Source organism: Bradyrhizobium sp. dw_78, assembly GCF_018449525.1.
GTDB lineage: Bacteria > Pseudomonadota > Alphaproteobacteria > Rhizobiales > Xanthobacteraceae > Bradyrhizobium.
This window is the reverse complement of sequence record NZ_JAAVUS010000008.1, coordinates 172,229-228,978: the sequence shown is the minus strand read 5'-3', so window position 1 is coordinate 228,978 and position 56,750 is coordinate 172,229. Positions and strand designations below refer to the sequence as shown.

Here is a 56,750-nt window from a genome sequence, read left to right as displayed (position 1 = left end):
TCGCCAGCGCGGGCTTGGCGGTTTCGACCACCAGGTCGAGCGCGACGCCAAGGCCGCCGCGGAATCGCCCGTTGCCGCCGGAGTCGGCGCGAAATTCGTGATGCCGGAAATGCAGCGGAAAGCGCGCCTCGGCCACCTCGATGCTGCCGAACTTGATGCCGCCGACCGTGTGCCATTCGCCGATCGACGACCAGCCATCGCCGCCGGATGAAGCGCCGCCGCCGGGGCGCGCCTGAAACATGTGCCAGATGAAACCACGGCCGGTGCGCGGGTCTTCGCCCTGGATCGCGATCCGGAAGCGCCGGCTCCATCCAGCCATCGCGCGCTCGGGGCAGGACGCCGACAGCGCCTTGACGATCGCCTCGACGATTTCATTGGAGGGATGACTGGTGCAGAGCGTCACCGGGCGACCGGGATCGGCCCAGACGATGGTGCCCTGCTTCGCGACCACGGTGAGCGGCCGCAGCGCCCCGGCATTCTTGGGGATGTCGGCATCGATCAGATAAGCGAACGCCATCACCACCGCGGCCTGCATGTTGGCATGCGAGGAATTGACGAAGCTGGTGGACTGGGGATCGGAGTCCGACAGGTCGATCTCGATATTGCTGCCATTCTTGGTGACCTTCGCCGCGATCCTGATGTCGGTGCGGCCGTGACCGTCGTCATCCAGAAAAGCCTCGCCGTGGAAAACGCCGTCCTTCCAGGTCGAGACGACCGCCCTGGTCCGTTGCTCGGCGGCATCGAGGATGGTCTCGACCGCGGCCTCCACAACCGGCGCGCCGAATTCAGCGAACAATCGCGACAGCCGGCGTTCGCCCAGATGCGCCGCACCGACCATCGCCGCCAGATCGCCCCGGAAGTCACGCGGGTTGCGCACATTCAGCGCCAGCAGATCGAGCAGATCCTCGCGCAACCTACCGCCCTCATAGAGCCGGATCGGCGGGACGCGCAGGCCCTCCTGCCAGATGTCGGTGGCGCCCGGATTGTAGGCGCCATAGGTCGCGCCGCCGATGTCGCTCTGATGCGCGCGCACGATGGTCCAGTACAGCCGCCGCTCGCCGTCGAAGATCGGCACGAAGGCCGTGAGATCGGGCAGATGGCTGCCGCCATGATAGGGATCGTTGAGCAGGATGACGTCGCCGGGACGCACATCGCTGAATCGCTCCTCGACGGCGCGCGTCGCCCAGGGCAGCGCGCCGACGTGAACCGGGATGTGATCGGCCTGCGCGATCAGGCGCCCGCTGGGGTCGCAGATCCCGAGCGAGAAGTCGCGGCTGGAGTTCAGAATCTGCGAATAGGAAGTGCGAAGCATCGCTTCGCCCATTTCCGTCACGATCGAACTCAGGCGATGCTGAACGACGGAGCGTGTGATGGGATCTATCTTGTGGGACATCGCGGACCTGCTTGAAAAGATTGAACGCCAGTCGATTCCACGGTGGAAAGGCCAGTCTGTTGAAGTCTTGAACGGCTGTTGATCAGGCCAGCGCAGACACATCCGCCAGCGCGCCCGAGGCCGCGGCCACGATCGCATCGACGTCGGCATCGGTCATCGGCATCGACAGCGCCATCAGTCCGTACCCCGCCGCCAGCACACCGCGGTTGAGCAAGCCCCTGTTGAAGACCGACTGACGCCTGGTTTCCTGTTCGGTCATGTAGGCCGACCGGTAGTCGCGGATCGGTCGGTCGGCGAAATGGATTTTCAGAAGCGACCCGAGCCCGACGGTGCCGCCAGCCACCTCGCTTTTGCGGAATGCGTCGTTGATACCCCCGCGAACCGCATCTCCGATCACATCAAGCCGCGCGAAGGCGGCAGCATCGAGCAATTTCATCGCCGCAAGGCCGGCGCGCATGGTGACGGGGTTGGCCGAGAACGTGCCGCCATGCGGCAGCGCGGGCTTGCCGGAACTGGGATCGAACACCGCCATGAATTCCCTGGCACCGCCGATGGCACCGACCGGAAAACCGCCGCCCATGATCTTGCCGAGCGTGGTGAGGTCGGGCTCGATACCCCAGATACCCTGGGCGCCGTGATAGCCGAGGCGAAAGGTGATGACTTCGTCGAAGATCAGCAGCGCGCCGATCTCGCGGGTCACCTGGCGCAACGCAGCCAGATAAGCTTTGTCGGCGGGAACCAGTCCGGCGCGGTTCGGCATCGGATCGACCAGCACGCAAGCCAGTTCGCTGCCGTGCTCGCGGATCAGGCTGACGGCGGCCTCGATGTCATTGAACGGAATGGTGACAACGTCGGCCAGCACGTTGTCCGGGGTCCCCTTGGCATAGGCTACCGAGACCGGCGCGTTGCCGCCCCATGCTTCCGGTGTCGGATCGAGGCTGACTTCGGCATAGTCATAGGAGCCGTGATAGGCACCTTCGCATTTCGCGATTTTCGGACGGCCGGTAAACGCGCGGGCGGCCTTCAACGCCATCATCACGGCCTCGGTGCCCGAATTGGCGAACCGGACCTGATCCACCGACGGCAAGCGTGACACCAGCAATTCGGAAAGATCGAGTTCGGATTCGGTCGGCAGGCCGAATGCCGATCCCAGCGACAGCTGCCGCGTGGCGGCTTCAATCAACACCGGATGGGCATGGCCGTGAATCAGCGAGGTGAAATTGTTGATGCAGTCGATATATTCATTGCCGTCCACATCCCAGACGCGGCAGCCCTCGCCGCGCGCGGCGTAGATCGGGAATGGCTTCATGAACACGGTGGTGCGGGTATTGCCGCCCGGCAGAGTATTCAATGCACGGTCATAGAGTGCGCGCGAATGCGGGTTTGAATCGGGATACATGTCGTCTCCTTGCGTGATGTTTCAGCGGCCCAGATAGGCCTCGCGCACGCGCGCATTTTGTTTGAGTTCGCTGGCAGGCCCTTCCAGCACGATACGGCCGGTCTCCAGCACATAGGCGCGGTCGGCGACGGCAAGAGCCAGCACCGTGTTCTGTTCCACCACCAGAATGGTCAGACCCGACTCGCTGATCAGCTTGACGCGCTCGTACACTTCTTCGGCGAGCCGCGGCGCCAGACCGAGCGAAGGCTCATCGAGCAGAAGCAACCGTGGACGCGCCATCAAGGCGCGGCCGATGGCCAGCATCTGCTGTTCGCCGCCGGACAGCGACCAGCCGAGTTGCCGTCGCCGCTCTTTCAGCCGCGGAAACAGGTCGAAGACGCGATCGAGATCGCCGGCAATGGACTCCCGCCACCTGCGCCAGTTGACGGTGGCGAGCGATAGATTTTCTTCCACCGTCAATCCCGGGAAAATCCGGCGGCCTTCCGGGGCCTGCGCAATACCCAGCGCAACACGCCGGTCGGTGGACAGTTTGGAGATCGACGCGCCGTCATACAGGATGTCGCCGGACATCGCGGGGTTGAGACCGGAGATCGTATGCAGCAACGTGGTCTTGCCGGCGCCATTGGCGCCGATCAGCGCGACGGTCTCGCCGGCATGGACCGACAGCGTGACGCCTTGCAAGGCGACGATATCGTCATGCGCAACGACCAGATTGTTACACGCCAGCATGGACGTAACCCTCGCCGAGATAGGCCGACAGCACGGCAGGATTGGTCTGGATTTCGGACGGCGTTCCCTCCGCGATATTGCAACCGAAGTTCAGCACGAAGATGCGCTCGGCGAGGCGCATCACCATCCCCATATTGTGCTCGATCAGAACCACCGCGAGTTCGCGTTTGGCGCGGAGATCGGAAAGCCGGTCGACCAATTGATCGACCTCGCCGGAATTCAGCCCCGCCGCCGGCTCGTCGAGCAATAGGATACGTGGCCCGCAGGCCAGGGCGCGCGCCAGCTCCACCATCCGGCGCCGCCCATAGGAGAGCGAGCCGATGGCGGCGTTCGCCTCGGCCACCAGCCCCGTCTGCTCGAGGATCGCCATGGCGGCGTCGCGCAGCGCCGCCTCGCCGAGGTCGCGGCGGATCGCGGCGCCGATCATGACATTCTCCAGGACGGTCAGTCTGGCGAAGGTTCGTCCATGCTGGAATGTCCTGCCGAGGCCGGCGCGAATTCGCTTGTAGGTCGCCGCCCGCGTCATCACTCGGCCGTCGAGCAGCACCTGCCCGCCATCCGGCATGACCAGCCCGGTCAGCACGTTGAGAAGCGTCGATTTGCCGGCACCATTCGGGCCGATGATCGCAACGAACTGGCCTTTCGCAACCGTCAGGTCGATATCCGACAGCGCCGCCAACCCGCCATAGCGCTTGCTGATGCCGCGGGCTTCAAGGACATTCATGAGCCGACCTCCGGAACGCGGACCGGCGCCGGTGCGGCCGGCCTCCTGGGCGGCCTTCGCGCGAGCCGTCCGAGGCCGACGATGCCGGTGGGCAGAAACACCAGGATGGCCAGCACCAGAACACCGAAGAACACCAGATAGGCGGAGCCGAGAAACCGCAGCCACTCCGGAAGAAACGTCAGCAGAACCGAGCCGAAGATCGCACCGACGATGGAGCTTTCGCCGCCGACGATCAGCATCGCGAGATAAGTGATCGAATGCGCGTAGGTAAAATCCTCGGGCGCCACGAACCGCGTGTGGCAGGCGAACAGGCAGCCGGCGATGGCGGCGTAGATCGCCGACAGCACGAAAGCGGAAATCTTCACCACCGTCGTGTCGACACCGGTCATCCTGGCAGCGGTCTCATCGTCGCGCACCGCGATCATTGCACGCCCGTAACGCGAGGCATGCAGGATCGAGGCGACCATCGCCGCCACGGCGAGCACCACGAGCCCGAGCCACAGAAACTGGCGCTCTCCGGGCAGCGCCTGGCCGGCGATGTGCAGTTCGGGAATGCGCGCGATCCCGTTGGTGCCGCCGGTGAGACTGATCCAGTTCGACGCAACGATATAGAAGGAAACGTTCAGCCCGAGCGTCGCCAGTGCCAGATAATGTCCCTTCAGGCGCAACAGCGGAAACCCGATCACGGCGGCCAATACAGCCGTGGCCGCGATCGCCATCGGCATCGCCAGCCACGGCGACCAGCCGTAGCGGGTGGTCAGGATCGCCACCCCATAGGCCCCCATGCCGACGAACGCGGCATGGCCGAGCGAGATCAGGCCGGCATAGCCGAACGCGAAATTGAGGCCGATCACCGCGATCGCGGAAATCACCGACAGGTTCATCAGCCGCAGATGATATTCCGGCAGCACGAAGGAGAGCAAAGCGCCGACGGCCAGAATAGCCGCGGCAAGCGCCAGGGGCGTGCGCATCGCCACCGGATCAACCCCTGTCCTGAATTTTCTCGCCGAACACGCCTTGCGGACGCACCAGCAGAAAAACGATCATGATGCCGAACGAGATCAGATCCTTGTAGGCCGAGGAGATGTAGGACGCGCCGAGGACCTCGCTCAGGCCGACAAACAGGCCGCCGACGATTGCGCCCGGCAAGCTTCCGAATCCGCCGATGATGGTCGCGGCGAACGCCTTGAGGGCAATCGGATCGCCCATGCTGACATCGGCAAACCACATCGGCCCGAGCATGAGGCCTGCGACGCCGGCCAGCAGCGCGGCGAGAATCCAGGACAGCGCCAGCAACCGGTTGACCTTGAGCCCCATGAGCCGCGCAGCCTGGATGTCCTGCGCCACCGCCCGCATGCCGACGCCAACGGTGGTCTTGTTGAACAGCAGCCAAAGGCCCGCCACCATGATCGCCGTGACGCCGACGACCCCTAAGGCGTGAGTCGAGATGATGGCGCCTCCGAGCGCCAGCGTCCTGCCCTCGACCGGCGACGGCAAACGGAACGGCCACGAGCCGAAAGTGAGAAGCGCGGCATTCTGCATCGTGATGCCGATCGCCACGGTGCCGATGATGATCGTCACCACCGAACTTTTACGAAGCGGCAGATAGACGACGAGGAAAAACAACGCGCCGAACAAGGCCATCACCGCGAGCGCCGCACTGTAGGCAAGCGGCGCGGGCAACTGCGCGTCGACCAGCATCGCGACGCCGGCGAAGGTGCCGACCATGACGAACTGACCGGCGGCGAAGTTCACGACCCCGGTCGCAGAATAGACGATGACGAAACCGATCGCGGCAAGCGCGTAGACGCTGCCGATCGCCAGTCCGCTGACAAGAAGCTGGATGAAATCCGCCATGGTTTCCGCTGGTTCTTCGATCCGCGAGCGGACATCCGCTCGCGGAAGCCGTCGCTTAAGCCGACCGGATCAGTTCAGACTGACGGTCTGGATGAACTCCAGGATCTTGGTGCCGGACTTGGCCTTCACGACCGAGAGATCACGCACGCCGTTTCCCTTGGCATCGTAGCTGTAGACATGGCCGATGCCGCGCCAGTCCTTGACCGCGGCAAGCCAGTCGCGCAACGCCTTCGGATCGGTGCCGACCTTGCGCATGCCTTCGGCCATCAGCAGCGCGCCATCGTAATAAGCGAGCCCATATGGATCGGGATCGGTCCCGAACTTCGCCTTGAAGCGCTCGACGTAATCCTGCATGCGGCCGCCGACGCTCGAATCCATGAAAGTATCGACGACGCCCCACACGCCTTCCAGATCGGCCGGGGACAGCAGTTGCAACGCGGCCGGCACCAGCGCCGCCGAGGAGGTTACCAGCGGCATCTTGAAGCCAAGCAATTTCGCCTGACGAAGCACCAGGGCGCCGTCCTGCGGATAATTGAAGATAAGAATGACATCGGCGTCCTTGCCGCGCAGGCTCAACAGCTGGGCGGAAAAGTCCTTGTCGTTCTGGCCATAGGCCTCCATGCCGACGACCGGAATGCCGGCGGCATCGAAGCGCTTGGCAGCCGTCTGCGCCCCGCCTTGGCCGAAATCGTTCTGAATGTAGAGGATGCCCGGCTTCTTCGCCTTGAGCACCTCCATCGCGCATTGTACCATGCCCGCGGCCGAAACACTGTCGGATGGGCGAATCCGGAACATCCATTCGTTGCCGCCATCCGCCACGGCGTCCGCGCCGCCGGCATACATCGCCGGGATCTGCACTTTGCTCAGTTCCGGCGCGATGGCGAGGTTCTGCGTCGAGTAGCTCGACAGGAAGAAGAAAGCCGGCTTGGTTTCCTGCGCGAGTTTCACGAAGGCGTTGACCGCGGTACCGTTCGAGGCCTGCGTATCCTCGAACACGATCTTGATGTTGCGCCCGTTGATGCCGCCCGCCTTGTTGATGTCTTCTTCAGCCATCGTCAGCGAATTGAAATACTGCTTGCCGGTGAGGGACAACGGCCCCGTGATGGGGACGGTCGCGCCGATCAGGATCGGGTCCGCCTGCTGCGCGCGGGCCGAACCGATAAAGGGCAGCGCTGTCGCCGCCAGCATCGACTTCAAGAAATCCTTTCTCGTCATCCTCATGTCGTGTCCCCTCTTCCAAGGCCTCCGGCTCGATCCTGTCGCGCCGCCAGGTTGCGGTACGGCCTTGACATTCGTTCCGTTTTCCGGAACATAATTCCGGAATATGAAACCGTAATATCTGACCCAATATCAGTCAAGCCGCAGAAAACGGCAGCCGCGCTCAATAATCGGTCAGAATCCAAGGGATCGCATGACGACAGACGACGCTTCGCCCGGCCCGCTGGCCCGTTACATCGACGTGCTGGAAGTGGTCGCGGCGTTTTCCGGCTCGTTGACCCTTGCCGACGTGTCGTCGATTCTGGAGCTTCCGAAGACCACGGCCCATCGGCTGCTCAAGGGGCTGGTACGCTCCGGCCTTGCCGCGGAAGGAGAAGGCGGCCGCACCTATCATGTCGGGGATCGGCTCACCCGCCTGCTTTATGCCAGCGCCGACGAAGGCTGGCTTGCGTCGCTCGCAGGTCCGCATTTGCGGGCATTGACCGAGGCTTCGACGGAGACATGCTATCTGGCCAAACTTGTCGGGTCGCGTGTCGTCGTTGCGATCTCATACTCGCCCGACGTGCGGTGGCGCGGCTACGTGCAGCCGGGAATCGAGATGCCCGTCAATGCCGCGGCGACCGGCAAGGCCATCATGGCCTTTCAAAGCAAGGCTCTTATTGCGGAAGCCCTGTCGCAGGAACTGCCGAAGCCCACTGTTAACTCACGCAACAATCGCAAATGGATCGAACAGGAATTCGCCAAGGTACGGAAGCTTGGTTATGCAACCTGTATTGGCGAAATCGACGAAGGGTTGGCGGCCATCTCCGTCCCAGTCACCCTTCCGGGAGGCGTCGTGCTGCATTCGGTGGGCATGACAGGCCCGCTGGAGAGGATCATGAACAAACAACTACCGGGGCGGCTCACCGCGTTGAGCGAAACAGCGGCAGCCCTGGCCAAGGTTTTATCGCTCGGCGCCAAGATCAAGGCCCGCAATATTTAGTCCAACACTATCGGACAGCCGATGGTTAGCATCCGCATTCATGAGTTCGGGATTAATCGAGGGGCGGCCGATGGCGCTATAGATCGGCTTCGCCTGCGCGCTATGGTATTTCGAATTTGTCGGGACCAAGAGGTTCCCGCCTTTCACTTCCACTTCCACTCTGACATCCACGACGCATGCGCGCATCGATTGATGCCGCTTTTGCGCTGCATCAATGCGTTTGCCGCCTGCGCTCCGTAGCGTTGGTTCGCAAACTCTCATGGAGCGCGTCATGGACCTGATGGAGGCACTACGCACCCGGCGTGCGATTCGCGAGTTCACGGCGGAACCCGTGGGCGACGATCTCATCAAGGAATTGATCGCAGCCGCTATCCTTGCGCCAAGTTCCTCCAATCTGCAGCCCTGGGGCTTCGCGGTGGTGCTAGGAGGGGAGCGGCTGCACGCGCTGGGGACGGAGGCCAAATCCTATGCCGCCGCACATCTTGCCACGGACTCTCCCCTGCACGCCCATGCCGTGGACCCGACCTTCGAGATATTCCATGGCGCCGCCGCGCTCATCGTCATCTGTGCGGTCAACAGCGAGACGCAGTCGGCGGAAGATTGTTGTCTGGCAGGCGAAAACCTCATGCTGGCGGCCCATGCGAAGGGTCTCGGCACCTGCTGGATCGGCCTTTCGCGGCCTTGGCTGAACGCGCCGGCAACGAAGACCGAGCTCGGCATTCCCGCCGGCTGGCATCCCGTGGCCCCGATCATTCTCGGCCATCGCAAAACGCTTCCCGCGCCGACAGCGCGGGAGAAGACCATCGTCTTATGGTGCCGATGATGGCCGCGCCGATCCGTCTCAACGTCAACGGCGCAACGCGGCTGGTCGAGGCGGCACCCGGCTCGTCCCTGCTCAGCCTGCTGCGCGACGATCTGGGATTGACCGGCGCGCATTACGGCTGCGGCCACGGCGCCTGCGGCGCCTGTTATGTGCTGATCGACCGGCGGGCCGTTCCCGCCTGCGTGACGTCTGTCGAGCACGCGGCTGGCAAGGAGATCGTCACCGTCGAGGGCCTCGCGCAGGGCGATGTGCTCCATCCCGTGCAGCAGGCTTTCCTTGAGGAAGACGCCATGCAGTGCGGCGCCTGCACCAGCGGCATGGTCATCGCGACCGTGGCGCTGCTGGAGCACACGCCGCATCCCGACGAGGATGAGATCCGCGCGGCGCTTGCGCCGCATCTCTGCCGTTGCGGGATTTATGGCCGCGTCATCCGCGCCGTGAAGAGGGCTGCGCGATGAAGGTGCCGGTCACGCAGCCCGCAAGGTCGGCCCGTTTCGCGGCAGAGCGCCTGGAACAGCGAATCGCGATCGGGCGCGACGGGCGGGTGATCGCACGCTCCGGCAAGGTCGAGTACGGCCAGGGCATCCGCACGGGCTTCGCCAGGATCGTGGCAGACGAATTATCCGTCCCCGTCGAGACGGTCGACATCGTTCTCGGTGAGACGGACAGCGTGCCATGGGACATGGGCACCACCGGCAGCATGTCGACGGCGACCGACGGACGACAGTTACGCGCCGCCGCGGTCCAGACCCGCACCCTGCTGCTCGACCGCGCGACCACACGGCTCGGCACCCCATCCTCCGATCTGACGCTGAAGGATGGACGGGTGATCGCCCCTGACGGGCGTTCGCTGTCGTATGAGGATCTGGTCGGCGACGAACCGCTGACCGGGGACATCCCCGAAATAGCCGAGCCGGGCAACCTGCCGGTGCCCGCGGCGGAGGATCGGCCGTTGCGCCTTGAGGCCCGCGCGATCCTGACGGGAGAGGCGAAATATCCCGCGGACATCCGGCTTCCAAACATGCGGTTCGGTCATGTCCTGCATCCGCCGCGGCCTGGCATGAAGCTGATTGCGCTGCAGGATGCGGCGGCCCATGCGGTGCCGGGCGTAATGGCGGTGGTTCGCGAGGGTGATTTCATCGGCATTGTGGCCGAGCATGAGGATGCGCTATTCCATGCGCTCCACGCACTCGTGGCCGAATGGGCGCCGAATCCCGTCGCGCCCAATGCGGCCTACGAGGCGGTGATGCGGCAGGATGAAGGGGTGGAGTCCGCCCTGTCGGGCGCATCGCTGCACCTGAAGGCCGCCTATCACGCGCCGCACATCGCACATGCCTCGATCCTGCCGCGCGCGGCCGTGGCCGATGTGCGCGAGGATGGCGCGGATCTCTACGTGGCGACACAACGCCCATTCGGTCTGCGCGACGAGGTGGCCGCCCTGCTCGGGCTGTCCGCCGGACAGATCCATGTCCATCCCCAGATGATGAGCGGCCAGTATGGGCGCGGCAACACCGAGGACGCCGCGATCGAAGCGGTCCGGCTGTCTCGCGCGGCGAAGCGCCCGGTGCAGGTGCAATGGAGCCGGGCGGAAGAATTCCGCCTCAGCCCGCACCGCCCCGTCTTCGACGCCGAGATCGAGGCCGGGCTCGATGCCGACGGCGCGGTCGTCGGCTGGCGATGCGCGGTACGGACCAATTCCTACATCGTCGGATCGCAGGCCCTTGCGCCCGGCGTACCGGAGCAGACCGCGGGCCGCGACGCCGAGCCACCCTATCGCCTCGGACAGGCCGAGATCTCGCTGCGCGTGGAGCCCGGCGATGTGCCCACCATCTCCTTCCGCTCGCTCGGTGCCGCGCCGAATGTCTTTGCAGTCGAATCCTTCATCGACGAGCTTGCCCATGCCGCGCGGCAGGATCCGGTCGCCTTCCGCCTCGCTCTGGCCGATGACCCGCGCCTGTGGCGCGTGCTCGAAGCTGTGCGCACGATGAGCCACTGGCACACGCCGCGCGAGGCAGGGCGCGGCCTCGGTGTGGCCTGCGCCATCTACCACGGCACTTACATCGCCGAGGCGGCGGAGGTCAGCGTCGCGACGGACGGTGCGGTGCGTCTCGAAAGCGTATGGTGCGCGGTCGATGCCGGACGCCTGGTGCATCCGGATGGCGCCCGCAACCAGATCGAGGGCGGTGTGCAGCAGGCCGCGAGTTGGACGCTGCTCGAGGAGCTCAAGGTGAAAGACGACGTGGTGATCTCATCGTCCTGGCGGGATTATCCGATCGCGACCTTTCTCGATGCGCCGCGCACGATCGAGGTCCGCTTCGTGGGCGATCCGGAGACTGCGTCGACGGGCGTCGGGGAGCCGGGCTCGGTGCCGACGGCCGCCGCGATCGCCAATGCGGTCTTCGCCGCCTGTGGCCAGCGTATCCGGCGGCTTCCGATCGCTGCCGCGCTGCTTTCGTCAACCCATTCCGGCCACGACGCTGGACCGGAACCTGCGGCATAGCGGCGGAGCTGGCGCGGCGCGGCGTGGAATCTGCCGAGCCGCCCTTCCCGCCGATATGTCCATACGCATTCGCCGGCCTCACGGCATCTCGCCGAGATGTCTGGCCCCAGAAGTGGAAGGCTTACTCATGCGCTTGGAAGGCAAGATCGCGATCGTCACCGGGGCCGGCACCGGCATCGGCGAGGCCATCAGCCATAAATTTGCACAGGAAGGAGCGAGACTGGTGCTGGCCGGTCTGCCGGACGACCCGGTGGAGGATGTTGCCGCCGCCATCGTCTCCGAGGGCGGCGCGGCCGTGGCCTTTCCGGGTGATCTGTCCGAGCCCGAGACGGCGCGTGCCTGCGTCGGCTCGGCTCTGCAGAACTATGGCCGGATCGACATCCTGATCAGCAATGCAGGCGTTTTCATCGCCAATGCGGATACGGAATCCTACCGCATCGAGGATTTCGAGCGGACCATCCAGAACAATATCCGCACCGCGTTCCTGATGACCAAATTCGCGCTGCCGCATCTGCAGCAGACGCGGGGCAATATCGTCTTCACCGGTTCGGAAGCCGGCTTCAACGGCTCGCCGGGATTCACGCCCTATGGCGGCAGCAAGGGCTTTCTCCATGCCTTCGCCAAGGGAGTCGCGCTTGAGCAGGCGCCTTACGGCGTGCGCGCCAATTGTGTCTGCCCTGGCCCGATCGACACGGCCTGGACGCGCGGGGCCGACAGTCCGATCCCGCTCGCGGCCCAGGAATCGATCGGCGCCATGGTGCCGCTCGGCCGCCGCGGCACCCCGGAGGAGATCGCGAATATCTTCGCGTTCCTGGCCTCCGACGAGGCGAGCTACGTGACCGGCGCGCTATGGCTGGCGGACGGCGGCGTGACGCCGGCCAAGAGCGATATCGGGACAGCGGTACCCGATTCGCTCCGCGCCCAACCCGCCGGCAAGCTCAGACTGCAGCATGGCCACGATGGGTTGCACGGCAAATACGTGTACCGCGCGCCACGGCCGGGCGACGCGGGGTAGATGCGATACAGGAGGATGTGAAGCACCGAGGCAATTTCGAAGGCTCAAGGCGCGACACGGAAAGGCGCCGGGTTCCTTGGAAAGGTCCCCAGAGGGTCCTGCAGGACACCTGCGGACACCACCATCCTGATTATCTGCGGGGGGGCGCCGCCGCCATCGGGTAAAAAGGTCGAGCCGTTTCGATGGCCGAACCGGTGGTCAACTTGACCGACGATCGAAATCAGGGGAAAAAGCCTAATGATTTCTGGTCGGAGTGGCAGGATTCGAACCTGCGACCCCTGCGTCCCGAACGCAGTGCTCTACCGGGCTGAGCCACACTCCGACAAGAAGGCGGCTTATAGCCTTGGGTTTCGTCCACCGCAAGAAGCCGGATCAAAGGATTTATTCCCCCGTGGATGTCGGCCTGAAAACGCAGATTTTGCCGGCCAATGAGGCCGCCATCGCCGCGGCGGCCCGTTGCCTGGCGGATGGGGGCCTGGTCGGGTTCCCGACCGAGACCGTCTACGGCCTGGGCGCCGATGCCACCAACCCCGAAGCCGTCGCGCGGCTCTATCGGGCCAAGGGCCGGCCCTCTTTCAACCCGCTGATCGCCCATGTCAGCGATCTCGCCGCTGCCCGCCGGATCGCGCGTTTTGACGCGCAGGCGCTGGCCCTGGCCGAGGCGTTCTGGCCGGGCCCGCTGACGCTGGTGCTGCCCAAAACAGGCGACTGCGCCGTGGCCGATCTCGCCACCGCCGGGCTCGATACGGTCGCGATTCGCATCCCCGCCCACCCGGTCGCGCGGGAAATCCTGCGCGCCTTCGGCCCGCCGGTGGTGGCACCGTCGGCGAATTTGTCGGGCCATGTGTCGCCGACCACGGCCGCCCATGTGCAAAGCGATCTCGCGGGACGCATCGACCTGATCGTCGATGGCGGCCCGGTCGCGATCGGCGTCGAATCCACCATTATCGGATGTTTCGAGGCGCCGATACTGCTGCGTCCCGGTGGCCTGCCGCGCGAGGCGATCGAACGCGTCATCGGCTGCAGGCTGGTACGCCCGCCGGAAGACAAAAGCGGCGATAGCGGAGCGCCGCTGGCGCCCGGCATGCTGGCGTCGCATTACGCGCCACGGACCCCGGTGCGGCTCAATGCCGGGCAGGTCGCGGCCGGCGAGGCGCTGCTGGCGTTCGGCCCCGCCGATATACCGGGCGCGGGCGCGTCTCGCGCCGTGTTGAATCTGTCGCCGCTCGGCGATCTGACCGAGGCCGCCGCCAATCTTTTCGGCTATCTTCGCGCGCTCGACCTGAAGGGCGCGAACGCCATCGCCGTAATGCCGGTGCCGCATCACGGCCTCGGCGAAGCCATCAACGACAGGCTGCGCCGCGCCGCGATGGCGCGGGAATAAATCACAACAACGAAAGTCCAAGGAAATAACGAGGCCATGAACAAGGTTCAATCATCCGCGCCGCCGCTTCCACCCGAACTGGTCGCGCGCTTTCGTGCCATCGTCGGCGACAAATATGCGGTGACCGATGCGGCCGATATCGCGCCCTACCTCACCGAAGAGCGCAACCTCTATCACGGGCGCTCGCCCCTGGTATTGCGTCCGGGCTCGACGGCGGAAGTCGCCGCGATCTGCAAGCTCGCCAGCGAACAGCGGATCGCGCTGGTGCCGCAGGGCGGCAACACCGGCCTGGTCGGCGGACAGACGCCGCATAACGGCGAGGTCGTGGTTTCGATGCGCCGCATGGACAAGATCCGCGACATCGACCCCGCCTCCAACACCATGACCTGCGAAGCCGGCGTGGTGCTTCAGGTCGCGCAGCAAAAGGCCGCGGAGGCCGACCGGCTGTTCCCGCTCTCGCTCGGCGCCGAGGGAAGCTGCACCATCGGCGGCAATCTCTCCACCAATGCCGGCGGCACCGCCGCGCTCGCCTATGGCGTGGCGCGCGAGATGGCGCTGGGGCTGGAAGTGGTGCTGGCGGACGGGCGCATCCTGAACGCCTTGTCCAAGCTGAAAAAGGACAACACCGGCTACGACCTGCGCAACCTCTTCATCGGCGCCGAGGGCACGCTAGGTATCATCACCGCGGCAACGCTAAAACTATTTCCGAAACCGCGCGCGGTCGAGACCGCTTTCGTCGGCCTGCCATCGCCGGATGCGGCGTTGAAGCTGCTCTCGATCTCGCAGGCCGAGGCCGCCGGCAACCTCACCAGTTTCGAACTGTTGTCCGACATCTCGGTCGATTTCAGCGTGCGTCACGGCATCGACATCCGCGATCCGCTGACGAGCAAGCATCCGTGGTACGTGCTGATGGAGTTGTCGTCCCCGCGCGATGACGCCCGCGCCGCGCTGGAATCGATCCTGGAAAAGGGCATGGAAGACGGCATCGTCGATGACGCCGTGATGGCGGCCAATTTGAGCCAGCGCCAGGCGTTCTGGAAGCTGCGCGATGAAATGTCGGCGGCGCAGAAGCCGGAAGGCGGCTCGATCAAGCACGACATCTCCGTGCCGGTCGCAGCCGTGCCCGCTTTCATCGAAGAAGCCAACGCCGCCGTCGTCAAGCTCATTCCGGGTTCAAGGCCGGTGCCGTTCGGTCATCTCGGCGACGGCAACATCCACTACAATGTCAGCCAGCCGATCGGGGCCAACGCCGCCGATTTCCTGGCGCGCTGGCACGACGTCAACGCCGTGGTATTCGACATCGTGCTGCGGATGGGTGGATCGATCTCCGCCGAACATGGCATCGGCGTGCTCAAGCGCGACGAACTGCCCGAGGTCAAGGACAAGGTCGCGATCGAGCTGATGCGCGGAATCAAAGCGATGCTCGATCCGCTCGGCATCATGAATCCCGGCAAGGTGCTGTGAGCGAAACATCGACAGAAGCCGCCGCCGAACTCTCTGTCGCGCCGATCGAGGACGGCGACGTTCCCGTCGTGGTCGCGCTATGGCAACGCTGCGAATTGACGCGGCCGTGGAACGACCCGGCCGCCGACATCGCGCTGGCGCGGCGCGGATCGAACGCGACCATCCTGATTGGTCGCGACAACGGCGCCATCGTGGCGACCGCGATGGTCGGCCATGAGGGCCATCGCGGCTGGGTCTATTACGTCGCCGTCGATCCGGATCATCGCGGGAAAGGACACGGCCGCGCCATCATGGAGGCAGCCGAGAACTGGCTGCGCCAAGCCGGCATGACCAAACTGCATCTGTTGGTCCGGCCGGAGAATACCAAGGTGAAGGCATTCTATGAATCGATCGGCTATGAAGAGCAGCCGCGCGTCATGTATGCTAAATGGCTCGATGGCCGCGAGACAACGCCATAACTGCATTTCATGGGCAGGCCGTAATGAGTGTTTCCGACCGCATCCGCATCCAGAACGTCCGCCTGCTCTCGGACAATTACTACACGCTGAAGACCACCACCTTCGAGTGGCGGCGCGCCGATGGTAAATGGCAGGCGCAGCAGCGCGAGACCTATGATCGCGGCAATTGCGCGACGATCCTGCCCTACCATCCGGCGCAGCGCACCGTGCTGCTGGTGCGGCAGTTCCGCTATCCGGCCTATGTCAACGGTTATGACGATCTGCTGATCGAGGCCGCCGCCGGCGTTCTCGACGATGCGCCGCCCGACATACGAATCCGCGCCGAGGCGGAGGAAGAACTGGGTTATCGGTTCGGCGAGATCCGCAAGATATTCGAAGCCTTCATGAGTCCCGGCTCGGTCACCGAGAAGCAGCATTTCTTTGTCGCCGAATATGATGCATCGATGCGGATCAACGATGGCGGCGGCCTCGCCGACGAAGGCGAGGATATCGAGGTGCTCGAACTGCCGATCGATCAGGCGCTGGCGATGATCGCCGACGGCCGTATCCAGGACGCCAAGACCATCATGCTGCTGCAATACGCTGCGCTGCATATTTTCAAATAGACCCGCCGCAGCAGCCGATCAAAACAACGACCCCTGCCCATCATCGGACGGCGTCGGGTCGGCTTTACGTGAGACTGTCTTTCTCACGGACGTGGCTTCCTCGGCCGCCCGCTCCAGTTCCGTGATCGGCAGCAGCAGTTGCGCATCATCATTGGCGACGCGGTTGACCCGCGTCGAGACCTCATGCCAGGCGAACTCGCCGACAGCGGGCCCGGTCAGCAGCGTCATCACCCCTTCAACGTCTTCGGTCCGGCTGTCGAGCCAGCGTTCGAAATCATCGGGCGCGATCGTCACGGGAACGCGATGATGCAGTTCGGCGAGATCGGCGCTGGCCGGCGCCGTCATGATCGCCACCGTGTCGAGTTCCTCCCCGTTCGGCCCCATCCAGGTTTCGGCCAGCGCCGCGAACCCGAGCGGCTGGCCGTCGCGGCGATGGATGAAGTAAGGCCGCTTGCGAGCGCCGGAAACCTGCCATTCGTAATAGCCATCGGCCGGGATCAGGCAGCGCCGCCGCTTGATCGCGTTCCTGAAAGCAGGCTTTTCCCGAACCGTCTCCGACCGCGCATTGATCACGAGCGTAAATTTACGGGGGTCCTTGACCCAGGCCGGCAGAAATCCCCAGCGCATCAGCCGGAAATGCCGAAAGCCGTTTTCAGCGACGACCACGGGGATCGGCTGCGTCGGGGCGACGTTATAGCGGGGCGGGAAATTGGGCTGCTCGGCATAGCCAAAAAGCCGCCGCAGCGCCTCGGGCGGCGAGGTAATTACGAAACGTCCGCACATGCTGTGGTCCAGGTCGTCATCATCTTTTGTTTTGATGGGTTTTCTTCACCGTAGCGGTACCACTTCGCTCGAAAACGCCATATCGTTCAGCACCTTTTAACCCCAACCAGTAAACACTGGGCGGATGACTGCGACAGCTTCCCAACGATCCAATCGCCCGCCGGACCCTGAACAAGAGGCCCGGATTGCCCGGTTGCGCGCCGCCAACATCAACCCGCGCACCGGGCTCGCCACCGACTATCTGAATCATTTCAACGAAGCCATCATGCTGCTGGAAATGATTCCGGACATGCCGGAATGCGTCGAGGATTTTCTGGGCTGGCACCCGCTGTCCTACCGCGAGCATTTCACGGCGTCCAATTTCAAGGCGCGTGAACTTGCGATCAATTCCTACGATTCGGCCGACCCCGGCGTCCGTACCGAATTCGACAACATCACCGGCGCGATGACGTCAATCCTGACGGCCGTCAGTTCGGCGATGCGCGAAGCCAAGCAGGACAGAACCCGCACCACGCTGGCCGAACAGGCCACCGGCTGGGTCAAGCCGCTGGTGGCGCTGGCCGGCGGCATCATCAATGGCGGCTCCGAAGCCGACATCGAAAACATCATGGCGAGCGAGTAGCGTCTAATCGCAACCGGATCCTAAAATCCGAACTTCGCATCAGATGTGCCGCATTGGCTTTGCGAACATCACAACCGGAGCACTCGCCGTGGCAGCGCCCGTCCCGCCCCCGCATCCCCAGCTTGCCGTCAGCGCCACGATCTTTAGAGACGACAGGATCCTGCTGGTGCGGCGGGCGCGCTCGCCCGGCAAGGGCGCCTACTCGCTACCCGGCGGACGGGTCGAATTCGGCGAATCCCTGCACGCCGCCCTGCACCGCGAGGTCCGTGAGGAAACCGGGCTCACCATCGAGATTGCCGGACTGGCCGCATGGCGCGAGGTGCTGCCAATTGCGGGCGGCGGCGGACACTATCTCATCATGTCCTTTGCCGCGCGCTGGATGGCCGGGGAACCGGTCCTCAACGATGAACTCGACGATTTCAAATGGCTCGCGCCGGACGCGCTCGGCAACCTCAAGGTCACCGACGGCCTGCAAGAGGTCATTGCGGCGGCCCGGAGCCGGATCAGGGCCTGAATTCGGTGGCCTTGCTTCCAGCGTATTGAGCGGGCATATCACCACAGCCCCACGGCATCCGGGGGTCCCGGACCTATTCATGCTGAAACGCGCGCTCGCCGCTCTCATCATCCTTATTTCGGTCTGCAATCTCGGCGCGGCTCGGGCCGAAGACGCCCCGGCGCCGTTCGACGGCGATCTGGAGCGGCTCGCCGAAATCCTCGGCGCGCTGCACTACCTGCGCGGTATTTGCGGCAGCAATGAAGGCGGCAAATGGCGCAACGAGATGCAGGCGCTGATCGATGCGGAGACGCCTGCCGGAGATCGCCGCACCCGCATGATCTCGGGTTTCAACCGCGGCTATAACGGTTTCCAGCAGACCTATCGCGCCTGCACGCCGGCCGCCACCGTCGCCATCCGCCGCTATATCGAGGAAGGCGCGAAGATTTCGCGAGACCTGACGGCGCGCTACGCCAATTGACAGTCCTTGCAGAAAGGCGGGCCTTGCGGCCGTGTTTCCGATGCCACGAGGCGTCCGCCGCGGGTTAGAACATATTATCCACCGCCATTAACCTTTCTTAAAGAAGTCCCTAGGCGGCTCCGCGGCCCGTGCTACACCTTTACACACCTACTCCGCGCGCCGTCCGGGATCGCGCCATTCAGCCTGTCGAGTTTCATGAGCTATCCAGAGTCCTTCACGAGCGGCCGCGCGCCGTTGCCCGATCACGAACAGAAACAGGCTGCGCTCAGTTATCTCAACGAAGCGTGGGCCGAAGCGCGGCACGATGGCGTTGACGGCGATTGCCTGGCGCAGGCGAGCCTGTTTGCGGCGTTCGCCGAACTGGTCGGCACTTACGGCGAAGACGCGGTGGCGAAATTCGTCGAGGGCCTTGCTGCACGCGTCCGCAACGGCGAGTTTTCGGTCTCGCGTTCAAGGCAGTAAGAGCTGCGCGACGCGGGAGTGGCATCGCTCGGCTTGAGCCGGCGTCCCGACGCCCGCTTTCGATGCCGCGCGGGCCTTGTTCCTGTTGCCTTGGCGTCTTAACTTCCTGTCTGAAGTTCGCATGTGATATCTACCACCGGCGTTTTCCCAGGAAGTTCAGGGGCGACCCCAAGAAAGCCATCTCAGGAATGAAAGCAGCCTTTCTCCCCGATCGAGGCGTGGTGAAGGTCAGCGGCGAGGATGCGCGCAACTTTCTCAACGGCCTCGTCACGACCGACCTCACGCCTGTTGGTCCCGGCCTCGGCCGGTTCGGCGCATTGCTGACGCCACAGGGCAAGATCACCACCGACTTCCTGATCACCGAGGTGCCTGCCGGCCACGGCGGCGGCTTCCTGCTCGACGTCCCGCGCGCGCTGGCGCAGAGCCTGGCCGACAAGCTCGGCTTCTACAAGCTGCGCGCCAAGGTCGCGGTCGAGAATCTGTCCGACAGTCTTGGCGTGCTCGCCGCATGGGGTGGCGAGCCCGCCGTAAAGCCGGATCTGACATTTGCCGACCCGCGCGACGAAGCGCTCGGCTGGCGAATCCTCGTGCCGGAGGAACTCAAGCAGAAGGCCGCTGGTCTTATCGGTGCCGACCTGGTCGACGATCGCGCCTATGAAGCGCATCGCATCGCGGTCGGCGTTCCCCGCGGCGGCCTCGACTTCATCTATGGCGATGCGTTCCCGCACGAAACCAATATGGACCGCCTCCACGGCGTCGATTTCGACAAAGGCTGTTATGTCGGGCAGGAAGTGGTGTCGCGGATGCAGCATCGCGGTACCGCGCGCACCCGCACGTTAAAGGTCGTTCTCGACGGCCCGGCTCCGGAAGCCGGCGCAGCAATCCTGGCGGGCGACAAGCCAATCGGCACCATGGGCTCATCGGCCGATGGCAACGGGCTTGCGCTGATCCGGACCGATCGCGCGGCGGACGCGCTCGATGCCGGCATCCCGCTGACAGCCGGCGGTCTTGCGATCCGCTTGACCGAACCGGAGTCATTGCGCGGCGCGCCGAAACAGACGGTTGCATGAGCAAGTCGTTATGAGCAGATCGGCCCGCCTGCATCCCGACGGCCTGACGCGATGCCCGTGGCCCGGCGAGGATCCGTTCTATATCGCCTATCACGACACCGAATGGGGCGTGCCGGAATATGACGACCGCGCGCTCTATGAAAAGCTGATCCTCGATGGCTTCCAGGCAGGACTTGCGTGGATCACGATCCTGCGCAAGCGCGAGAATTTCCGCCGCGCATTCGACGATTTTCAGCCTGAAAAGATCGCGCGCTACAGCGAAAAAAAAGTCCACGCGCTGATGAACGATGTCGGCATCGTCCGCAATCGCGCCAAGATCGAGGGCACGATCGCGAGCGCCAAATCCTATCTCAAGATCATGGAAGACGGTCCTGGCTTTTCGAAGCTGTTGTGGGATTTCGTCGACGGCAGGCCGAAGGTCAACCAGTTCAAGACCACGGCCAGCGTGCCGGCGTCGACGCCGGTATCGGTGAAGATTTCAAAAGAGCTGGCCGGGCGCGGATTCAAGTTCGTCGGCCCGACCATCGTCTACGCCTTCATGCAGGCGACCGGCATGGTCAACGACCATCTGGTGAGCTGCTTTTGTCATGAAACCTGCGGCAGAAAGCACCGCTCGCCACGCCTCAAAGTCAAATGACGGCGGCAAAACGACCGGCGCGCGACACGCGCGTCTGGCAGCGCATGCTGTCGGGACGCCGGCTCGACCTCCTGGACCCCTCACCGCTCGATATCGAGATCGCCGATATCGCACACGGACTGGCCCGCGTCGCGCGCTGGAACGGACAGACCAGCGGCGCGCATATTTTCTCGGTGGCGCAACATACGCTGCTGGTCGAAGCCGTGATGCGCGAGCAGACCCCGCGTGTCGATACCCGGCTCCGCCTGGCCGCGTTGCTGCACGATGCCCCGGAATATGTCATCGGCGACATGATCTCGCCATTCAAGGCGGTGCTCGGCGGCGACTACAAGGCGGTGGAGAAGCGGCTGTTATCGGCGATCCATATCCGCTTCGGATTGCCGGCAGTGCTCGCCCCCGAGATTACGCAGCAGATCAAGGATGCCGACCGCGGTGCCGCCTATCTGGAGGCGACACATCTCGCCGGTTTTGCCGAAGCCGAAGCCAAACGCTTATTTGGCCGCGATCCCGGCCTGTCCGCCGCGATGCAGACGGATTATCTGACGCCCTGGACCGCGGCAAAGGCCGAAAAACGTTTCCTGGAACGGTTCGCGGCGCTGTGCATGTGACCGGCCGCGTGCCGGAGCGGTGGATCTGCTGCTTTAATCGTCCCGTGCATGGGCTATATTGGGATGATCAAAAGGACCGTCATGATACACGTCTGCTCACTTGCCGCACTTCCCGACACCGTCAAAACCACCGGCGCCAGCCATGTCCTGACGATCATGGCCAAGGTCGATCAGGTGCAGCGGCCGGAATCGGTGATCGAGGCCAATCATCTGAAAGTCGCGGTCGATGACATCACCGAGCAGATAGAAGGTTTTGTCGCGCCGTCGGATATCCATATCGAGCAGGTCCTGAACTTCGTGCGTGGCTGGGACCGCAGCGCGCCGATGGTAATCCATTGCTATGCCGGCATCAGCCGTTCGACCGCGAGCGCCTTCACCGCGGCCTGCGCGCTCAATCCGCATCGCGAAGAAATCGAAATCGCGCGGAAAATTCGTGCCGCCTCCCCGATCGCGTCGCCGAACCGGCTGATCGTCAGCCTGGCCGACAAGGCGCTTGGACGCGAGGGGCGTATGCTGCGCGCGCTTGACGACATCGGTCCCGGCAACATGATGATCGAGGGCCGGCCGTTCCGCGTCGATCTCGACTAGAGAGAGCGTTTTCGAGCGAAGTGGAAACCGGTTCGCGTGAAGAAAACGCGTCAAAACAGGAATCCAGACCCTTGGTTCTGATTCAATCAGAACCAATCATGCTCCTAGCTAGAATACCTTATCGGTTCTGGTTGAATCAGAACCCATAAGGCTCTGATCGAGCGATTCCGCTACCAGCCGGATTCGAAACACCGGCTTTTTCGCCTCGTCGAGCAATTCCATTTCCCATTGCGAGTTCTGCTTCAGGCCGCGGGAAATACCGCCGACCAGATTGGCGCAGACCTTGGTCATCTCGGCCCAGGCGGCGTCGCGATCTTCCAATTCCGATCCGAAATCGGCGGCGCCTGAATAGCGTCCGTGGCTGATCCGGAAATAATAGAGCGGCATCATGAACCCATGTGTCAGGCGAGCCAAGGCAGTTTCCGGAACCGCGAAAACCGGCTTTGCTGCAGGAAAATGTTCTGCCTGAAAACCCCGCGGGCATTCCGATCGCAAACCCGCCATCCGCTTACGCGGGATACACGCGAGCCCGACGATATCGGTAAACTGGATCGAAAGTCGCTACCCGGTCGTGAAGATAAGGGCCCGTATAATTACGGGGTCGCTCCCGGACGAGGCACCATTCAAGAGGCGTCGTTCAATCGGTGGAGCGGCGCAATTCGGGCGGTGCGCTTTCCGGCTTCGCCGGTTCGGTCTTGGTTTCGGATTTGACCGGGTCAATTCCGGCCGCCTCGACGCGGGGGGTCTCCACGCGGGCCGAAACCTCGGTCCGCGACGCATCGGCCGACTCTTCCCGCCGGCGCAGCGAACGCGGACGCGCCACTGCGCGCGCCAGCAGCATCTGAACCACGCCCTGGTTATGGAAATCGCAATAAGCGAAGCCCATCCCCGAAACCGATCCGCGGAAACTGCGCTCGTCCTGCTTGTCGAGATTGAAGCACGGCTCGAACGGAATGCCCTTGATCGAGGCGCAGACCGCTTCACCTCGAATCTGCAAAGTGTTGCCGGGCAGCCGGACGTGGCGGATCGGGCCGGAGCCGCTGAACTGCACCGAACCCGCCGCACCCATGTCATCGAGAATCCGGCCCGCGCCGCGGGTACCGTCGAAACAGGTGAAGGCGAATACCTTGCCGGCGACGAACCTGCGGGCCTCATCGGCGTTCATCGCCCCGGCCAGCGCCGGCACGATCATCGCTCCGGCTGCGACGGTCCCCAACACGAAACGCGCAAGCATGCTGCAACTCCAACTCAACGAGCGCGGGCATTCGGCCTTTAGCCCTTTACCCGCTGCTTACCATAACAACCGTGGCAAGATTGGAGCAGGTTCGTTGGTAAAGTCTGAACGCCGCTACAGAATTTTTACCACGATTCGACCCCGGACCTGCCCCGCGAGGATCTTGGCGCCCGCCGCGATAACCTGGTCCAAGCCAATTTCGTGAGTAATATCAGCAAGTTTTCTGTGATCCAAGTCCATCGCCAGCCGGCTCCAGGCGATTTTGCGCTGTTCGATCGGGCACATCACGGAATCGATGCCCAGAAGACACACGCCGCGCAAAATAAACGGCGCGACCGAGGTAGGCAGGTCCATACCGGCGGCGAGACCGCAGGCGGCGACGGCGCCGCAATATTTGGTCATCGACAGAACATTGGCGAGCGCGGTCGATCCGACGCTGTCGATCCCGCCCGCCCAACGCTCTTTCGCCAGCGGCTTGGCCGGTCCGGAGAGTTCGCTGCGGTCGATAATTTCGGCGGCGCCGAGGCCTTTCAGGTAATCGGCCTCCGACGGCCGCCCGGTCGAGGCGATGACGTGATAGCCGAGCTTGGACAGCACGGCGATCGCCACCGAGCCGACGCCGCCCGCCGCACCGGTCACGATGATCGGCCCGCTAGCTGGCGTCAGGCCATGTTTTTCCAGCGCCAGCACCGAGAGCATCGCGGTATAGCCGGCCGTGCCGATGGCCATCGCCTCGCGGGCGGATATGCCCTCCGGCAGGCGCACCAGCCAATCGCCCTTGACGCGCGCCTTCTCTGCATAGGCGCCGAGATGGGTTTCGCCGAGGCCCCAGCCATTGCAGATCACCTTGTCGCCGGGCTTCCATTGCGGATTCGAGGATTGCTCGACGATGCCGGCGAAGTCGACGCCGGCGATCATCGGAAAGCGCCGCACCACCGGCGCCTTGCCGGTGACGGCCAGCCCGTCCTTGTAGTTCAGCGTCGACCATTCGACCCGAACCGTGACGTCGCCTTCCATCAATTCGGCTTCGTCGAATTGCGTCAGCGCAACCGTGGTGCCTTTTTCCGCCTTGTCGATCCTGATCGCCTTGAACGTCGCCACGGCCGCCTCCCAGACTTTGAATTTCAGGCGATGTTTACCGGATCACGCCGGTAGCGCAACCGGCCGCACCACGGGTTTTTCGACGATCGGCAGGTTGATCAGCGCCGACAGCACGCCGAACAGCACCGACAGCCACCAGATCGGCGTGTACGAGCCGTATTGCTCGAACACGATGCCGCCGAGCCAGACGCCAAGGAAGCCGCCCACCTGGTGGCTGACGAAGGCAAAGCCGTACAGCGTCGCGAACCAGCGCGTGCCGAACATCAGCGCCACCAGCGCCGTGGTGGGCGGCACCGTCGACAACCAGGTCAGCCCGCTGACCGCGCCGAACAGCAGCGCCGAAAACGTCGAGATCGGAAACGAGATGAAGGCGACGGTCGACACCGCGCGGATGAAATAGATCGTCGACAGGATGTAGCGCTTCGGAAAGATGTTTTGCAGCCAGCCGACGCTGAGCGAGCCGATGATGTTGAACAACCCGATCGCGGCGATCACCCAGCCGCCGGATTGCGCCGGAATGCCGCGGTCGACCAGATAGGCCGGCAGATGCACGGTGATGAAGGCGAGCTGGAAGCCGCAGGTGAAGAAGCCCAGCACCAACAGCACATAGGAGCGATGACCGAATGCTTCCACCAGCGCCGTCCTGAACGATTGCTGATCCGCGGCTCTCACATTCACGACTTCCACCGGCGGCGTTCTGAGCGCGAACGACAACGGCACGATCAACAACATCAGCGCGGCGAACACCATCAGCGCCGCCTGCCAGCCGAAACTGTCGATCATCGCCACGCCGAACGGCGCAAACAGAAACTGCCCAAACGATCCGGCCGCCGTGCCCGCGCCAAGCGCCAGCCCTCGCCGTTGCGGCGGCAACAGTTTTGAGAATGCGGACAGCACCAGGTTGAACGAACAGCCGGACAGTCCAAAGCCGACCAGAACGCCGGCGCCAAGATTGAGCGACAGCGGCGTCGCCGCGTAACGCATCAGCACGAGGCCTACGGCATACAGCAAGGCGCCGACACAGATCACGCGCAGCGTGCCGAAGCGATCGGCGATCGCACCGGCGATCGGCTGGCCCAATCCCCACAACAGGTTCTGCACCGCAAGCGCGAGGCCGAAGATATCGCGTCCCCAGGCAAACTCCCGGCTCATCGGCTGAATGAAAAATCCCATGCTCGCGCGTGGCCCGAAGCTCAACATCGCGATCGCGCAACCGCAGATGATGATGACGAGCGGCGTGCGCCAAGGGCCGAAGCCGGAAGATTGACGAGCATCGCCAGCGATTGTCGACATGCAGCCTCCCCAGTTGCGTGCGGCGGATTCAAGGACCTCCGCGGATATTACAAGGAGTTAATGGAGGTGCATGCAAATCCCAATGGGGAATCGCGAAAAATCTGCGTCGTCCGAGGCAACGGACCGGAAAAACAAGAGCGTTCAGCGGGCCAATCCACGACCGGAGTGGCTGCGGCACGAGGCTGTCATCAGCGTCGTATTGTCGTTTCAGACTGCTCGGCGGTGCTTTTTGCAGCCTCGGCCAGTTCTGCCGAGATTTCCGCTGTCTGCGCCGGCGTTCCCCAGCTTGGCGCGTCGCTGCCATCGCCCCACGCCCGCGGCCGGTAGAAGGTGTGAACCCCGAATTTGTACGTCTTCTTCATTTCGCTGACCCAGGACGGATGCACCCAATAGGCGTGGTAATGCGTCGATTTGCCGACTTCCGGCAACCAGAGCTGGCCGTCGAGCATCGCCTTCGCGATCCGCCGGGCGCGGTCCCACATGTCGGGCTCGCGCACGACATCGGCGACGTTATCGCAGGCGAAGGTGAACTGGCAGGCCATGTGGTGATACTTGTTCTGATACACCACGCCGCACACCGTGGTCGGATAGAATCCGGAGAACACGCGGTTCATCACCACCTGCGCCACCGCGATCTGGCCGCGGACGGCTTCGCCGCGGGCCTCGAAATAAACCGCTTCGGCGAGACACTTCTCCGACTTGGCGCTCGACTTCGCGTCGACCAGACCGAGCCGTTCGGCCGGCGTCTTCTCCCGCTGATTGTCGGCGTTGACTTCCCCCTTGGCGGCGACGCTTTCGCCGCTGTCCACGGCTTTGATACTTGCGTCGACGGCCGACGGCAGCGAGACCGTCTTCATATCGGGATCGGCGGATACCTCCGGCGTCACCACCGTCGGTTCTTCGCCGGGCTCCCAGCGCTCCATGCTCTCCGCGGGCGCGCCGAGCGAGGAAGACCCGAAATAGAGGCTTGCGGTCTGCACCGAGAAACCGTCATGCGGCGGCGCGCTTTGCAGCGGAATGGCGTCGGGCGAAGCCTTGAGGTCGTCAAGCGGCCGGGATTCGAGCGACAACGAAACATCGTATTGCGGATGCGCATCGGTGCCGTATTGCGCCAGCGGCGGAGCGTTCAGCGCTTCCTGAAGTTCCGGATCGAGCGCAGGATGGCCATCGGACGGCGCGGCAGCGGCGGTCTTCTGGCCCACGACCGAGGCGTTGGACGTCGAGGGATTTTCCAGCGCGGGCGCGGCATTTGCCGGCACAGTGCTTTCGGGCGGCGGAGTCGTGACCAGGCGATCGCCTTTCAGCGTGCGATTGACCTTGGGAAAATCAGACGCCTGATAGCGTGGCGGACCCTGCAACGGATGCTCCCGCGTCAGCGAGCCGGTGACATCGAGGCCGGAATTGTCGAGGCTCGTCAGCCGATACAGTCCCGCCTGCGGCGACGACGTGCCGATCGGCCGGCCGAAACTGTAGGTCGCGACCTGGATGGTGCTGACGGCGGAGAAAACGCGCTTCTGCCAGCGTTCGGCAACACCGGGCTGCCGGGCCAGCAGCGATGCAATGTCCTGATATCCGATCTCGGTCGGACTCAGCACGAAGACAAGGAGACCAAGGCCGAAGAACGCGAACCGCGCGCCCTTCGGCCGGTTACGCACATCTGACATAGCTACGCCCACGCAACGCTTACGCACACACGCGCGACCGAACCCGGTACATCCGCGCAATTCGATCTTTTTTGGTAATATCGAATTTAGGTTGCGAGGGAGTTAATCGGTGGTGCGCGACGGATACACGCAAGAAATTGCAGCGCTTTATGGTTGGCGATCGAAAACCTTGGTAAACGCCGGCTCGATCAAAACGGTAAATATCCGGTCAACAAAGATGGTGAAGAAAATCTTAGAGCCTTATCGGCTCTGATTGAATCAGAGCCGGGCTCCACCATTTTGTTTCGATACGTTTTCTTCGCGCGAACCGGAATTTACTTCGCTCGGAAACGCTATGGATCGTTGAGAAACCGATTCTGAGAGGGAGCGCAGAGCAGGTTCCATCGTCACAGCCGGACGTGTTCCGGCATGACGCCTTCTCTCTCCACATCCCTCTTTAAACGTCGATGCCCGGGACAAGCCCGGGCATGACATCGTCTTTCATTCGCCGTGAGCAGAGAAAATCAGGCCTGGCTGGAAACCGCCTTGCCGAGCGCCGCCTGCGCCGCGGCGAGCCGCGCGATCGGCACACGGTAGGGCGAGCACGAGACGTAATTCAATCCGACCTCGTGACAGAAGGCGACGGATGCGGGATCGCCGCCATGTTCGCCACAAATCCCGACCTTGAGCTCCGGCCGAGTCTTGCGGCCGCGCGCGACGCCGATCTTGACCAGTTCGCCGACGCCGTCACGGTCGATCGAGACGAACGGATCGATCTCCAGAATTCCCTTGGCGATATAAGTGCCGAGAAAACTAGCGGCGTCGTCACGGCTGATGCCGAAGGTGGTCTGGGTCAGGTCGTTGGTGCCGAAGGAGAAGAACTCCGCGGTCTTGGCGATGTCGCCGGCCATCAGGCAGGCACGCGGCAATTCGATCATGGTGCCGACCTGATAGCTCAGCTTGGTGTTGGTCTCCTTCATCACAGCCTGCGCGGTCGTATCGATCCGCGCCTTGACCAGATCGAACTCCGCCTTGGTCGCGATCAGCGGCACCATCACCTCGAGTCCGACCGGCTTGCCGGTGCGCTTGCCCGCTTCCACCGCGGCTTCGAAGATCGCGCGCGCCTGCATCTCGGCGATTTCCGGATAGGCGATGGCGAGACGGCAACCGCGGAATCCGAGCATCGGGTTGAATTCGCCGAGTTCGCGGGCGCGATCGGCCAGACGCCGCGGGTCGGTGTTCATCGCACGCGCGACTTCCTCGACCTCGGCCTGGCTATGCGGCAGGAATTCGTGCAACGGCGGATCGAGCAGCCGGATCGTCACCGGTAGCCCCTTCATGATCTCGAACAGTTCGACGAAATCCGCACGCTGCATCGGCAACAGCTTCGACAGCGCCGCGCGCCGCGCCTGCTCGTCCTCGGCAAGGATCATCTCGCGCACGGTGCGGATACGGGTTTCCTCGAAGAACATGTGCTCGGTGCGGCAAAGCCCGATGCCCTCGGCGCCGAACTTCACGGCGGTCCGCGCGTCGTCGGGCGTATCGCCGTTGACGCGGACGCGGAGCTTGCGGACGGAATCGGCCCAGCCCATCAGCGTGCCGAATTCGCCCGACAGTTCCGGCTCGATCATCGGCATGCGTCCGGCCAGCACCTGGCCCACCGATCCGTCGATGGTGATGACGTCGCCGGCCTTGAAGGTGCGCGAACCGATGCTCATGGTGCCGCGGCCGTAATCGACGCGGATGCCGCCGCAGCCGGAGACGCAGGGCTTGCCCATGCCGCGCGCGACCACGGCGGCGTGCGAGGTCATGCCGCCGCGCGTGGTCAGGATGCCTTCCGCCGCGTGCATGCCGTGGATGTCTTCAGGGCTGGTCTCGATCCGGACCAGGATGACCTTGCGGCCGTCGGCCTGCAATTTCGCGGCCTCGTCGGGCGAGAACACGATCTCGCCGGCGGCGGCGCCCGGCGAAGCCGGCAGGCCGGTCGCGATGACGTCGCGCTTGGCGTTGGGATCGATGGTCGGATGCAGCAACTGGTCGAGCGAAGCCGGATCGATCCGCGACACCGCATCCTTTTTCGAGATCAGGCCCTCATTGGCGAGTTCGACGGCGATGCGCAGCGCCGCCTTGGCCGTGCGCTTGCCGTTGCGGGTTTGCAGCATCCACAGCTTACCCTGCTCGACCGTGAACTCCATGTCCTGCATGTCGCGGTAATGCTTCTCGAGCAGCGTGTAGATCCGCGTCAGTTCCTTGAACGCCGCGGGCATCGCGATTTCCATCGACGGCTTGTCGGAGCCGGATTCCTGGCGCGCGTCCTCGGTGATGTCCTGCGGCGTGCGAATGCCCGCCACCACGTCCTCGCCCTGCGCATTGATCAGGAACTCGCCGTACAGCTTGCTCTCGCCGGTCGATGGATTGCGGGTGAAGGCAACACCGGTCGCGGAGGTCTCGCCCATATTGCCGAACACCATCGCCTGAACGTTGACGGCGGTGCCCCAGGATTCCGGAATGTCGTGCAGCCGGCGATAGGTCACCGCGCGCGCATTCATCCACGATGAAAACACCGCGCCGATCGCACCCCACAACTGGTCGTGCGGATCCTGCGGGAAGCCCTTGCCGGTCTCCTGCGCCACCGCATCCTTGTAACGGCCGACCAGTTCGGCCCAGTCGTCACCGGTCAGGTCGGTGTCGAGCGTATAGCCCTGGCCGTCCTTGAAGGTGTCGAGAATGTCCTCGAAGTGGTGGTGCTCGAGGCCGAGCACCACGTCCGAATACATCGTGATGAAGCGGCGATAGCTGTCATAGGCGAAGCGGCGATCGCCGGACAATTCGGCGAGCGCTTCGACCGTCTGGTCGTTGAGACCGAGATTGAGCACGGTGTCCATCATGCCCGGCATCGAGGCGCGCGCGCCCGATCGCACCGAAACCAGCAACGGATTTTTCGCGTCACCGAAGGTCTTGCCGGCGATCTTGCCGACATGCGCCAGCGCCTTCTCGACCTGCGCCTTCAATTCCTTCGGATAGGTTTTGTCATGCGCATAGAAATAGGTGCAGACCGTCGTCGGAATGGTGAAGCCGGGAGGCACCGGCAGCCCGAGATTGGCCATCTCCGCGAGGTTGGCGCCCTTGCCGCCGAGCAGATCGCGCAGACCCGCTTTGCCCTCGGCCCTGCCGTCGCCGAACGTGAAGACCCATTTGCCCGCCGGCACTGCGCCTGCAGCCGGCCTGACCGCGCCGGCCTTGGCGCTTGTTTTTGCATTCGCCTTCACGCCTGCCTTTACATTTGCCTTGGCAGCGGTCTTGGCAGCCGGCTTCGGCGCTGGCTTGACCGGGCTTTTCTTCAACGCCTTGCGGGCTCTGGCGGGCGGCGAGACCTTGCCCCGAGCCGACACAGATGTCTTTGATTTCGCTACGGTTTTTTTCGTCTTCGCTACGGCTTTGGCCATGACCTGCACACAATCCGCGAAAGGGGGGATGGGATGGGCGCCTTACACCATTTTGGGCCGTTACGCGCAAGGCGCGAAGCCCATTTGAATCTCATTTCAAGCCTACAAATGCAGCCACCGCAGCAGCCCAAGACCGATCAGGCCGTTCAGAATCAGGAAGACCGCGACCACGAGATTGAGCAGCCTAGGCATGATCAGGATCAGCAAGCCCGCAATCACAGACAGGATCGGTGAAATGTGGGCGACAGTGATGGTCATTTGAAATCTCTCCGATGGCGCTTTTAAGGGAAAATCCCGAATCGATGGGAGGCTTCATTTTATCTGCCGGGACGGTTCCGGAATAGGAGACGCACATCGCCGCAACGGGTTCCCGCGCGAACCCAAAATGCCGAAAATTGACACGTTGTGATCATGGCGTTTTCGGGAACGATGCCGTGCGGCGGGAATTGGGTGGGTTTGCCTGCCCGAGCAGGCATGGATCACCTCGAAGACAATCATCGAAGACATAATCGTCGAAAGCTTGGATCATCTTGAAGGAGCAGATCATGCGGAACAAGTTACTTGCCATCGCCGCTGTCGCGGGCGCCATGAGCGCGCCGATTGCCGCCCAGGCTCAAAGCCAGATCACCACCGGACTCGTTCGCGGCGCTCCGGTCGTGGTCGGCGAGGACGTCGACGGCATCACGCCCGATCAGCGTCCGGCTTTCCAGGAATATGTGGTCCATGAACGCGTGCCGAACTACACGATACCGGGTCGCATCGTCGTGGGCGGAATCCTGCCGGAGATCGGCGTGACCTATTACGACGTGCCGCAGACCTACGGCGTGACGCCTTATCGCTACACGGTCGTGAACGGTGAAACGATTCTGGTCGAGCCGCGCACCCGCCGTATCGTTCAGATCGTCGACTAGTTAAACAGTGGTCTTCCGGACGTGTAGCAGCGACCGGACATGAAGGCCTCGCCCGGCATCCCGGTCGGGCGGGGCCTTTCATTTTCATCTTTCACAGAGACGGAAGTCAAACAGTGTCATTCCGGGATCGATGCCTTCGCATCGCCCCGGAATGACGCTGGCGGGCGCACCTTAATCCTGGATTTTCGAGAAATCGGCGACCGCCCGCGTGGCGCTGCGGATCTCGTTCAGCAGCTTCAGGCGATTTTCGCGCACCTTGGCATCGTCGTCATTGACCTTGACCTTGTCGAAGAACGCATCGACCGCCGGGCGCAATTTCGCCAGCGCGCTCATCGCGGTAGCGAAGTCTTCATCTGCGACGGCAGAGCCCGCTTCCGTCTTCGCCAGATCGATGGCTTTCGCCAACGCCTTTTCCTCGCCGAGCCCATAGAGCGCCGCATCCGGCACGCCGTCGAAGCTGCGCTTGTCCTTTTTCTCTTCGATTGAAAGGATGTTGCTGGCGCGCTTGGTGCCGGCGAGCAAATTCTTGCCGTCGTCGGTGTCGAGGAATTTTCCGAGCGCCTCGACTCGGCGGACCACCATCAGAAGATCGTCCTGATCGCCGAGCGCGAACACGGCGTCGACCAGATCGTGCCGCGCGCCCTGCTCGCGGAGCTGGACCTTTAAGCGGTCAGCGAAGAATAAGAGGAGATCAGCCGGAATCTTGTGTGTATCGACCAGCGCTTGCTTCGTTCCAGTCTCAAGCATCCCCTCAATTGCGGAGCTAGCAATTTTCAAAAGCGAAAGCCGAAGCGCGTTTTCCGTAATTAACCGGATCACGCCCAACGCGCCACGCCGCAGCGCATACGGGTCCTTGCTTCCCGTCGGCTTTTCGTCAATCGCCCAGAAGCCGACCAGCGTATCGATCTTGTCGGCGAGCGCCACCGCCACGCTCACCGGATCGGTCGGCACGCGATCGGCAGGCCCTTGCGGCTTGTAATGTTCCTCGCTGGCGGCGGCGACGGAAGCGTCCTCGCCCTGCGCCAGCGCATAGTATTTGCCCATCAGACCTTGCAGTTCGGGGAATTCGCCGACCACTTCGGTGAGCAGATCGGCTTTCGCCAGATGCGCGGCACGCTTGGTCTTCTGGACATCGGCGCCGACCAATGGCGCGATTTCGGCGGCCAGCCGCTCGATCCGCGCGATACGCTCGCCCTGCGTGCCGAGTTTCTCGTGGAACACGATCTGCTCGAATTTCGGCAGGCGATCTTCGAGTTTCGTCTTGAGATCGGTCTCGTAGAAAAACTTCGCGTCCGACAGCCGTGCGCGGATCACGCGTTCGTTGCCGGCAACGATGGCCTTGCCGCCGTCGCTGGCTTCGATATTCGCGGTGAGGATGAATTTGTTGGTGAGCTTCCCTGCCTTGGGATCGCTGACGACAAAGCATTTCTGGTTGTTGCGGATGGTGGCGCGGATCACCTCGTCCGGGATCGACAGGAATTCCTTGTCGAAGGAGCCCATTAGCGCCACCGGCCATTCGACGAGGCCGGCGACCTCATCGAGCAGCACCGGGTCCTCGACCAGTTCGAAATTCTGCGCCTGCGCCAGCGTCTTCGCCTCGGCCAGGATGACGTCCTTGCGGCGCTCGCGGTCGAGCACGACTTTCGAGTCCAATAGCTTCGCTTCATAGTCTTCGAAGCGGCGAACCCTCATCGCGCCTGGCGCCATGAAGCGATGACCATAAGTGGTCTGGCCGGCCTCGATGCCGTCGATCGTGAATTTCACCACGTCCGGCTCCTCGGTCTCCAGACCGAAGGTCGCAGTGATCGCGTGCAGCGGCCGCACCCATTGCAGCGCGCCGGGCCTGGCCGAGCGTTCCCCCCAGCGCATCGATTTCGGCCAGGGAAAGGTCCTGACCATCACCGGCAGGATATCGGCGAGCACGTCGAGCGTGGCGTGGCCGGGCTTCTCGATCAGCGCGATGTAGAAATCGCCCTTCTTGGGATCGCGCTGGATCTTCGCCTCGTCGAGCGACGCAAGGCCGGTGGCTTTCAGAAATCCCTGAACGGCGGCGTCCGGCGCGCCGATTTTCGGGCCCTTGCGCTCCTCCTTCAGATCCCGCTGCCGTGCCGGAATGCCATGCACGGTGAGCGCCAGCCGCCGCGGCGTCGCGAACGCCTTGGCCCCTTCATAGACCAGCCCTTCGGCGACCAGCCTGTCGGTCACCATGCGGCGCAGATCATCCGCCGCCTTCGCCTGCATGCGCGCGGGAATTTCTTCGGAAAACAATTCGAGGAGGAGATCGGGCATTTATCTTACTTCCCTCCCCCCCGCTTGCGGCGGGGAGGGGCGCAAATACGCACCCGCCAAATTCCAATTCAAAATCGTACTCACAAGGGACCGTCCGCTGCCGCCCTGCCCGCTTCGGTATGCACCCAGGCTTCGCCGCAGGCCTTGGCGAGTTCGCGGACGCGCAGGATGTAGCTTTGCCGCTCGGTCACCGAGATCACGCCGCGGGCGTCGAGCAGGTTGAAAACGTGGCTGGCCTTGATGCACTGGTCGTAGGCCGGCAGCGCCATCAGATGCGCCTCGCGCTTGCCGTCCTTCGGGTTTTTTTGCCATCCCGCCTCGAGATATTTGCGGCAGGCCTGCTCGGCCATCTTGAATTGCTCGAACAGCATCGCGGTGTCGGCATATTCGAAATTGTGCCGCGAATATTCCTTCTCGGCCTGCAGAAACACATCGCCATAGGAGACGCGCTCGGCGCCGTCGCGGCCGTTGAAGTTGAGATCGTAGACCCGGTCGACGCCCTGCACATACATCGCCAGGCGCTCGAGGCCGTAGGTGAGTTCGCCCGCGACCGGCGCGCATTCGACGCCGGCGACCTGCTGGAAATAGGTGAACTGCGACACTTCCATGCCGTCGCACCAGCACTCCCAGCCGAGGCCCCAGGCGCCCAGCGTCGGGCTTTCCCAATCGTCCTCGACGAAGCGGATGTCGTGCAGCGCCGAATCGACGCCGATCGCCGCCAGCGATTTGAGGTAGAGATCCTGGATATCAGGCGGCGACGGTTTCAGGATCACCTGGAACTGGTAGTAATGCTGCAACCGGTTGGGATTTTCGCCATAGCGGCCATCCTTCGGCCGTCGCGACGGCTGGACATAGGCCGCGTTCCACCGCCTCGGGCCCAGCGCGCGCAACGTGGTGGCCGGATGGAACGTGCCCGCTCCCACTTCCATGTCATAGGGTTGCAGGATCACGCAGCCGTAATCCGCCCAATAACGCTGCAGCGTCAGGATCAATCCCTGGAACGAGCGTTCCGGGCGCATATGGGGCGGCACGGCGTCCATTGATTCGCCTAAATCTCTCATGGCTTGAATTTCGCGCGGACCGTATCGGCGGGGGAACGGGGAATCAAGGCGAAGCCGGACGGGATTTACCCCGAAACATGATGGCAGCGGTACAAACATATTTTTGGTGACGCCGCGCTAACCATCCTGGCAATCCCCGGCGGGCGGACGCGGATCGTTAGTAAATGTGGGATTAGGACGGAGAAGCTTCGAAAGACCGCTCCTTCGAGGCTCAGGGCTCCGGAGTTCGTGATCTCTCACCAGAGAATCGTGACCTTCGGACGCCGAAGGGTTCGATAAAATGAACCTGCCTCCAAGCTTGCTCGCCGGTCCTCAGAAGGGTGATGCTCCACCCTCGGGGGCCGGCGAAAGCAAGTCCGAAAAGCAACTCCCAAAAAACAGCTCTGAAGCGTGGTTAGCGATCAAGCGGACGCTATTAGCCGGGCCGGTAGGCGCCGGTGACCGGATCCCGTCGCAAGGTCTGAATGTCGCTCGATCTCGCAGCCTCGGCGACGCGCGCCAGCCGGGCCTCTTCCAGTTCCCGGTTGATCTGGACGGCGGTGCGATAGACCCAGCGGACCACGGCCAATGCACCAAGAGTACCTGCGAATGCAATGAGCGGCGGCATCGGTCGATCCTTCTGATTCATACGTCACGCCCTCCGGTAGCATTGTCGCTCAAGCCGGCCTCGTCCGCAATCGCCTTGACCGGGACCAAATGGCGCGGGTCAGCCCTCAAAAGGCCGCGTTAACGCAAAACGGGAACCGGCTTTCCCGCGCCACGAACGCGGAACGCGTTTGCGCAGGAAGATCATGCTCTAAAAGCCGAATTTGGCCCAAATGGCCCTGGTCTCCAGCGCCGAGATCAGTTCATCCGGCAAGCCCGCGATCCCCTGCAGAGCGTCCAACCCCACGGCGCCCGGCGATCTGCGGCCGAGCAGGCCCGACAACATGCCGCTGGCGGGCGCGATGACGGGCGTCCTCACCTTGTCGCCGTAACGCGCACGCAAGGTTGAACGCAGGTCTCCGATCGCATCCGCAAGCCCAAGCGAAACCGAAGTCTCTCCCGCCCAATATTCGCCGGTGAAGAGAACATCCTCGCCGCCTTTCAGCCGGCTGCCGCGGCTCTTCCTGACCAGCGCGATGAAGATCGAATGAATCTCGCGCTGAAGCGCCTTGACGCGCGCGACATCGTCCGGATTTTCCGGCTTAAACGGATCGAGCATCGCCTTGTGCTCGCCGGCCGTATACAGCCTTCGCTCGACGCCGATCTTCTTGATCAGTTCCTGGAAGCCGAAGGATCCTCCGACCACGCCGATCGATCCCAGGATCGACGACGGATCGCAGAAGATCTCATCGCCGGCGCAGGCGATCATGTAGCCGCCGGAGGCAGCGACGTCCTCGACGAAGACCAGAACCGGCAAGCCTTTTTCCGCAGCGAGTTGCCGGATCCGCAAATAGATCTGCCGCGATTGCACCGGCGAGCCGCCGGGCGAATTGATCACCAGCGCCACGGCCTTGGCGTTCCTGGTGCCGAAGGCGCGTTCGAGCGTCCGGGCAATGCCGGTCAGCGTCATGCCGGGGCGCAGCGGCGTCACCGCGCCGATCACGCCGGATAACCGCACCACCGGGACCACGGCGGTGCCACGCCGCAGGCGCGCCGGAATCCATTCCTTGAGCCGGTCGATCAAGGCCGTCGATTTCCGGAGAGCGCCCGTTTGGTCTGTCATTTGGTTACCTCGAATTAACCATTCTTTATCACGCGACTGTCATTGAATCGATGGAACGCCCTTTGCGCCGCAGGTGTTGGGTGGGCTGCAACGGCACGGCGGAGAAAGACATGAAGATCTATCTGTTGATGCTCCTGATCGGCTCTCTTCTGACGGCGATCCATTTCACTTCGGTTCCAGAACAGCGTTCGAAAACCCTTCCCTAAACAGCCACGATCCACGCCGCGAAATTCGCGCAGGACGCGACGTTCAGAGACGCGCGAGCGGCAACACCTCTTTTCCCGCCAGAACAGCCTGCACCTGCTTGTTGGGCGAGGCGGGCTTATCATTGAGCATCAGCGCCGGATAGAGGCGGGTCGGCGCCCTGCCGCCCTTGACCGCGCGAACGAGGATGCGAATCGCAGGCGCGTCCGGGTCACCGTGAACCGGCAGGATCGCCAGACTGCCAAAGCCGCGGCCAAGCGCCGCCAGCATCTCAGTCAAACCATCCGCGCGCCAGATCAAGGTGAGCGCACCGCCGGATTTCAACATCCGCCGCGCGGCGTGAACCCAGCCCTCGAGCGTCGCCTCCGTCGCCACATGGGCGATTTCGCGAGCCTTTTCCGGCGAGGCGCGGTGCCGCGCGGGATCGTTGAAAGGCGGGTTCATCAGCACCGCATCGACGCTGTCGGCAGCCAGGCCCGCCGCGACAAAGGCGTCCACCCCCGACGCCACATCGAGCACGATAATGTCGGCCGCTATCCCATTCGAACCGGCATTGCCGCGCGCCAGACCCGCAAGCGCCGCATCGATCTCGACCAGGGTAAGCCTTATTCCCTCCACGCGCCTCGCAACCGCCAGGCCCGCGGCGCCGACGCCGGCGCCGAAATCGATCACACGATCGCCCGGCCGCGCCGCAGTCGCGGCCGCCAGCAATATGGCGTCATGACCCGCGCGATGCCCCGATTTTGGCTGCCGCAAACACAATTGGCCGCCAAGAAACCAGTCCTCGGTGAATTCGCCGTCGCTGGGTTCGCCCGGCCGTTCAGTCATCGGTCCGCAATTCGTGCGACAGCCCGGCGTCGCTGAGAATCCGGCGCGCCTCGCGATTATCGTCGTCATGGACCAGTATCCGGCGCGGCAGCACCCCGAGCGAGCCTTCGATGCTGCTCATATTCTGGTCCAGCACCAGATGATGGATATTTGCGCCATCGAGCAGCGCGCCAATTGCCGAAACCAGCACGATATCGTTGGTCCGAACCAATTCCCGCACGCTCAGATTCTCCTTTGCCGGCCCGCCGCCCGGGGCTGCGGGGCAGCTGTCAACCGCTTCTCAACCACTTCGTGCCCTTGCCGCATTACGCGGCAGTTTCTATTGTTATATCCAAGGATAGTGCGAATTCGGCAAATGTGGAGACCGGTGTGGCGGTTATTGTACCCTTCGAGAGCCCCTCGAACGCTTCGATCGATCAACTGATCGAGCTTGTCGCGGCTGATATGGACCGCGTCAATGCCACCATCCTGTCGCGGACCGGCTCGGAAGTGACCATGATCCCCGAAGTCGCCAACCACCTGATCTCCTCGGGCGGAAAGCGGCTGCGCCCGATGCTGACGCTGGCGATGGCCGGGTTGACCGGCTATTCCGGAGACGGCCACATCAAGCTCGCGGCCTCCGTCGAGTTCATGCATACCGCGACCCTGCTGCATGACGACGTGGTCGACGAGAGCGAGCTCCGGCGCGGCAAGCTGTCGGCGCGGATGCTGTGGGGCAACGAGGCCAGCGTGCTGGTCGGCGACTTTCTGCTCGGCCAGGCCTTTCGCATGATGGTCGAGGTCGGCTCGCTGCGCGCGCTCGACATCCTCTCCTCCGCCGCAGCGACGATCGCGGAAGGCGAGGTCATGCAGCTCGCTGCGGCCAAGAACACCGCCACCACCGAAGACGAATATCTCGCCGTCATCCGCGGCAAGACGGCCGAATTGTTCGCGGCCGCCTGCGAGGTCGGCCCGGTTCTCGCCAATCGCCCAAAAGCCGAACAGACGGCATGCCGGTCGGTCGGCATGAATCTCGGCATCGCATTCCAGCTGGTCGACGATGTGCTGGATTATGGAGGCAAGGCCGCCAAGCTCGGCAAGAATATCGGCGACGATTTCCGGGAAGGAAAGATCACGCTGCCGGTGGTGCTGGCGTTCCGCCGCGGCAATGACAGCGAGCGCGCCTTCTGGACCAATGCGCTGGAGCGCGGCGAAATCGGCGACGGCGACCTCGACCACGCCATCGGCCTGATGACCAAGCATCGCGCGCTCGAGGACACCATCAGCCGCGCCCAGCATTATGGCGACATGGCCGTCGACGCGCTGGCGCTGTTTCCGTCATCGCCGATGAAGTCCGCGCTCGAACAGGTGGTGGCGTTCTGTCTGGCAAGGTCGCATTGATCGTTTGACGTCGTTGCGAATTATCCGTCATCCTGGATGGTCCGAAGGACCAGACCCGAATGACGGTACTGAACGATCGTTTTGGTACGGAGTTTATCTAACTCAGCGTCCCCGCATGCACCCACCATTCGGGGTGAGCGCGCTCAATCGTTTCGGCAGCGCGGCGCGCGGCAGCGCCGTCTTCGAAGATCGCAAAGCAGGTGGCGCCCGAACCCGACATGCGCGCAAGCCGTGATCCGGCGGCGTCGCGGAGGGCTGCGAGCACTTCGCCGATCAGGGGCTGAATCCGCATGGCCGGCGCTTCGAGATCGTTGGTTCCGGCGGCAAGCGCCTCGATCCAGTCGCCGATGGAAGCGTCGCCCTCCGGCCAGGCGGGGGCCTGAATCACGTCGCTGGCGCCGACCAGCAACTCGCCCTTTTGCAGGCCCAGCGCCGTGAACACGTCCTTGGTTGCAACGCCGATGCGCGGATTGACCATGACGCAGGGCATTTCCGGCAGCTTCAGCGGCAATAAATTCTCGCCGACGCCGCTCATATCGCAGGCGCGCGAAGCAAGGCACACCGGCACATCCGCCCCCGTCAGCAACGCCACCTCGTGCAGGCGCTTGTCATCGAGCGCAAGCCCGTTGAGCCGCGCCAGCAGACGAAGCGCCGCAGCCGCATCGGCCGAGCCGCCGCCGATTCCGGCAGCGACCGGCAGCACCTTGTCGAGGACGAATTCGCCGAGCTTCAGGTCCGGCACGCGTTCAGCCAGAAGCTGCGCCGCCTTGAACACGAGGTTGTCCGCGGCCTCGCCGCAGGCTTCCGCCAGCGGTCCCGTGGTCTTGAGGCCCAATTCGGATCCCGGCGTCAAACTCAGGCGGTCGGCGCAATCGGCGAACGCCACCACGCTTTCAAGATCGTGATAGCCGTCTACGCGGCGGCCAACCACCCGCAAGGTCAGGTTGACCTTGGCGCGCCCTTCTTCCGTCAGCATCGGCGATGAGCCCTTCGATCAATCCGCTCGCGATCAACCGCCCTTGCCGTCTTCTTTTTTCTTGCCGGCAGGGTCCGCGGACGAAGAATCGTCCTGCTTGTCGGCCGTGGCCGCCGCCGGCGCGTCGTCCGGCAAGCCATTCTGGATCTTGGCCTCGATCTTGGGCAGGTCGTCCGGCTCGGGCTTCAGGTCGCGGGCATGCGCCCACTGGAATTTCGCTTCCAGCTTGCGGCCAATGCGCCAATAGGCGTCGCCAAGATGGTCGTTGATGGTCGGGTCTTCGGGCTTGAGGTCGATCGCCCGCTCGAGATTCTTCACCGCGTCGTCGTAATTGCCGATGCGGTAATAGGCCCAGCCCAGCGAATCCACGATGTAGCCGTCGTCGGGACGCTGATCGACGGCGCGCTTGATCATCTTCATGCCTTCGTCGAGATTGGTGCCCTGATCAATCCAGGAATAGCCGAGATAGTTGAGCACATGCGGCTGATCGGGCTGCAGCTCAAGCGCCTTGCGCATGTCCGCTTCGGCCTTGGGCCACTGATGCGAACGCTCCTCGCAGATGCCGCGATAATAGTAATAGACGGTGTTGTTCTTGTCGTTCGGATCCGGCAGGACGTCGATGGCACGGGAATAGGTATCGGAGCAGTCGGCAAACTTCTTGCGGCCCCGCTCGACATTGCCGAGCGCCATGATGGCTTCGAGATCCTTCGGATCGTCGGCGATGACGCTCTTCAGGATCTTGATCGCCTCGTCGCTGCGATCGGAGGCATCCAGGTCGGTCGCGAGCTGGATCTGCGCATTGCGCTTCAAGGGCGAGCTCGCCGGCACGCGCTCGTAAATCTTGATCGCCAGCTGCGGCTTCTTCACGGATTCGTGGAGATCGGCCAGCGCCAACAGCGCCAGCGGATGATTGGGCGCGAGATAGAGCGCGAGCTGCAGATAGACCAGCGCCAGATCTTCGCCGCCGCGGCGCGTCAGGGTCGCACCGATGCCGTACAGCGCTTCGGCGGCGCCGGTCTGCGGCGAATCGACCAGCGGCGGCAGCTTCTTGCCGGCCTTGGTCTCGCGCAGCCCTTCCAGCACCAGCGGATGCCGCGGGATTTTCTTCTCGAACGCCTCGTAGACCGCGGTCGCCGCCGCCTCGTCCTTGTTGCGCGACAGCCAGCGCGCATAATCGTCGGCGATGCGCAGCATGGAATCGTCGAGCTTGTAGGCCCGCTCAAGCCGCACGCCGGCATCCTTTTCCTTGCCGGAAAGCTCCAGGATCATGGCGGCGTGCAAATCCTTGAACAGCGGATACCATTCCGGCCCCGCGAGCTTGTCGATATTGGCGACCGCCTGCTTGGAGTCGCCGGCGCCATAGGCCGCCCAGCCGGACAGCAGCGTCGCGACCAGATCGGTGATCGGCCCGCGGACCGATTGATTGATGTTGGCTTGCGCGCTGGCATATTTCTTCAGCTTCAGGTCGCGCACGCCGACCACGAGACGGGCAACGCGGTTGGACTTGTCGACCGTCAGGATGCGGTCGGCGAGTTTCACCGCCTCGTCGATGTCGCCGTCGGCAACCGAGGAGATGAACGCGCGATCGAGCAGTTCGGTGTTCTTCGGATCGGTCCGCAGCGCCGAACGATAGAATTCGGCCGCCGAGGCGGCGTCCCGTTCCACGCTGGCGTGACGCGCCGCAAGGTAGCTGCCCGACATCGTCAGGGATTTCAAATCATGGCTGGTAGGAAACTGCGGCGAGGTGTCGGCCGGACGTTCCGGCGTCTGCGCCGAGAGCGGGCCGGACACGCCGAGCATGGCGACGGAGATTGCAGCGATCGTCCAGCGATTGAAACGAATGGGAAACATCACGGTTCGCCTAGCTCCAGGATTTCGTGGCAGGATGTTACAGGCAATCTTGAATGCGAACCCGATCGTCGGCACCAAGCCTCGCCACAATGCCGCGTTTATGGTTCAACCGCAAGGATACGGGCAGGAAGACCGAATCAAGGACAGGGGCAGCCGATCGATCGGAAGTTTCGGAAGTTGAAGCTCCGAGAACCGCCGATTCAGCCAGCTTCGCCTCAAAACGCTTGCAGTGTGGCGGTATCGTGGCCAAGGGCTGCGCACCCTCGGGTCGTGGCCTCACGCAATCGTGGTCACATCGCCTCGTAATTGGGTCCGCCGCCGCCCTCCGGCGGAACCCAGGTGATGTTGCCGTTCGGGTCCTTGACGTCGCAGGTTTTGCAGTGGACGCAATTCTGGGCGTTGATCACGTAGCGGGGGCTGGAGGCCTCCTCGACCCATTCATAGACGCCCGCCGGACAATAGCGATTCGACGGCCCGGCATAGACATCGTGCTCGGATGTCTTTTGCAGGTTCATGTCGGCGATCTTGAGATGGACCGGCTGGTCCTCTTCATGATTGGTGTTGGACAGAAACACCGAGGACAGCCTGTCGAAGGTAAGCTTGCCGTCCGGCTTCGGCGGAGAAATCGGCGCATGCGCCTTCGCCGGATCGAGCGTCTTGCGATCGGGCTTGGCGTGGGACTGCGTGCCGAACAACGAGAACCCAAGCGTATTGCACCACATGTCGAGGCCACCGAGCGCGACGCCGACAACGGTGCCGAACTTCGACCATAGCGGCTTGACGTTGCGGACCCGGTACAAATCCTTGCCGACGGCGGAATCGCGCCATGCGTTCTCGTATTCGGCCAGTTCATCATTGGCGCGGCCGGCATTGAGCGCGGCGGCGACATATTCGGCCGCCAGCATGCCGCTGCCCACCGCGTTATGCACGCCCTTGATGCGCGGCACGTTGACGAACCCCGCCGCGCAGCCGATCAGCGCACCGCCCGGGAAACTCAATTTCGGCACCGACTGATAGCCGCCCTCGGTGATGGCGCGCGCGCCATAAGCGAGCCGCTTGCCGCCTTCGAACAGACCGCGGATCGCGGGATGGGTCTTGAAGCGCTGGAATTCGTCGAACGGCGACAGATACGGATCGTCATAATTGAGATGCACGACGAAACCGACCGCCACGCGATTGTCGTCGTAGTGATAGAGGAACGAGCCGCCGCCGGTCGAGTTGTTCAGCGGCCAGCCGAACGAATGCTGGATCAGGCCTTTCTGGTGCTTGGCCGGATCGATCTGCCAGACTTCCTTCAGCCCGATGCCGAATTTCGGCGGCTCGCTTTTGGCATCGAGCGAAAACTTCGCGATCAGTTGCTTGGTCAGGCTGCCGCGCGCGCCTTCGGCGAACAACGTGTATTTGCCGAGCAACTCCATGCCACGCGTATAGGACGATTTGTGCGAGCCATCCTTGGCCACGCCCATGTCGCCAGTGGCGATGCCGCGCACCGCGCCGCTTTCATCGTACAGCACTTCGACCGCGGCGAAGCCCGGATAGATCTCGACGCCCAGCGCTTCGGCTTTCGGCGCCAGCCAGCGGCACACATTGCCGAGCGAGCCGATATAGCAATGATGGTTGTTCATCAGCGGCGGCATCATGAAATTCGGCAGCCGGATCGCCCCGCCCGCCGTCATCCAATAGAAGCGATCGTCCTTGACCTGCGTCTTCAGCGGACAATCGGCGTCCTCGCGCCAGTCCGGAACGAGCTTGTCGAGCGACACCGGGTCGATCACCGCGCCGGACAGAATATGCGCACCGACTTCGGAGCCTTTTTCCACCACGACGATGCTGAGATCGGCATTGAGCTGTTTCAGCCGGATCGCGGCCGACAGGCCGGACGGCCCGGCGCCGACGATCACGACGTCGAATTCCATGGACTCACGTGGCGGTAGTTCTTCGCTGCTCATGCTCTGGTCTCAGCCCGGTTGAGAACGTATCTAAAGTTCGTTTGTTTCCGATTTTTGCGCCAAGAACAACCACGGAAATACGCCTTGAGGTATTTCCTCATGGCGTAATGCATCCCGGATGCCTGTCCGGTCCTGATTGAATCAAAACCGGGCCCGGCTCTTGGTTTTGGCGCGTTTTCTTCTCGCAAACCGGTATCCACTTCGCTCGAAAACGCGATACATTGGCTTGATGCCACAAAGCCTCCGCCATGACGCCTGAACCCGCCCCTACCGTCCGGCAATTGCTCGCCTTTTATCTGGAGGCCGGGGTCGACTGCGCGCTCGCGGAAGAACCGCTTGATCGCCTCGCCGATCCCGCACCTGTCCCTGCCGCGGGTGCGACGGCATCGCCGGGACCTGTCAGGACGGTTCCCGCCGCCGCCGCGATCCCAGCCCCGCGCGCCGAGCCTGCGCCCGCGCCGGATGCCGCGATCGTCTCGGCGCGGGAAGCCGCGCGGACCGCACCGACGCTGGAAGCGCTGCGCGCGCTGCTCGAAAAATTCGACGGCTGCGCGCTGAAACATACCGCCACGCGTCTGGTATTCGGCGACGGCAACCCGCAGGCGCGCATCATGTTCGTCGGCGAAGCGCCCGGACGGGACGAAGACATCGAGGGCCTGCCCTTTGTCGGACGTTCCGGCAAACTGCTCGACCGCATGATCGGGGCAATCGGGCTCGATCGCAGCAGCGCCTACATCGCCAATGTGATTCCGTGGCGGCCGCCCGGCAACCGCACGCCGACGCCGCAGGAGACCCAGATCTGCCTGCCATTCATCCGGCGGCAAATCGAACTGGTGAACCCGGACGTGCTGGTCACGCTGGGCAATCCCTCGACCCAGACCTTGCTGTCGATCCGCGAAGGCATCATGCGAACCCGCGGACGGTGGTTCGATTACGACACTGGCACGCGCACGATCCGCGCGCTACCGACGTTTCACCCGGCCTATCTGTTGCGCTCGCCTTCCTACAAGCGGATGAGCTGGCAGGATCTGCGCTCGATCGCGAAAGCGCTTGAACAGACCAAATCCGCATCCTGACGAGCGCCACTACGGCGCCTTCGGCCGCACGATGGCCCAGCCGATCCGCAGCAAGGGCTGGCGGCCGTTCACCAGCCAGTCGAACGTTTGCGGCACTTCCGGCACCAGGCCCGGAAAATGCCGGGCGATCTCGGCCGGCGGCGTGCCGACGGTGTCGGAGGCACGCCAAACTACGACGCCGCCACCCTGGTTGAATTTTTCGCGCGTCAGCCACGGCGTGCGCTCCGGCGTCGCGTCGAGAAGCAGATGCGGCCGGGCAGCACCCAGCGCAATCAGGCCGGCCAGTTGCTCGTCGCCCGTCACAGCCGGAAGCGGCTGATTGGTCCGCCGCGCGAAACTGTCGCCGAAGAATTGCGCGATCATGGTCGCCGGCAGCGAGGTCGTTACCTCGCCGCTGGTCCAGGGCAAGAAAACCGCGCCGGCAACGACGGCAATCGCAGGAGCGGCGATGGCGCCCGCCCATACCAGGCGGAGGACGCGTTCGTTGCGCAAATGAATCAGATCGCCGGATGCGACGATCACCGCCAGTCCCGACATCAGAAGCGCTGCGCCCGACCCGCCTGCGACATGATCCAGTGCAAACAGGCCCGACACCAGGCTCCCCGCAAGGGCGGGAACGATGGCGAAGAAATAGACGAAGCGGCGGCCCAGCGATACCACCGGCGGCCGATAGATGATCGGGGCGTCCTCCCCGTTGCGGGAGAACCAGCCTGAATTAAGCGCGATCAGGATCGCGATGCCGGACAGCGCCAGCAGCAGGCGGCCAAGCAACGCACCACCATGCGCGGCCCTTGCGCCCAGATCCGCAAGCGCCGGCAAAGGCGGCAGGACGAACGCATCGGCACGGATCAGCCAGATCAGATAGGGCAACACCAGCACGACGACCACCAGCAGCGCGAACAGCGGATCGAACGACATCAGCGTGCGCCGGCCGCGCGCCGTGGCGACGGCAAAGCCCGCGATCAGCAGCAACAGCAGGATCGCGGCCGGCATCGTCAGCAGCAGCAGGCCGGCCTCGATGGACCACGCGAACCACGCGCTGCGCCGGCCCTGCCCGATCAACCGCCATGAATGCAGCAACAGCAGCGCCCAGAGCGGACGCGCCAGCACCAACGGGCCGAACTCCACTCCCGGCGAACTGAAGACCACGACCGTCATCGTCAGCAACACCGCCAGCACCGCTTGCTGCCCGCCGACGACGGCACGCGCGAGAAGGTACAGCGTAAAGAACGTGACGATCGAGCAAAGCTGCGCCAGCAGATAGACGCCGAAGATATGACTGCCCGCCGCACGGAAGGCGATGTCGGCGAGCCAGAACGGCAACGGCGGGCCGAGATCGGTGCCGACCTGGTATTCACGGCCAAAGGCGAGCACGGTCGCCAGATCGCCGGGAGGGCTGCGATATAGCAACAGCGGCACCACGAACCACAACGCCGCCTGGAGCAGAATCACCAGCCAGACGATCAGCCGCGGCCGGGCGCGGATCAGTTCGATAATCAGCGAGGTAAAACGCATGAACCGCCTGAATGCCCGACTCGAACCCGTTGAGGCGGGCCCCGGCCGTCCTCGTTCGATCCCCAGCGTGTGATAAAGCGCGTGAGCCGATGAAGCAACCGGCGTCAGATTGCGACCGGCGCCGCGGCCTCGATCCCTGTTTCAGGTGCGACGACGCCGATGTCGATCCCCGCCATCAAATGTTTTTCTCGCGCGGCGACCACGGGCGCGAAAAAGCGCCGATGGTGCGGGCTCGGCCCCAGCCGGTCCAGCGCCGCGAGATGTTCCGGCGCGCCATAGCCCTTATGGGATTCGAAGCCATAGCCGGGACAATCCAGCGCCAGCGCGCGCATCAGGCGGTCGCGCGTCACCTTGGCGATGATCGACGCCGCCGCGACCGACACCACCAATCCGTCGCCGCCGATCACGGCGTCGCAGTCGCAGCGCGTATCAAGCTTGTCGCGGCCATCGACGAACACATGCTTCGGCATTTCCGGCAGCGCATGCACCGCGCGGGTCAGCGCCCAGAGCGAAGCACGCAGGATATTGTCGCGATCGATTCGCGCCGGCGAGGCAAACGCCACCGCGAATGCCGACGTTGCGCAAATTTCCTCGAACAATTCCTCGCGGCGCTCCGCCGTCAGCCGCTTGGAATCATCGATTCCCTTCGGAATTCGTTCGGGATCGAGCACCACGGCCGCCGCCACCACCGGGCCCGCGAGCGGACCCCGCCCCGCTTCGTCGCAGCCCGCGACCGGCCAGACTCCGCGCTTGATCAGCGCGCGCTCACGGCGAAAGTTCGGTCGCGCCACCGCGATGACGCCCCTTGCCGGCTTGGCCTGCTCTTTCGAGGGCTGGTTTTTGGAAGGCTTTTCCCGAATCATGGCGGGATGGTGCGCAAGCGCGACCTATGACGCAACCGGGAACTCGGGTCACGGGCTGCCCTTTCACCGTTCTCAACAGAGCTAGAACAGGCTCAATTGCTGCCCGCTGCGCTCCGGCCTCGCGAAATGCTCGACCGTCAATTTCGAGCGCCGCTTGTTGAGCCCAAGCTTCTCGCAGGCGATCTCGAACCGGCGCCCGATCGTCCAGGCCATCGGTCCGGTGCCCTTCATCCGCGTTCCCCATTGCGAATCGTAATCACGGCCGCCGCGCATGTCGCGGATCAGGGTGAAGACATGCCGATAGCGGTCGGGATAGTTCGCCATCAGCCATTCGCGAAACAGATCGCGGACTTCGAGCGGCAGACGCAACAGCACATAGCTCGCTTCCTTGACGCCGGCATGGGCTGCGGCGTCGAGAATCCGCTCGATCTCGGAATCGTTGAGCGCGGGGATGATCGGCGCCACCATCACAGTGGTGGGAATGCCGGCCTGCGCCAGCCGGCGCAGCGCCTCCAGCCGGTTCGGCGGCGTCGAAGCCCGCGGCTCCATGCTGCGCGCCAATTTCGGGTCAAGCGTCGTCACCGAAAGCGCCACCTTGACCAGATTGCGTTTCGCCATCCGCGCCAGAATGTCGATGTCGCGCATCACCAGCGCCGACTTGGTGACGATACCGACCGGATGACCGGCGCGATCCAGCACTTCGAGAATGCCGCGCATGATCTTCCGCTCGCGCTCGATCGGCTGATAGGGGTCGGTATTGGTGCCGATCGCGATCATGCGCGGCTCGTAATCCTGCGCCGCCAGTTCCTTTTCCAAGAGCGTTGGCGCATCCGGCTTGGCGAACAATCTGGATTCGAAATCGAGCCCCGGCGACAGGCCGAGATAGGCGTGGGTCGGCCGCGCGAAGCAGTAGACGCAGCCATGTTCGCAGCCCCGGTACGGGTTGATCGAACGGTCAAAGCCGATATCGGGCGATTCGTTGCGGGTGATGACTTTGCGCGCGGTGTCGAGCGTCACCGTGGTCTTGAACGGCGGCAGATCGTCAAGGCTTTGCCAGCCGTCGTCGAAAGCGGTGTACGCTTCGGCCTCGAACCGGCCGCTTGGGTTGGATTGCGCGCCGCGGCCGCGCCGCCGTCCGCGCTCGATCGCGACTTCCAGTTCCGGGAAAGCTGAAGTTGCACCCGCCGGCTTGGAGGGCGCCGTGACCGGCGGGTGCTTGAGGGCATGTGAGGATGCTCGGCTCATAACGAGAACATAGCACGCCATCAGAACAAATCAAGAACAAACGAGGACGACGTGTGGATACCTCACCGGTTGCGCCGCCGGCCGCTTCCATGACGTTTTTATGAATGATCTGGCGCAATGAATCTGTCGCCAATTCGGGGCATAGCCATTCCATTCCGCTTTGGCTGGCAGGTCATGAAATCTCAAATCATCGAACAACTCGGACAGGTGGACATTCTGTTGCCGTCGCTGGTTGCGGAGGCATTGGCCGCCAACGATCGCATCAAGGTCCGGATGAGCGCGCTGCAGGCTGCCGTCGACCATGCACAGCAGCCGGACCGCCCAACAACCGATTTGCATGTCGAATGCCACGCCGCGGGAATCGCGCCTGCCGCGCTCGCGACGCTGATCAGAGGCGCCCATCCGGCCGGCGATGGCCGAATAGCCGCGCCCAGCCTCGCCAGGCTGATGAAGGAAATCGCTGACGACGTCGCGGCGATGATCAAGGCGGTCAGCGCGGGCAAACCGTCGGAAGGCGAAAGCATGAACGCGCGGCTTGCCGCGATCCGCAATTCGGGCCTGCTCGAAGCCTCCAACGAAATCGACATCGCGCGCGTCGGCAAATTGACCGGGGTGGCGCAGGACGGCAGCGACAGCCTGCATCGGCTAGTGATGGATCTGCACAAAGCCCTCAACAAGCTCGCCGCGAACTGCTCCCAGGAAATCGTGGCCGGCGCGCATGTCTTTGGTTTGCAGCCCGAAGATCATGCGCCGGTCGAAAATTTCATGCACGGGCTCAACGAGACCCGCGCCTTGAAGTTCAACCATCCCGGTCTCGATACGATGGCGACCCGTTCGGGCGACCGGTTGCTGATCCAAAACGACATCGGGACCACGGACGCCCATGTGGTGGTGATTGCGATCAGGCAGAATTCCGTGACCGTGACCTATACCGATGTGCATCGGGCGCGCGCGAAGTTCTTCACCGCCCTGTTCGACAAATTTGTGGTGAAATGGAACGGACTCGATCGCCATACGGCGGCAAGTCTCGGCGAGGACAACGCCTTCTTTCTCGTCACCGGACAGTACGAGGCCGGGAGCGCCGGAGATCGCGACGCCTTCCTGGCGGCGCTTGGCGCGGCGCTGGTGTTCCTGATCGACTGGAACAAGGCGCGCAAGCTGTTGCGCAGCTGGGTCACCAATGATGACGCGGCGCGGATTCTCGAATGGGCCGCCCGGCATCGATTCGGGCACCGCGGCTTCCTTGAACTCGGCGGCAATGAATTGATCGGCGCCGCGGTGCGGGATGCGGCACCGACCCGGATCGGCTTTGGCGAGCGGCTGGATCAGGCACTGGGCCGCAATGCCGCGGTCGATTTCCTCAAGACCGCGATCCGGGTTTCGACCGAAACGCTGATCGCGGGCGGATCGGTCAGGCTGGTGCGCGACCAGATCGAGGCGGATCTGGTCAGGCACCTGGAGCGCGTCGAGAGCGCGTTGCTCGCGATCGTGTTGCGCCAGGTGGGATTGGCGCACGACCTCGCCGCCGCCATCGCCCAGCATATCGCTGAATTGCAGGCAGGCCGTCCGGTCGACGGCAAGCAGTTGACGGCGCGCGCCGGCCGCATCGAACAGAAGGCGGATCGCATCGCCGTCGAGGCGCGCAATGAGATCACCCGCCTCGACGCCGGCCCGACCCTTGAACAATTGGTGGACCGTGCCGAGGAATCCGTCGACGAACTCGAGCAAGCCGCCTTTATCGCCTCGCTGGCGCCGACCGGGATCGAGCCGACGCTGCTGCTGGCGATCGCCGAATTAAGTGCAACCGCCATCGCCGCGACCGAAGCCGCAGCTTCCGGGCTCGCCGCCGCCGTCGAGGTTCCGGAGGGGCGGAGCGCCGATGCCGAAGATACGCTGGCCGCCATCACCCGTCTCATCGATGCCGAACACGCCGCGGACGCACAGGAGCGGGCCATCATCGCGCGGGTATTTTCCGGCGGCTTCGACCTGGCGACGTCGCTTTCCATTCTCGAGCTTGCCCGCGCCATCGAGCGCGCCACCGACCGGCTGGCCGGATTCGGATATCTGCTGCGGCGGCACATCATGACCGATTTGTCGGCTTAGAGCCTTATCGGTTCTGATTGAATCAGAACCGGCTCTGACATTTTGTTTTGACGCGTTTTCTTTACGCGAAGCGGAATCCACTTCGCTCGAAAACGCTATAGGAAGGACGAGGCCCATGCATATCGTACGTATCGGCGGCGTATCGACCAAGCCACATTCCGCCGATGTGATCGGCGCCAAGGCCGCGAATCTGACGCTGATGGCAGCGTTGGGTTTACCCGTGCCGCCGGCCTTCGTGCTTCCGATCAAGCTTTGCGCGGCGATCGTCGGCGGGGATGCGCATGCGGAACGCCATCTGAGCGACGGGCTGAAGCAAGGCATCGAATTCCTGGAAAGCGCGACCGGCAAGCGCTTCGGCGACCGCCGGCAGCCGCTGCTGGTGTCGGTGCGGTCGGGCGCGGCGCGGTCGATGCCGGGCATGCTGGACACAATCCTCAATGTCGGCTGCACCTCGGCCGCCGTGCAGGGTCTCGTCCGCACCACCGGCCGGCCGCGGCTGGCGTGGGATTGTCGCCGGCGATTGATCGAGATGTACGCCGAAACCGTGCTCGGCCTCGACCCCGCCGCGTTCGCCGCACGGCTCGCCGAATTGACCGTCAGCGAAGGCGCAGCCAACGACCGTGAATTGGACAGTGAGGCGCTCGAACGTCTCGCCGCCGACGAGCAGGCGTTGATCGAGGACGGCGATGACGGGTGGCTCGAAAACGCGACAACGCAACTCGAAAGCGCGGCGAAAGCTGTTTACCGGTCCTGGATGAGCGAGCGGGCGCAAGCCTATCGCCGTCTGCAGAAACTGGAGCATCTGCACGGCACTTCGGTCACGGTTCAGGCCATGGTATTCGGCAATGGCGGGCTTTCATCCGGAGCCGGCGTCGCGTTTTCGCGCGATCCCTCGACCGGGCTGGCGCAGCCGATGATTGACCTCGTGCTCGATGCCCAGGGCGAAGATGTCGTCTCGGGCCGCCGCACGCCCGATACGGAACAGACCATCGCCCGTTCGCTGCCGGCCGTCACGGCCGAACTCGGCGATATCCTGAAGCGGCTCGAGAAGGAATTCGGCGACGTCCAGGATGTCGAGTTCACCGTCGAAGACGGCAAATTGTGGATTCTTCAAACGCGGTCCGCAAAACGGACGCCGCGTGCGGCGCTGCGGATCGCCATCGATTTGGTGCATGAAGAACTGATCACGCCCGAGGAGGCGTTGCGGCGGATCGATGACATCGATCTTTCCGCGCTGGTGCAGATATCGCTGGCTTCGGCCGGCAAGCCGGACGCTTGCGGAATCGGCGCGTCGGGCGGCATCGCCGTGGGACGCGCCGCATTCGATTCCGAAAGCGCGCAACGCCTCGCAGCCACGGGCGATCCGGTCATCCTGATGCGCCCCGACACCGTTACCGCCGACGTCGCGGGCTTTGCCATTGCGGCCGGCATCGTAACATCCGTCGGCGCCCGCACCGCCCATGCGGCGCTGGTCGCGCGCCAGATGGGCAAGCCCTGCATCGTCGGCTGCAACAGCCTCATGATCGACGTCGCCGCCGACCGGGCGCAACTTGCCGGCGCAACGATCTCGGGGAGCGACTGGATCACCATCGACGGCGACAGCGGCAACCTCTATCTGGGACGGCGTGAAACGGTGGTGACGCGGCCCGAGGCGGCGCTTGCCGAAGTCGCAACCTGGCGATCCCAGGCAGCCGGCCACCACGAGCCAAAGTCCTCCCGGCATCATCCGGCTCATCAGGAATCAACCGGCGGATAAAGCCGCGGCGTCCGTATCATCCAGGCGTTGATCCTTGCGACTCTGCACCGGGCGGCGTCGCTAAATCATATTCCGGCCAGATCAGACCGGATCATGATTTCATCCTCCCGTTTGAGCGCGATCCTTTCGGAAAGCCGTTCCCGGTTTTTCCGGATGGGGCCCGATTGCCGCAAAAAGCTGCAACTGGAAGGCTGTTTTGATTGTGACAAAGTGGTAACAGTTTGACGTTTTTCAACATTTGAGCCCCGATGCCCCGTTCATGCTAAGCGTCATCATTCCGACCGACGGTGTCGAGCAGACCGCCGTCGCCACGCTCGCCGCGCTGGTGCCGGGCGCCGCCGCCGGAATCGTGCGCGAAGTGCTGCTGGTCGACCGCGCGGGCACGGATACGATCGAGCGGGTCGCCGACGTCGCCGGCTGCCACTTCCTCGCCTTCGAAGGCACGCGGGCCGCTGCGATGGCGGCAGGCGCCCGCCAGGCCCGCTCATCCTGGCTGATGTTCCTGCATGCGGGAGCGGTGCTCGACAGCGGCTGGATCGATGAGACGACGCAATTCATCCAGGCGGTCGCGAGCAGCGGCCGCCAGCGCGCCGGAATCTTCCGCTACGCCCGCTCGCCCTATGCCGATACAAGGTGGCGCGATGGCTTCAAATTCATGGCGCGGATGGTGGCGGGACCGTCGGTCGAACAAGGGCTGCTGATCGCGCGCGATCATTATGAGCGGCTCGGCGGCTATGCCCCGGACGCCCGCCGCTCCGAGGCCAAGCTGCTGCGGCAGCTCGGTCGCTCCTCGCGCACCACGCTGCGCAGCCGGATCGTCACGTTGGGTTAAAGTGACGCCGCATTTCGCGGGCCGCAGACCTTCCCCCGGTCCGATTCAGATCATCCCGGATATTCAAGGCGAAGCACCTCCCGCTTGAGAATACCAACAAGATACTTGCCATAGTCAATTAATTATTTGACGATAGCAACTATCGAGGTGCCCCATGTCACTGCTACCTTCCGATGATGACCAGATCGCCGCAGTGCGCGCTTTCAACCGCTTCTACACGCGCAAGCTCGGAGTTCTCGACCAGCAACTGCTGAAAAGCCCGTTTTCGTTGAGCGAGGCGCGGGTGCTGTACGAGCTCGCGCAGCGCGGCGATCTGGCGGCCAAGGAGATCGGGATCGAACTGGGTCTCGATCCCGGCTATCTCAGCCGGATCATCCAGAAATTCGAAGAGGACGGACTGATTACCCGCACGCCGCTGGCCTCGGACCGGCGGCAGCATCAACTCAGCCTGACCGCAAAGGGCCGCCAGGCCTTCGCCAAGCTCGATCACCTGTCACAGGAGCAGGTCGCATCAATGCTCGACGAATTGCCGGCCATTGCGCGCAGGCGCCTGACCGGGGCGATGTCCGCGATCGAAAGTCTGCTCGGCGCATCACCTGCCGCACCCCGGAGCGCGATCCTGCGCGACCCCCGCCCGGGCGACATGGGATGGGTGGTGCAGAGCCACGGGGCGCTTTACGCCAGCGAGTACGGCTTCGATTCGACATTCGAAGGCCTGGTCGCCGACATCGCGGCAAAATTCCTCACTTCGTTTGACGCCTCGCGGGAACGCTGCTGGATCGCCGACAGCGATGGAGCCCAGGTCGGTTCGGTGTTTCTGGTCAAAGACAGCGATACTGTCGCGAAGCTGCGTTTGCTGCTGGTCGATCCGGCCGCACGCGGACAGGGGTTAGGCCAGCGTCTGGTGACGGAATGCATCGGCTTCGCGCGGCAATGCGGCTACCGCAGGATCACGCTTTGGACCCAGAGCATTCTGCTTGCCGCCCGTAAGATCTATCAGGATGCCGGATTCGTGCTGGTGGCGAGCGAGCCGCACCGCGGTTTCGGCCAGAGCCTGATCGGCGAGACCTGGGAGCTCAAGCTGTGACGCCGATCGGGCGCGAGATAACGCGCCGGGTTTCGCCCGACCCGATCGCCCTGTACAGGCAACGGGCCCAAAGGTTGCGCAGCGAAGCCTGCCGCGCCACCTAGCTTGCGCTATGGGACTCCTTGGAAGATATCTGGCCTATACGGTAGCGCCTTGCGCTTTCGGCCGGCGCAAATGTTCATCCAGCCGCGGCATGATCTCAACGAAGTTGCAGGGCCGGGTGCGGAAATCGAGCTGCGCCGCCAGAATGCCGTCCCAGCCGTCGCGGCAGGCGCCGGGCGAACCCGGCAGGCAAAAGATGAAGGTGGCGCCGGCGACGCCGGCCGTGGCGCGGCTTTGTATCGTCGAGGTGCCGATCTTGGCATGGCTCAGCATGTGGAACGCGATCGAGAAGCCGTCCATCCGCTTTTCGAACAGCGGCTCGATCGCCTCCGGCGTCACGTCGCGGCCGGTAAAGCCGGTGCCGCCGGTGGTGATGATGACATCGACGCCTGGATCGGCAATCCATCGCCGGATGATGATGCGAATCGCGTCGACATCGTCGACGATGATCTCGCGCGCGGCCAGATTGTGACCGGCGGCGCTGAGCCGATCCGCCAGCGTGGCGCCGGACTTGTCGTCCGCGAGCGAGCGCGTGTCGGAAATCGTCAGCACCGCGATATTGAGCGGCACGAACATCCTTGATTCGTCGATGGATGACATTGCGAACCCTCGCCCGTCATTGCCGCCAGCCCGCACATCGGACCGGTCCGGAATCATCTCATGAATGCAGTGCCGGAATGACGCCGGCCGCTTGCTACGTTCCCCCGCCGAACGTGTTGCAGGCCTGCACCGTGCCCTGCTGATAGCCGGTCATGAACCATTGCTTGCGCTGCGCAGCCGAACCGTGCGTGAACGAATCCGGCACCACCCGCCCAGTCGCCTGCCGCTGCAGCGTGTCGTCACCGATCGCGGATGCTGTCGTCAGCGCGGCATCGATGTCGCCGGCTTCGAGGAAGCCGGGGCGTTTTTTCTCCTCGCGATTGACCCAGACGCCCGACAGGCAATCCGCCTGCAATTCGACTCTCACTTGCAGCGCGTTGGATTCCGCCTTGCTGCCGGCCTGCTCCTGCAATCGCGTCACGCGCGGCAGGATCCCGAGCAGGTTCTGGATGTGATGGCCCGCCTCATGGGCGATGATATAGGCCGCGGTGAATTTGCAGGCATTGCCCGAACAGCCATGAAAGCGGGTCTCGACCTCGCGGAAAAATCCGGTATCGAGAAAGATCTGCTTGTCGGGCGGGCAATAGAACGGCCCCATCGCCGACTGCGCCATGCCGCAGCGTCCGCCGTTGGTGGCGTTGCGGAACAGCACGATGCGGGGGCCCGAATAGGATTGCCCGCTGGCCTGGAACATTTCACTCCAGCGATCGTCGATCTCGCCGAGGATACCGGCGATCATGCTGCCCATCTCATCGGTCGGCGCGCCGGTCTTGCTCGGCGCAGACCTGCGATCGGTCTGATAGGTCGGCGCCTGTCCGCCGCCCGAAAGAATTTCCGCGCCGCCGATCAAAATGCGCGGATCGATACCGAACGCATAGCCGACAAGGCCGAGCACGATGATGGTGCCGATACCGAGCCCGCCGCCGCCCATCGGAAGACCGAAACCGCCGCCACCTCCGCCGCCGCTGTCGTCGCGACGGTCATCGATGTCGTCGCTGCGACGGAAATCATCGTAACGCATGGCGCTGTTCCTTCATTCCAATTTGCCCAGCAGACTCGCTGCTACCCAACGCAACGGGAACGTAAATTTTCCACGCCATTAATCAATAACCTGCTCGGCAAAAATTGCCTAGCGCGAAAAAAATTCCCGGTTAAGTCGATTTTTACTTTGCCCGTTCAAGGTAGCGATCAGTCGGTTGTTTGGTCCCGCGTCGCCGACAGCGTCGCCTGAGTCAGAGTATTTGAGTCATGGTTGTGTCGCGTCGCGGGGCGTCTTTAAGGGCGCCCCGCACTAAATTCGAGTCCGAATCTGCTTCCCATATCGTGGTCGGCGATTGCGTCGCCGGGATGTCGAAGCTGCCGTCCGGCTCGGTCGATCTGGTTTTTGCCGATCCGCCGTATA

The 56,750-nt window shown here is 63.6% G+C and carries 54 protein-coding genes and 1 tRNA gene (2 of these 55 running past the window's edge); 25 read left to right on the top strand and 30 right to left on the bottom strand.

Annotated features, from left to right (window positions below; genetic code table 11):
* From HB630_RS20985 to HB630_RS20955, 7 genes are all read right to left on the bottom strand, one after another.
* Positions 1-1,393 carry the 5' portion of a hydantoinase B/oxoprolinase family protein gene (locus HB630_RS20985; RefSeq protein ID WP_213774247.1) on the bottom strand. Its footprint begins 278 nt before the window's first position, so only the first 1,393 of its 1,671 coding nucleotides appear in the window; its start codon is at positions 1,391-1,393; its stop codon lies beyond the left edge, outside the window.
* A gap of 82 nt (positions 1,394-1,475) precedes the next feature.
* The gene (locus HB630_RS20980; protein ID WP_213774245.1) at positions 1,476-2,792 is read right to left on the bottom strand and encodes an aspartate aminotransferase family protein; all 1,317 of its coding nucleotides are present in this window, start codon (positions 2,790-2,792) and stop codon (positions 1,476-1,478) included.
* 21 nt (positions 2,793-2,813) lie between these two features.
* Positions 2,814-3,521 (bottom strand): ABC transporter ATP-binding protein, encoded by a 708-nt coding sequence (locus tag HB630_RS20975; protein WP_213774243.1) that lies wholly within the window; start codon positions 3,519-3,521, stop codon positions 2,814-2,816.
* On the bottom strand, positions 3,508-4,245 hold the full coding sequence (locus tag HB630_RS20970; protein ID WP_213774241.1) for an ABC transporter ATP-binding protein: 738 nt from the start codon (positions 4,243-4,245) through the stop codon (positions 3,508-3,510). Before HB630_RS20970 ends, HB630_RS20975 begins: the two co-directional genes overlap by 14 nt.
* On the bottom strand, positions 4,242-5,216 hold the full coding sequence (locus HB630_RS20965; protein WP_213774239.1) for a branched-chain amino acid ABC transporter permease: 975 nt from the start codon (positions 5,214-5,216) through the stop codon (positions 4,242-4,244). The genes HB630_RS20970 and HB630_RS20965 overlap by 4 nt, the downstream gene beginning before the upstream one ends.
* 10 nt (positions 5,217-5,226) lie before the next feature.
* Positions 5,227-6,102 carry a branched-chain amino acid ABC transporter permease gene (locus HB630_RS20960; protein ID WP_213774238.1) on the bottom strand — a complete coding sequence of 292 codons (876 nt, stop codon included), beginning with the start codon at positions 6,100-6,102 and terminating at the stop codon, positions 5,227-5,229.
* 69 nt (positions 6,103-6,171) lie between these two features.
* Complete coding sequence (locus tag HB630_RS20955) at positions 6,172-7,323, bottom strand: ABC transporter substrate-binding protein (protein WP_213774236.1); 1,152 nt, start codon at positions 7,321-7,323, stop codon at positions 6,172-6,174.
* A gap of 190 nt (positions 7,324-7,513) precedes the next feature.
* Between HB630_RS20955 and HB630_RS20950 the strand changes: the two genes are divergently transcribed.
* The 5 genes from HB630_RS20950 to HB630_RS20930 all read left to right on the top strand — a co-directional run bounded on the left by HB630_RS20950 (position 7,514) and on the right by HB630_RS20930 (position 12,640).
* Positions 7,514-8,302: an IclR family transcriptional regulator gene (locus tag HB630_RS20950; RefSeq protein WP_213774234.1), complete on the top strand. Its 789-nt coding sequence runs from the start codon at positions 7,514-7,516 to the stop codon at positions 8,300-8,302.
* Positions 8,303-8,573: 271 nt separating this feature from the next.
* Positions 8,574-9,125, top strand: coding sequence for a nitroreductase family protein (locus HB630_RS20945; protein WP_213774233.1), 552 nt, complete (start codon positions 8,574-8,576; stop codon positions 9,123-9,125).
* Positions 9,125-9,583, top strand: a complete 459-nt coding sequence (locus tag HB630_RS20940) for a (2Fe-2S)-binding protein (RefSeq protein ID WP_213774231.1) — start codon at positions 9,125-9,127, stop codon at positions 9,581-9,583. The genes HB630_RS20945 and HB630_RS20940 overlap by 1 nt, the downstream gene beginning before the upstream one ends.
* The gene (locus HB630_RS20935) at positions 9,580-11,625 is read left to right on the top strand and encodes a molybdopterin cofactor-binding domain-containing protein (RefSeq protein ID WP_213774229.1); all 2,046 of its coding nucleotides are present in this window, start codon (positions 9,580-9,582) and stop codon (positions 11,623-11,625) included. The genes HB630_RS20940 and HB630_RS20935 overlap by 4 nt, the downstream gene beginning before the upstream one ends.
* A 127-nt stretch (positions 11,626-11,752) precedes the next feature.
* Positions 11,753-12,640 (top strand): SDR family oxidoreductase, encoded by an 888-nt coding sequence (locus HB630_RS20930; RefSeq protein WP_249780951.1) that lies wholly within the window; start codon positions 11,753-11,755, stop codon positions 12,638-12,640.
* Positions 12,641-12,885: 245 nt separating this feature from the next.
* Here HB630_RS20930 and HB630_RS20925 read toward each other — a convergent pair.
* Positions 12,886-12,962, bottom strand: a tRNA-Pro gene (locus HB630_RS20925).
* Positions 12,963-13,031: 69 nt separating this feature from the next.
* Here HB630_RS20925 and HB630_RS20920 point away from each other — a divergent pair.
* Genes HB630_RS20920 through HB630_RS20905 form a run of 4 tightly spaced genes read left to right on the top strand, consistent with a single transcriptional unit; the run spans position 13,032 to position 16,551 of the window.
* A complete protein-coding gene (locus HB630_RS20920; protein ID WP_213774226.1) occupies positions 13,032-14,024 on the top strand; it encodes an L-threonylcarbamoyladenylate synthase in 993 nt (330 codons plus the stop codon).
* Between the two features lie 36 nt (positions 14,025-14,060).
* The gene (locus HB630_RS20915; protein ID WP_213774225.1) at positions 14,061-15,488 is read left to right on the top strand and encodes an FAD-binding oxidoreductase; all 1,428 of its coding nucleotides are present in this window, start codon (positions 14,061-14,063) and stop codon (positions 15,486-15,488) included.
* On the top strand, positions 15,485-15,946 hold the full coding sequence (locus HB630_RS20910) for a GNAT family acetyltransferase (protein ID WP_213774223.1): 462 nt from the start codon (positions 15,485-15,487) through the stop codon (positions 15,944-15,946). Before HB630_RS20915 ends, HB630_RS20910 begins: the two co-directional genes overlap by 4 nt.
* A 23-nt stretch (positions 15,947-15,969) precedes the next feature.
* Positions 15,970-16,551, top strand: a complete 582-nt coding sequence (locus HB630_RS20905) for a GDP-mannose pyrophosphatase (protein ID WP_213774221.1) — start codon at positions 15,970-15,972, stop codon at positions 16,549-16,551.
* An 18-nt stretch (positions 16,552-16,569) separates the two neighbouring features.
* Here the strand turns inward: HB630_RS20905 and HB630_RS20900 are convergent, their stop codons facing one another.
* Positions 16,570-17,334 (bottom strand): SOS response-associated peptidase, encoded by a 765-nt coding sequence (locus HB630_RS20900; protein WP_213774219.1) that lies wholly within the window; start codon positions 17,332-17,334, stop codon positions 16,570-16,572.
* Positions 17,335-17,458: 124 nt separating this feature from the next.
* On the opposite strand from HB630_RS20900, the gene HB630_RS20895 reads away from it, so the two are divergent.
* The 8 genes from HB630_RS20895 to HB630_RS20860 all read left to right on the top strand — a co-directional run bounded on the left by HB630_RS20895 (position 17,459) and on the right by HB630_RS20860 (position 22,295).
* On the top strand, positions 17,459-17,956 hold the full coding sequence (locus HB630_RS20895) for a hypothetical protein (protein WP_213774218.1): 498 nt from the start codon (positions 17,459-17,461) through the stop codon (positions 17,954-17,956).
* A gap of 88 nt (positions 17,957-18,044) precedes the next feature.
* The gene (locus tag HB630_RS20890) at positions 18,045-18,470 is read left to right on the top strand and encodes an NUDIX domain-containing protein (RefSeq protein ID WP_213774216.1); all 426 of its coding nucleotides are present in this window, start codon (positions 18,045-18,047) and stop codon (positions 18,468-18,470) included.
* Positions 18,471-18,549: 79 nt separating this feature from the next.
* Entirely contained in the window at positions 18,550-18,930 is a 381-nt protein-coding gene (locus tag HB630_RS20885; protein WP_213774214.1) for a TIGR02301 family protein, read from the top strand.
* 195 nt (positions 18,931-19,125) lie between these two features.
* Positions 19,126-19,392: a hypothetical protein gene (locus HB630_RS20880; protein WP_213774212.1), complete on the top strand. Its 267-nt coding sequence runs from the start codon at positions 19,126-19,128 to the stop codon at positions 19,390-19,392.
* A gap of 188 nt (positions 19,393-19,580) precedes the next feature.
* Positions 19,581-20,462, top strand: a complete 882-nt coding sequence (locus HB630_RS20875) for a folate-binding protein (RefSeq protein WP_213774211.1) — start codon at positions 19,581-19,583, stop codon at positions 20,460-20,462.
* 10 nt (positions 20,463-20,472) lie between these two features.
* A complete protein-coding gene (locus tag HB630_RS20870; protein ID WP_213774209.1) occupies positions 20,473-21,099 on the top strand; it encodes a DNA-3-methyladenine glycosylase I in 627 nt (208 codons plus the stop codon).
* Positions 21,096-21,707, top strand: coding sequence for an HD family hydrolase (locus tag HB630_RS20865; RefSeq protein WP_213774207.1), 612 nt, complete (start codon positions 21,096-21,098; stop codon positions 21,705-21,707). Before HB630_RS20870 ends, HB630_RS20865 begins: the two co-directional genes overlap by 4 nt.
* Positions 21,708-21,788: 81 nt before the next feature.
* Positions 21,789-22,295: a protein tyrosine phosphatase gene (locus HB630_RS20860; RefSeq protein WP_213774205.1), complete on the top strand. Its 507-nt coding sequence runs from the start codon at positions 21,789-21,791 to the stop codon at positions 22,293-22,295.
* A 108-nt stretch (positions 22,296-22,403) separates the two neighbouring features.
* Here the strand turns inward: HB630_RS20860 and HB630_RS20855 are convergent, their stop codons facing one another.
* The 7 genes from HB630_RS20855 to HB630_RS20825 form a co-directional block, all read right to left on the bottom strand.
* Complete coding sequence (locus tag HB630_RS20855) at positions 22,404-22,682, bottom strand: hypothetical protein (protein WP_213774438.1); 279 nt, start codon at positions 22,680-22,682, stop codon at positions 22,404-22,406.
* A 250-nt stretch (positions 22,683-22,932) separates the two neighbouring features.
* Entirely contained in the window at positions 22,933-23,529 is a 597-nt protein-coding gene (locus HB630_RS20850) for a hypothetical protein (RefSeq protein WP_213774203.1), read from the bottom strand.
* Between the two features lie 114 nt (positions 23,530-23,643).
* On the bottom strand, positions 23,644-24,630 hold the full coding sequence (locus HB630_RS20845) for an acryloyl-CoA reductase (RefSeq protein WP_213774201.1): 987 nt from the start codon (positions 24,628-24,630) through the stop codon (positions 23,644-23,646).
* Between the two features lie 42 nt (positions 24,631-24,672).
* Positions 24,673-25,923 (bottom strand): MFS transporter, encoded by a 1,251-nt coding sequence (locus HB630_RS20840; protein WP_213774199.1) that lies wholly within the window; start codon positions 25,921-25,923, stop codon positions 24,673-24,675.
* Positions 25,924-26,111: 188 nt separating this feature from the next.
* On the bottom strand, positions 26,112-27,587 hold the full coding sequence (locus HB630_RS20835; protein WP_213774197.1) for a cell wall hydrolase: 1,476 nt from the start codon (positions 27,585-27,587) through the stop codon (positions 26,112-26,114).
* 503 nt (positions 27,588-28,090) lie between these two features.
* On the bottom strand, positions 28,091-31,012 hold the full coding sequence (ppdK, locus tag HB630_RS20830; RefSeq protein WP_213774195.1) for a pyruvate, phosphate dikinase: 2,922 nt from the start codon (positions 31,010-31,012) through the stop codon (positions 28,091-28,093).
* Between the two features lie 102 nt (positions 31,013-31,114).
* The gene (locus HB630_RS20825; protein WP_213774193.1) at positions 31,115-31,270 is read right to left on the bottom strand and encodes a DUF3096 domain-containing protein; all 156 of its coding nucleotides are present in this window, start codon (positions 31,268-31,270) and stop codon (positions 31,115-31,117) included.
* A 287-nt stretch (positions 31,271-31,557) separates the two neighbouring features.
* Here HB630_RS20825 and HB630_RS20820 point away from each other — a divergent pair, with 287 nt between their 5' ends.
* Complete coding sequence (locus HB630_RS20820; RefSeq protein ID WP_213774191.1) at positions 31,558-31,923, top strand: DUF1236 domain-containing protein; 366 nt, start codon at positions 31,558-31,560, stop codon at positions 31,921-31,923.
* Between the two features lie 171 nt (positions 31,924-32,094).
* Here the strand turns inward: HB630_RS20820 and glyS are convergent, their stop codons facing one another.
* The 6 genes from glyS to HB630_RS20790 all read right to left on the bottom strand — a co-directional run bounded on the left by glyS (position 32,095) and on the right by HB630_RS20790 (position 38,233).
* On the bottom strand, positions 32,095-34,212 hold the full coding sequence (glyS, locus tag HB630_RS20815) for a glycine--tRNA ligase subunit beta (protein WP_213774188.1): 2,118 nt from the start codon (positions 34,210-34,212) through the stop codon (positions 32,095-32,097).
* Between the two features lie 80 nt (positions 34,213-34,292).
* Complete coding sequence (locus HB630_RS20810; protein WP_213774186.1) at positions 34,293-35,252, bottom strand: glycine--tRNA ligase subunit alpha; 960 nt, start codon at positions 35,250-35,252, stop codon at positions 34,293-34,295.
* A gap of 436 nt (positions 35,253-35,688) precedes the next feature.
* The gene (locus HB630_RS20805; protein WP_213774184.1) at positions 35,689-35,880 is read right to left on the bottom strand and encodes a hypothetical protein; all 192 of its coding nucleotides are present in this window, start codon (positions 35,878-35,880) and stop codon (positions 35,689-35,691) included.
* A gap of 189 nt (positions 35,881-36,069) precedes the next feature.
* Positions 36,070-36,981: a S49 family peptidase gene (locus HB630_RS20800; protein ID WP_213774182.1), complete on the bottom strand. Its 912-nt coding sequence runs from the start codon at positions 36,979-36,981 to the stop codon at positions 36,070-36,072.
* A gap of 249 nt (positions 36,982-37,230) precedes the next feature.
* A complete protein-coding gene (locus tag HB630_RS20795; protein ID WP_249780950.1) occupies positions 37,231-38,013 on the bottom strand; it encodes a methyltransferase in 783 nt (260 codons plus the stop codon).
* The gene (locus tag HB630_RS20790) at positions 38,006-38,233 is read right to left on the bottom strand and encodes a DUF2007 domain-containing protein (protein WP_213774178.1); all 228 of its coding nucleotides are present in this window, start codon (positions 38,231-38,233) and stop codon (positions 38,006-38,008) included. The genes HB630_RS20795 and HB630_RS20790 overlap by 8 nt, the downstream gene beginning before the upstream one ends.
* 149 nt (positions 38,234-38,382) lie before the next feature.
* Between HB630_RS20790 and HB630_RS20785 the strand changes: the two genes are divergently transcribed.
* The gene (locus tag HB630_RS20785; RefSeq protein WP_213774176.1) at positions 38,383-39,393 is read left to right on the top strand and encodes a polyprenyl synthetase family protein; all 1,011 of its coding nucleotides are present in this window, start codon (positions 38,383-38,385) and stop codon (positions 39,391-39,393) included.
* A 97-nt stretch (positions 39,394-39,490) separates the two neighbouring features.
* Here HB630_RS20785 and HB630_RS20780 read toward each other — a convergent pair whose 3' ends face one another.
* The 3 genes from HB630_RS20780 to HB630_RS20770 form a co-directional block, all read right to left on the bottom strand.
* On the bottom strand, positions 39,491-40,369 hold the full coding sequence (locus tag HB630_RS20780) for a 4-(cytidine 5'-diphospho)-2-C-methyl-D-erythritol kinase (protein ID WP_213774175.1): 879 nt from the start codon (positions 40,367-40,369) through the stop codon (positions 39,491-39,493).
* A 33-nt stretch (positions 40,370-40,402) separates the two neighbouring features.
* A complete protein-coding gene (locus HB630_RS20775; protein WP_213774173.1) occupies positions 40,403-42,220 on the bottom strand; it encodes a tetratricopeptide repeat protein in 1,818 nt (605 codons plus the stop codon).
* A 290-nt stretch (positions 42,221-42,510) separates the two neighbouring features.
* Positions 42,511-44,169 carry an electron transfer flavoprotein-ubiquinone oxidoreductase gene (locus HB630_RS20770; RefSeq protein ID WP_213774172.1) on the bottom strand — a complete coding sequence of 553 codons (1,659 nt, stop codon included), beginning with the start codon at positions 44,167-44,169 and terminating at the stop codon, positions 42,511-42,513.
* A gap of 248 nt (positions 44,170-44,417) precedes the next feature.
* On the opposite strand from HB630_RS20770, the gene HB630_RS20765 reads away from it, so the two are divergent.
* Positions 44,418-45,245 (top strand): uracil-DNA glycosylase, encoded by an 828-nt coding sequence (locus HB630_RS20765; RefSeq protein ID WP_213774170.1) that lies wholly within the window; start codon positions 44,418-44,420, stop codon positions 45,243-45,245.
* Between the two features lie 9 nt (positions 45,246-45,254).
* Here the strand turns inward: HB630_RS20765 and HB630_RS20760 are convergent, their stop codons facing one another.
* The 3 genes from HB630_RS20760 to HB630_RS20750 all read right to left on the bottom strand — a co-directional run bounded on the left by HB630_RS20760 (position 45,255) and on the right by HB630_RS20750 (position 48,868).
* Positions 45,255-46,760 (bottom strand): glycosyltransferase family 39 protein, encoded by a 1,506-nt coding sequence (locus HB630_RS20760; RefSeq protein ID WP_213774169.1) that lies wholly within the window; start codon positions 46,758-46,760, stop codon positions 45,255-45,257.
* 104 nt (positions 46,761-46,864) lie between these two features.
* Entirely contained in the window at positions 46,865-47,623 is a 759-nt protein-coding gene (locus tag HB630_RS20755; protein ID WP_213774168.1) for a ribonuclease HII, read from the bottom strand.
* A gap of 81 nt (positions 47,624-47,704) precedes the next feature.
* Positions 47,705-48,868, bottom strand: coding sequence for a PA0069 family radical SAM protein (locus HB630_RS20750; protein ID WP_213774166.1), 1,164 nt, complete (start codon positions 48,866-48,868; stop codon positions 47,705-47,707).
* Between the two features lie 174 nt (positions 48,869-49,042).
* On the opposite strand from HB630_RS20750, the gene HB630_RS20745 reads away from it, so the two are divergent.
* The 4 genes from HB630_RS20745 to HB630_RS20730 all read left to right on the top strand — a co-directional run bounded on the left by HB630_RS20745 (position 49,043) and on the right by HB630_RS20730 (position 54,646).
* Positions 49,043-50,971, top strand: coding sequence for a hypothetical protein (locus HB630_RS20745; protein ID WP_213774165.1), 1,929 nt, complete (start codon positions 49,043-49,045; stop codon positions 50,969-50,971).
* A 115-nt stretch (positions 50,972-51,086) separates the two neighbouring features.
* The gene (locus HB630_RS20740; RefSeq protein ID WP_213774163.1) at positions 51,087-52,727 is read left to right on the top strand and encodes a PEP/pyruvate-binding domain-containing protein; all 1,641 of its coding nucleotides are present in this window, start codon (positions 51,087-51,089) and stop codon (positions 52,725-52,727) included.
* Positions 52,728-52,986: 259 nt separating this feature from the next.
* Positions 52,987-53,559: a glycosyltransferase gene (locus HB630_RS20735; RefSeq protein WP_213774161.1), complete on the top strand. Its 573-nt coding sequence runs from the start codon at positions 52,987-52,989 to the stop codon at positions 53,557-53,559.
* A gap of 154 nt (positions 53,560-53,713) precedes the next feature.
* On the top strand, positions 53,714-54,646 hold the full coding sequence (locus HB630_RS20730) for a helix-turn-helix domain-containing GNAT family N-acetyltransferase (protein WP_213774159.1): 933 nt from the start codon (positions 53,714-53,716) through the stop codon (positions 54,644-54,646).
* A 138-nt stretch (positions 54,647-54,784) separates the two neighbouring features.
* Here the strand turns inward: HB630_RS20730 and moaB are convergent, their stop codons facing one another.
* Both moaB and HB630_RS20720 read right to left on the bottom strand, forming a co-directional pair.
* The gene (gene moaB, locus HB630_RS20725) at positions 54,785-55,348 is read right to left on the bottom strand and encodes a molybdenum cofactor biosynthesis protein B (RefSeq protein WP_213774157.1); all 564 of its coding nucleotides are present in this window, start codon (positions 55,346-55,348) and stop codon (positions 54,785-54,787) included.
* 94 nt (positions 55,349-55,442) lie between these two features.
* Entirely contained in the window at positions 55,443-56,369 is a 927-nt protein-coding gene (locus HB630_RS20720; protein ID WP_213774155.1) for a neutral zinc metallopeptidase, read from the bottom strand.
* A 227-nt stretch (positions 56,370-56,596) separates the two neighbouring features.
* Here HB630_RS20720 and HB630_RS20715 point away from each other — a divergent pair, with 227 nt between their 5' ends.
* On the top strand, positions 56,597-56,750 hold the start of the coding sequence (locus tag HB630_RS20715; RefSeq protein ID WP_213774153.1) for a site-specific DNA-methyltransferase. The gene runs 980 nt beyond the window's last position; the window shows 154 of its 1,134 coding nt (coding positions 1-154); its start codon is at positions 56,597-56,599; the stop codon falls past the right edge of the window.

Excerpts from the sequence above, each read along its gene's own strand:
- HB630_RS20980 (WP_213774245.1), bottom strand. The coding sequence starts at position 2,792 with ATGTATCCCGATTCAAACCCGCATTCGCGCGCACTCTATGACCGTGCA.
- HB630_RS20975 (WP_213774243.1), bottom strand. The coding sequence starts at position 3,521 with ATGCTGGCGTGTAACAATCTGGTCGTTGCGCATGACGATATCGTCGCC.
- HB630_RS20970 (WP_213774241.1), bottom strand. The coding sequence starts at position 4,245 with ATGAATGTCCTTGAAGCCCGCGGCATCAGCAAGCGCTATGGCGGGTTG.
- HB630_RS20965 (WP_213774239.1), bottom strand. The coding sequence starts at position 5,216 with ATGCGCACGCCCCTGGCGCTTGCCGCGGCTATTCTGGCCGTCGGCGCT.
- HB630_RS20960 (WP_213774238.1), bottom strand. The coding sequence starts at position 6,102 with ATGGCGGATTTCATCCAGCTTCTTGTCAGCGGACTGGCGATCGGCAGC.
- HB630_RS20955 (WP_213774236.1), bottom strand. The coding sequence starts at position 7,323 with ATGAGGATGACGAGAAAGGATTTCTTGAAGTCGATGCTGGCGGCGACA.
- HB630_RS20950 (WP_213774234.1), top strand. The coding sequence starts at position 7,514 with ATGACGACAGACGACGCTTCGCCCGGCCCGCTGGCCCGTTACATCGAC.
- HB630_RS20945 (WP_213774233.1), top strand. The coding sequence starts at position 8,574 with ATGGACCTGATGGAGGCACTACGCACCCGGCGTGCGATTCGCGAGTTC.
- HB630_RS20940 (WP_213774231.1), top strand. The coding sequence starts at position 9,125 with ATGGCCGCGCCGATCCGTCTCAACGTCAACGGCGCAACGCGGCTGGTC.
- HB630_RS20935 (WP_213774229.1), top strand. The coding sequence starts at position 9,580 with ATGAAGGTGCCGGTCACGCAGCCCGCAAGGTCGGCCCGTTTCGCGGCA.
- HB630_RS20930 (WP_249780951.1), top strand. The coding sequence starts at position 11,753 with ATGCGCTTGGAAGGCAAGATCGCGATCGTCACCGGGGCCGGCACCGGC.
- HB630_RS20915 (WP_213774225.1), top strand. The coding sequence starts at position 14,061 with ATGAACAAGGTTCAATCATCCGCGCCGCCGCTTCCACCCGAACTGGTC.
- HB630_RS20905 (WP_213774221.1), top strand. The coding sequence starts at position 15,970 with ATGAGTGTTTCCGACCGCATCCGCATCCAGAACGTCCGCCTGCTCTCG.
- HB630_RS20900 (WP_213774219.1), bottom strand. The coding sequence starts at position 17,334 with ATGTGCGGACGTTTCGTAATTACCTCGCCGCCCGAGGCGCTGCGGCGG.
- HB630_RS20895 (WP_213774218.1), top strand. The coding sequence starts at position 17,459 with ATGACTGCGACAGCTTCCCAACGATCCAATCGCCCGCCGGACCCTGAA.
- HB630_RS20885 (WP_213774214.1), top strand. The coding sequence starts at position 18,550 with ATGCTGAAACGCGCGCTCGCCGCTCTCATCATCCTTATTTCGGTCTGC.
- HB630_RS20880 (WP_213774212.1), top strand. The coding sequence starts at position 19,126 with ATGAGCTATCCAGAGTCCTTCACGAGCGGCCGCGCGCCGTTGCCCGAT.
- HB630_RS20875 (WP_213774211.1), top strand. The coding sequence starts at position 19,581 with ATGAAAGCAGCCTTTCTCCCCGATCGAGGCGTGGTGAAGGTCAGCGGC.
- HB630_RS20870 (WP_213774209.1), top strand. The coding sequence starts at position 20,473 with ATGAGCAGATCGGCCCGCCTGCATCCCGACGGCCTGACGCGATGCCCG.
- HB630_RS20865 (WP_213774207.1), top strand. The coding sequence starts at position 21,096 with ATGACGGCGGCAAAACGACCGGCGCGCGACACGCGCGTCTGGCAGCGC.
- HB630_RS20860 (WP_213774205.1), top strand. The coding sequence starts at position 21,789 with ATGATACACGTCTGCTCACTTGCCGCACTTCCCGACACCGTCAAAACC.
- HB630_RS20855 (WP_213774438.1), bottom strand. The coding sequence starts at position 22,682 with ATGCCGCTCTATTATTTCCGGATCAGCCACGGACGCTATTCAGGCGCC.
- HB630_RS20850 (WP_213774203.1), bottom strand. The coding sequence starts at position 23,529 with ATGCTTGCGCGTTTCGTGTTGGGGACCGTCGCAGCCGGAGCGATGATC.
- HB630_RS20840 (WP_213774199.1), bottom strand. The coding sequence starts at position 25,923 with ATGTCGACAATCGCTGGCGATGCTCGTCAATCTTCCGGCTTCGGCCCT.
- HB630_RS20835 (WP_213774197.1), bottom strand. The coding sequence starts at position 27,587 with ATGTCAGATGTGCGTAACCGGCCGAAGGGCGCGCGGTTCGCGTTCTTC.
- ppdK (WP_213774195.1), bottom strand. The coding sequence starts at position 31,012 with ATGGCCAAAGCCGTAGCGAAGACGAAAAAAACCGTAGCGAAATCAAAG.
- HB630_RS20825 (WP_213774193.1), bottom strand. The coding sequence starts at position 31,270 with ATGACCATCACTGTCGCCCACATTTCACCGATCCTGTCTGTGATTGCG.
- HB630_RS20820 (WP_213774191.1), top strand. The coding sequence starts at position 31,558 with ATGCGGAACAAGTTACTTGCCATCGCCGCTGTCGCGGGCGCCATGAGC.
- glyS (WP_213774188.1), bottom strand. The coding sequence starts at position 34,212 with ATGCCCGATCTCCTCCTCGAATTGTTTTCCGAAGAAATTCCCGCGCGC.
- HB630_RS20810 (WP_213774186.1), bottom strand. The coding sequence starts at position 35,252 with ATGGACGCCGTGCCGCCCCATATGCGCCCGGAACGCTCGTTCCAGGGA.
- HB630_RS20805 (WP_213774184.1), bottom strand. The coding sequence starts at position 35,880 with ATGCCGCCGCTCATTGCATTCGCAGGTACTCTTGGTGCATTGGCCGTG.
- HB630_RS20800 (WP_213774182.1), bottom strand. The coding sequence starts at position 36,981 with ATGACAGACCAAACGGGCGCTCTCCGGAAATCGACGGCCTTGATCGAC.
- HB630_RS20795 (WP_249780950.1), bottom strand. The coding sequence starts at position 38,013 with ATGACTGAACGGCCGGGCGAACCCAGCGACGGCGAATTCACCGAGGAC.
- HB630_RS20780 (WP_213774175.1), bottom strand. The coding sequence starts at position 40,369 with ATGCTGACGGAAGAAGGGCGCGCCAAGGTCAACCTGACCTTGCGGGTG.
- HB630_RS20775 (WP_213774173.1), bottom strand. The coding sequence starts at position 42,220 with ATGTTTCCCATTCGTTTCAATCGCTGGACGATCGCTGCAATCTCCGTC.
- HB630_RS20770 (WP_213774172.1), bottom strand. The coding sequence starts at position 44,169 with ATGAGCAGCGAAGAACTACCGCCACGTGAGTCCATGGAATTCGACGTC.
- HB630_RS20765 (WP_213774170.1), top strand. The coding sequence starts at position 44,418 with ATGACGCCTGAACCCGCCCCTACCGTCCGGCAATTGCTCGCCTTTTAT.
- HB630_RS20760 (WP_213774169.1), bottom strand. The coding sequence starts at position 46,760 with ATGCGTTTTACCTCGCTGATTATCGAACTGATCCGCGCCCGGCCGCGG.
- HB630_RS20755 (WP_213774168.1), bottom strand. The coding sequence starts at position 47,623 with ATGATTCGGGAAAAGCCTTCCAAAAACCAGCCCTCGAAAGAGCAGGCC.
- HB630_RS20750 (WP_213774166.1), bottom strand. The coding sequence starts at position 48,868 with ATGAGCCGAGCATCCTCACATGCCCTCAAGCACCCGCCGGTCACGGCG.
- HB630_RS20745 (WP_213774165.1), top strand. The coding sequence starts at position 49,043 with ATGAAATCTCAAATCATCGAACAACTCGGACAGGTGGACATTCTGTTG.
- HB630_RS20740 (WP_213774163.1), top strand. The coding sequence starts at position 51,087 with ATGCATATCGTACGTATCGGCGGCGTATCGACCAAGCCACATTCCGCC.
- HB630_RS20735 (WP_213774161.1), top strand. The coding sequence starts at position 52,987 with ATGCTAAGCGTCATCATTCCGACCGACGGTGTCGAGCAGACCGCCGTC.
- HB630_RS20730 (WP_213774159.1), top strand. The coding sequence starts at position 53,714 with ATGTCACTGCTACCTTCCGATGATGACCAGATCGCCGCAGTGCGCGCT.
- moaB (WP_213774157.1), bottom strand. The coding sequence starts at position 55,348 with ATGTCATCCATCGACGAATCAAGGATGTTCGTGCCGCTCAATATCGCG.
- HB630_RS20720 (WP_213774155.1), bottom strand. The coding sequence starts at position 56,369 with ATGCGTTACGATGATTTCCGTCGCAGCGACGACATCGATGACCGTCGC.